This window comes from Janthinobacterium leeuwenhoeki, assembly GCF_051380795.1.
Taxonomy (GTDB): domain Bacteria; phylum Pseudomonadota; class Gammaproteobacteria; order Burkholderiales; family Burkholderiaceae_D; genus Janthinobacterium.
Window position 1 is genome coordinate 1 of sequence record NZ_JBNYXT010000030.1, and the last position, 56,833, is coordinate 56,833.

General features: G+C 61.2%; 55 protein-coding genes (1 of these 55 cut by a window edge). 44 read left to right on the top strand and 11 right to left on the bottom strand.

The genetic code is table 11. The features are described 5' to 3' along the window. A partial coding sequence (locus ACQ4WS_RS19735; RefSeq protein ID WP_436478759.1) for an IS3 family transposase occupies positions 1-277 on the bottom strand: 277 nt, incomplete at its 3' end. After that, positions 274-573 carry an IS3 family transposase gene (locus ACQ4WS_RS19740; RefSeq protein ID WP_010402186.1) on the bottom strand — a complete coding sequence of 100 codons (300 nt, stop codon included), beginning with the start codon at positions 571-573 and terminating at the stop codon, positions 274-276. The genes ACQ4WS_RS19735 and ACQ4WS_RS19740, both read right to left, overlap by 4 nt. A gap of 403 nt (positions 574-976) precedes the next feature. On the opposite strand from ACQ4WS_RS19740, the gene ACQ4WS_RS19745 reads away from it, so the two are divergent. Then, positions 977-1,489 carry an HAD domain-containing protein gene (locus tag ACQ4WS_RS19745; RefSeq protein ID WP_070345884.1) on the top strand — a complete coding sequence of 171 codons (513 nt, stop codon included), beginning with the start codon at positions 977-979 and terminating at the stop codon, positions 1,487-1,489. Between the two features lie 537 nt (positions 1,490-2,026). Here ACQ4WS_RS19745 and ACQ4WS_RS19750 read toward each other — a convergent pair. After that, entirely contained in the window at positions 2,027-3,082 is a 1,056-nt protein-coding gene (locus ACQ4WS_RS19750; protein ID WP_070345883.1) for a hypothetical protein, read from the bottom strand. A 158-nt stretch (positions 3,083-3,240) separates the two neighbouring features. Between ACQ4WS_RS19750 and ACQ4WS_RS19755 the strand changes: the two genes are divergently transcribed. The 10 genes from ACQ4WS_RS19755 (at position 3,241) to ACQ4WS_RS19800 (ending at position 15,531) form a co-directional block, all read left to right on the top strand. Beyond that, positions 3,241-3,456: a hypothetical protein gene (locus ACQ4WS_RS19755; protein ID WP_128089107.1), complete on the top strand. Its 216-nt coding sequence runs from the start codon at positions 3,241-3,243 to the stop codon at positions 3,454-3,456. 697 nt (positions 3,457-4,153) lie between these two features. Next, positions 4,154-4,672, top strand: coding sequence for a sigma-70 family RNA polymerase sigma factor (locus ACQ4WS_RS19760; protein WP_436478760.1), 519 nt, complete (start codon positions 4,154-4,156; stop codon positions 4,670-4,672). A gap of 3 nt (positions 4,673-4,675) precedes the next feature. Then, positions 4,676-5,656: a FecR domain-containing protein gene (locus tag ACQ4WS_RS19765; RefSeq protein WP_436478761.1), complete on the top strand. Its 981-nt coding sequence runs from the start codon at positions 4,676-4,678 to the stop codon at positions 5,654-5,656. A gap of 103 nt (positions 5,657-5,759) precedes the next feature. Further along, positions 5,760-7,520: an ABC transporter ATP-binding protein gene (locus tag ACQ4WS_RS19770; protein WP_436478762.1), complete on the top strand. Its 1,761-nt coding sequence runs from the start codon at positions 5,760-5,762 to the stop codon at positions 7,518-7,520. Next, entirely contained in the window at positions 7,520-9,286 is a 1,767-nt protein-coding gene (locus tag ACQ4WS_RS19775) for an ABC transporter ATP-binding protein (protein ID WP_436478763.1), read from the top strand. Before ACQ4WS_RS19770 ends, ACQ4WS_RS19775 begins: the two co-directional genes overlap by 1 nt. Before the next feature lie 13 nt (positions 9,287-9,299). After that, positions 9,300-10,256, top strand: coding sequence for an ABC transporter permease (locus ACQ4WS_RS19780; protein WP_436478764.1), 957 nt, complete (start codon positions 9,300-9,302; stop codon positions 10,254-10,256). Beyond that, positions 10,253-11,203, top strand: a complete 951-nt coding sequence (locus ACQ4WS_RS19785) for an iron chelate uptake ABC transporter family permease subunit (RefSeq protein ID WP_436478765.1) — start codon at positions 10,253-10,255, stop codon at positions 11,201-11,203. The genes ACQ4WS_RS19780 and ACQ4WS_RS19785 overlap by 4 nt, the downstream gene beginning before the upstream one ends. Further along, a complete protein-coding gene (locus ACQ4WS_RS19790) occupies positions 11,200-11,970 on the top strand; it encodes an iron ABC transporter ATP-binding protein (protein ID WP_436478766.1) in 771 nt (256 codons plus the stop codon). Before ACQ4WS_RS19785 ends, ACQ4WS_RS19790 begins: the two co-directional genes overlap by 4 nt. Position 11,971: 1 nt before the next feature. Beyond that, complete coding sequence (locus tag ACQ4WS_RS19795; RefSeq protein ID WP_436478767.1) at positions 11,972-12,958, top strand: siderophore ABC transporter substrate-binding protein; 987 nt, start codon at positions 11,972-11,974, stop codon at positions 12,956-12,958. A 107-nt stretch (positions 12,959-13,065) separates the two neighbouring features. Continuing rightward, entirely contained in the window at positions 13,066-15,531 is a 2,466-nt protein-coding gene (locus ACQ4WS_RS19800; RefSeq protein WP_436478768.1) for a TonB-dependent siderophore receptor, read from the top strand. A 5-nt stretch (positions 15,532-15,536) separates the two neighbouring features. Here ACQ4WS_RS19800 and ACQ4WS_RS19805 read toward each other — a convergent pair whose 3' ends face one another. Then, positions 15,537-16,355, bottom strand: coding sequence for a MipA/OmpV family protein (locus ACQ4WS_RS19805; protein ID WP_436478769.1), 819 nt, complete (start codon positions 16,353-16,355; stop codon positions 15,537-15,539). A 14-nt stretch (positions 16,356-16,369) separates the two neighbouring features. Then, positions 16,370-16,864 (bottom strand): hypothetical protein, encoded by a 495-nt coding sequence (locus ACQ4WS_RS19810; protein WP_436478770.1) that lies wholly within the window; start codon positions 16,862-16,864, stop codon positions 16,370-16,372. A 138-nt stretch (positions 16,865-17,002) separates the two neighbouring features. Here ACQ4WS_RS19810 and ACQ4WS_RS19815 point away from each other — a divergent pair, with 138 nt between their 5' ends. The 3 genes from ACQ4WS_RS19815 to ACQ4WS_RS19825 all read left to right on the top strand — a co-directional run bounded on the left by ACQ4WS_RS19815 (position 17,003) and on the right by ACQ4WS_RS19825 (position 20,439). Continuing rightward, complete coding sequence (locus tag ACQ4WS_RS19815) at positions 17,003-18,097, top strand: type II asparaginase (RefSeq protein ID WP_436478771.1); 1,095 nt, start codon at positions 17,003-17,005, stop codon at positions 18,095-18,097. A gap of 289 nt (positions 18,098-18,386) precedes the next feature. Beyond that, positions 18,387-19,247, top strand: coding sequence for an MOSC domain-containing protein (locus ACQ4WS_RS19820; protein WP_436478772.1), 861 nt, complete (start codon positions 18,387-18,389; stop codon positions 19,245-19,247). Positions 19,248-19,281: 34 nt separating this feature from the next. Beyond that, complete coding sequence (locus ACQ4WS_RS19825; RefSeq protein WP_436478773.1) at positions 19,282-20,439, top strand: GGDEF domain-containing protein; 1,158 nt, start codon at positions 19,282-19,284, stop codon at positions 20,437-20,439. On the opposite strand, the gene ACQ4WS_RS19830 is transcribed toward ACQ4WS_RS19825, so the two are convergent. After that, complete coding sequence (locus tag ACQ4WS_RS19830; RefSeq protein WP_436478774.1) at positions 20,440-22,419, bottom strand: cation:proton antiporter domain-containing protein; 1,980 nt, start codon at positions 22,417-22,419, stop codon at positions 20,440-20,442. An 84-nt stretch (positions 22,420-22,503) separates the two neighbouring features. Between ACQ4WS_RS19830 and ACQ4WS_RS19835 the strand changes: the two genes are divergently transcribed. The 8 genes from ACQ4WS_RS19835 to ACQ4WS_RS19870 all read left to right on the top strand — a co-directional run bounded on the left by ACQ4WS_RS19835 (position 22,504) and on the right by ACQ4WS_RS19870 (position 29,221). Continuing rightward, a complete protein-coding gene (locus tag ACQ4WS_RS19835) occupies positions 22,504-23,538 on the top strand; it encodes a KpsF/GutQ family sugar-phosphate isomerase (protein ID WP_436478775.1) in 1,035 nt (344 codons plus the stop codon). Continuing rightward, positions 23,538-24,071 carry a KdsC family phosphatase gene (locus ACQ4WS_RS19840; protein WP_034778379.1) on the top strand — a complete coding sequence of 178 codons (534 nt, stop codon included), beginning with the start codon at positions 23,538-23,540 and terminating at the stop codon, positions 24,069-24,071. Before ACQ4WS_RS19835 ends, ACQ4WS_RS19840 begins: the two co-directional genes overlap by 1 nt. 42 nt (positions 24,072-24,113) lie before the next feature. Further along, positions 24,114-24,725 (top strand): LPS export ABC transporter periplasmic protein LptC, encoded by a 612-nt coding sequence (lptC, locus tag ACQ4WS_RS19845; RefSeq protein WP_436478776.1) that lies wholly within the window; start codon positions 24,114-24,116, stop codon positions 24,723-24,725. A gap of 25 nt (positions 24,726-24,750) precedes the next feature. Next, positions 24,751-25,332 (top strand): lipopolysaccharide transport periplasmic protein LptA, encoded by a 582-nt coding sequence (lptA, locus tag ACQ4WS_RS19850; protein ID WP_436478777.1) that lies wholly within the window; start codon positions 24,751-24,753, stop codon positions 25,330-25,332. Next, positions 25,332-26,087, top strand: a complete 756-nt coding sequence (lptB, locus tag ACQ4WS_RS19855; protein WP_034753325.1) for an LPS export ABC transporter ATP-binding protein — start codon at positions 25,332-25,334, stop codon at positions 26,085-26,087. Before lptA ends, lptB begins: the two co-directional genes overlap by 1 nt. Before the next feature lie 4 nt (positions 26,088-26,091). Continuing rightward, positions 26,092-27,570, top strand: coding sequence for an RNA polymerase factor sigma-54 (locus ACQ4WS_RS19860; RefSeq protein WP_436478778.1), 1,479 nt, complete (start codon positions 26,092-26,094; stop codon positions 27,568-27,570). Between the two features lie 69 nt (positions 27,571-27,639). Beyond that, positions 27,640-27,999, top strand: a complete 360-nt coding sequence (gene hpf / locus ACQ4WS_RS19865; protein ID WP_436478779.1) for a ribosome hibernation-promoting factor, HPF/YfiA family — start codon at positions 27,640-27,642, stop codon at positions 27,997-27,999. 136 nt (positions 28,000-28,135) lie between these two features. Beyond that, a complete protein-coding gene (locus ACQ4WS_RS19870; RefSeq protein WP_436478780.1) occupies positions 28,136-29,221 on the top strand; it encodes an enoyl-CoA hydratase/isomerase family protein in 1,086 nt (361 codons plus the stop codon). Here the strand turns inward: ACQ4WS_RS19870 and rapZ are convergent, their stop codons facing one another. From rapZ to ilvA, 5 genes are all read right to left on the bottom strand, one after another. Next, positions 29,222-30,085: an RNase adapter RapZ gene (rapZ, locus tag ACQ4WS_RS19875; protein ID WP_035824128.1), complete on the bottom strand. Its 864-nt coding sequence runs from the start codon at positions 30,083-30,085 to the stop codon at positions 29,222-29,224. It lies immediately after the preceding gene. Between the two features lie 152 nt (positions 30,086-30,237). Next, a complete protein-coding gene (hprK, locus tag ACQ4WS_RS19880; protein WP_034753337.1) occupies positions 30,238-31,173 on the bottom strand; it encodes an HPr(Ser) kinase/phosphatase in 936 nt (311 codons plus the stop codon). Between the two features lie 36 nt (positions 31,174-31,209). Then, entirely contained in the window at positions 31,210-31,692 is a 483-nt protein-coding gene (locus ACQ4WS_RS19885) for a PTS sugar transporter subunit IIA (protein WP_034753339.1), read from the bottom strand. A gap of 343 nt (positions 31,693-32,035) precedes the next feature. Then, a complete protein-coding gene (gene queF / locus ACQ4WS_RS19890) occupies positions 32,036-32,878 on the bottom strand; it encodes an NADPH-dependent 7-cyano-7-deazaguanine reductase QueF (protein ID WP_436478808.1) in 843 nt (280 codons plus the stop codon). 111 nt (positions 32,879-32,989) lie between these two features. After that, positions 32,990-34,525 (bottom strand): threonine ammonia-lyase, biosynthetic, encoded by a 1,536-nt coding sequence (ilvA, locus tag ACQ4WS_RS19895; RefSeq protein ID WP_436478781.1) that lies wholly within the window; start codon positions 34,523-34,525, stop codon positions 32,990-32,992. A gap of 201 nt (positions 34,526-34,726) precedes the next feature. On the opposite strand from ilvA, the gene ACQ4WS_RS19900 reads away from it, so the two are divergent. The 22 genes from ACQ4WS_RS19900 to ACQ4WS_RS20005 form a co-directional block, all read left to right on the top strand. After that, positions 34,727-35,218: a YqaA family protein gene (locus ACQ4WS_RS19900; RefSeq protein ID WP_436478782.1), complete on the top strand. Its 492-nt coding sequence runs from the start codon at positions 34,727-34,729 to the stop codon at positions 35,216-35,218. Positions 35,219-35,476: 258 nt separating this feature from the next. Then, positions 35,477-39,517, top strand: coding sequence for a DUF3683 domain-containing protein (locus ACQ4WS_RS19905; protein WP_436478783.1), 4,041 nt, complete (start codon positions 35,477-35,479; stop codon positions 39,515-39,517). Continuing rightward, on the top strand, positions 39,517-39,966 hold the full coding sequence (locus ACQ4WS_RS19910; RefSeq protein ID WP_436478784.1) for an HIT family protein: 450 nt from the start codon (positions 39,517-39,519) through the stop codon (positions 39,964-39,966). The genes ACQ4WS_RS19905 and ACQ4WS_RS19910 overlap by 1 nt, the downstream gene beginning before the upstream one ends. 9 nt (positions 39,967-39,975) lie before the next feature. Further along, the gene (locus tag ACQ4WS_RS19915) at positions 39,976-40,425 is read left to right on the top strand and encodes a gamma-butyrobetaine hydroxylase family protein (protein WP_436478785.1); all 450 of its coding nucleotides are present in this window, start codon (positions 39,976-39,978) and stop codon (positions 40,423-40,425) included. 98 nt (positions 40,426-40,523) lie between these two features. Beyond that, positions 40,524-40,868: a YciI family protein gene (locus ACQ4WS_RS19920; protein ID WP_436478786.1), complete on the top strand. Its 345-nt coding sequence runs from the start codon at positions 40,524-40,526 to the stop codon at positions 40,866-40,868. A 2-nt stretch (positions 40,869-40,870) separates the two neighbouring features. Continuing rightward, the gene (locus tag ACQ4WS_RS19925; protein ID WP_436478787.1) at positions 40,871-42,112 is read left to right on the top strand and encodes an RNA polymerase sigma factor; all 1,242 of its coding nucleotides are present in this window, start codon (positions 40,871-40,873) and stop codon (positions 42,110-42,112) included. A 29-nt stretch (positions 42,113-42,141) separates the two neighbouring features. Then, positions 42,142-42,876: a bifunctional demethylmenaquinone methyltransferase/2-methoxy-6-polyprenyl-1,4-benzoquinol methylase UbiE gene (ubiE, locus tag ACQ4WS_RS19930; RefSeq protein WP_010394608.1), complete on the top strand. Its 735-nt coding sequence runs from the start codon at positions 42,142-42,144 to the stop codon at positions 42,874-42,876. Between the two features lie 31 nt (positions 42,877-42,907). Next, positions 42,908-43,849, top strand: a complete 942-nt coding sequence (locus ACQ4WS_RS19935) for a Tim44 domain-containing protein (RefSeq protein ID WP_436478788.1) — start codon at positions 42,908-42,910, stop codon at positions 43,847-43,849. 179 nt (positions 43,850-44,028) lie between these two features. After that, the gene (locus ACQ4WS_RS19940; protein WP_436478789.1) at positions 44,029-44,640 is read left to right on the top strand and encodes a ubiquinone biosynthesis accessory factor UbiJ; all 612 of its coding nucleotides are present in this window, start codon (positions 44,029-44,031) and stop codon (positions 44,638-44,640) included. Continuing rightward, the gene (gene ubiB, locus ACQ4WS_RS19945; RefSeq protein ID WP_436478790.1) at positions 44,637-46,208 is read left to right on the top strand and encodes a ubiquinone biosynthesis regulatory protein kinase UbiB; all 1,572 of its coding nucleotides are present in this window, start codon (positions 44,637-44,639) and stop codon (positions 46,206-46,208) included. The genes ACQ4WS_RS19940 and ubiB overlap by 4 nt, the downstream gene beginning before the upstream one ends. A gap of 19 nt (positions 46,209-46,227) precedes the next feature. Then, positions 46,228-46,830, top strand: coding sequence for a methyltransferase (locus ACQ4WS_RS19950; protein ID WP_436478791.1), 603 nt, complete (start codon positions 46,228-46,230; stop codon positions 46,828-46,830). A 79-nt stretch (positions 46,831-46,909) separates the two neighbouring features. Beyond that, complete coding sequence (locus ACQ4WS_RS19955) at positions 46,910-47,218, top strand: FmdB family zinc ribbon protein (RefSeq protein WP_436478792.1); 309 nt, start codon at positions 46,910-46,912, stop codon at positions 47,216-47,218. Positions 47,219-47,258: 40 nt separating this feature from the next. After that, entirely contained in the window at positions 47,259-47,900 is a 642-nt protein-coding gene (locus ACQ4WS_RS19960; protein ID WP_436478793.1) for a DUF502 domain-containing protein, read from the top strand. 63 nt (positions 47,901-47,963) lie between these two features. Continuing rightward, positions 47,964-49,766: an aspartate--tRNA ligase gene (gene aspS / locus ACQ4WS_RS19965; protein ID WP_436478794.1), complete on the top strand. Its 1,803-nt coding sequence runs from the start codon at positions 47,964-47,966 to the stop codon at positions 49,764-49,766. A gap of 85 nt (positions 49,767-49,851) precedes the next feature. Then, on the top strand, positions 49,852-50,316 hold the full coding sequence (gene nudB / locus ACQ4WS_RS19970) for a dihydroneopterin triphosphate diphosphatase (RefSeq protein WP_436478795.1): 465 nt from the start codon (positions 49,852-49,854) through the stop codon (positions 50,314-50,316). Positions 50,317-50,335: 19 nt separating this feature from the next. Then, entirely contained in the window at positions 50,336-50,629 is a 294-nt protein-coding gene (locus tag ACQ4WS_RS19975) for a hypothetical protein (protein ID WP_077398985.1), read from the top strand. A gap of 72 nt (positions 50,630-50,701) precedes the next feature. Then, positions 50,702-51,523, top strand: coding sequence for an endonuclease/exonuclease/phosphatase family protein (locus tag ACQ4WS_RS19980; protein WP_436478796.1), 822 nt, complete (start codon positions 50,702-50,704; stop codon positions 51,521-51,523). 9 nt (positions 51,524-51,532) lie between these two features. Then, entirely contained in the window at positions 51,533-52,696 is a 1,164-nt protein-coding gene (clsB, locus tag ACQ4WS_RS19985; RefSeq protein WP_436478797.1) for a cardiolipin synthase ClsB, read from the top strand. Then, on the top strand, positions 52,693-53,082 hold the full coding sequence (locus tag ACQ4WS_RS19990) for an RNA-binding S4 domain-containing protein (protein ID WP_289951363.1): 390 nt from the start codon (positions 52,693-52,695) through the stop codon (positions 53,080-53,082). The genes clsB and ACQ4WS_RS19990 overlap by 4 nt, the downstream gene beginning before the upstream one ends. 247 nt (positions 53,083-53,329) lie before the next feature. After that, entirely contained in the window at positions 53,330-53,932 is a 603-nt protein-coding gene (locus ACQ4WS_RS19995) for a TetR/AcrR family transcriptional regulator (RefSeq protein WP_034753385.1), read from the top strand. 72 nt (positions 53,933-54,004) lie between these two features. After that, the gene (locus ACQ4WS_RS20000) at positions 54,005-55,795 is read left to right on the top strand and encodes an acyl-CoA dehydrogenase C-terminal domain-containing protein (protein ID WP_034753387.1); all 1,791 of its coding nucleotides are present in this window, start codon (positions 54,005-54,007) and stop codon (positions 55,793-55,795) included. A gap of 14 nt (positions 55,796-55,809) precedes the next feature. Beyond that, positions 55,810-56,833, top strand: the 5' portion of a protein-coding gene (locus ACQ4WS_RS20005) for a 3-hydroxyacyl-CoA dehydrogenase/enoyl-CoA hydratase family protein (protein ID WP_436478798.1). It continues 1,376 nt past the right edge of the window; 1,024 of the gene's 2,400 nt are visible here — the first part of the coding sequence; it begins with the start codon at positions 55,810-55,812; its stop codon lies beyond the right edge, outside the window.

A 56,833-nucleotide genomic window follows, 5' to 3' on the forward strand; every position in this document is an offset into this window, starting at 1 on the left:
CCGGCTTCAAAGCCTGCTGGCGCATCAAACTGCGCACCTTGTAGCGCCCGATGTCGAACCCTGCGCTGGCCATGGCAGTGACCAGTCGGCGGCTTCCGTAGCTCTGATGGCTTGCCATAAACGCGGCCCGCAGATGAACGCTCGCTTTGCACAAAACTGGTTTAGCAGAACGACGCTGCGCCTCGTAAAAGCCAGATCGGCTCACGTCCAGGATGCGACAGCTGTGCTGGACTGGGATGGCCTCCTTTTGCAGCTGGCGAATAAGCGTATGGGTCACTTCATTTCGCGGGCAAAGAAGGCCGAGGCCTTTTTTAAGATGGTGACGTCCTGCCGTAGCTGCTGATTTTCCAGCTCCAGTTGGCGGATTCTTTGCTGCTCGGCAGTGAGCGGCTTGCCGATGCCGGGCTGCCCGTTTTGCTCGGCACTGTACTGCTGCAGCCAGCGACGGATCGCGGTCTGGCCGATGCCCATGCTTTCGCTGACGTTCTGGACGCTCTGGCCCTGCTCATTGATCAGCCGGACCACTTCCAGTTTCAGGCTCGGCTCGAAGGTTCTACGTTTTCTTGTTGTCATGCTTTTTCCTCAGATGGTGGATTTTCCACCTATTGAGGTGTCCGGGCAAATTAGACCACAGCATATATGCATGCTGGCCGACGATACTTTATTCGGATTCAGGATATTCCTGATCCTTGGCGCGATCACTTTACGATGGCGTTACGTGGTTCAGCGTGTCCGGTGCTGGAAGGTGAAGGAGCGTTGGCGTATGTTTGGGATTGGGAGGCATGGATTGAAGGTCGCTGGGCTGGTCGTCCACCTCCAGTTGCCTGAACCAGGATAAGTGGCCTAGCTAGCGGCACAAGATATCTGATTGTTTATTCGTTGCATTCTGAGCGTTTATGCGTGAACAGTCTCGGCCACATCTGTCATCTTGAACGATTTTTTTGCCAAATCGTGGTCTATTTAGGACGTTGTAAGCATGGAAAAGAAATTGGTTTTGTTTTTGGATTTTGATGGTGTTTTGCATCCAGACGCCACCTATCTTGTACGCGGCCGTCCCATCTTGCGTGCTGATGGGCATCTGTTCATGTGGGCCGACCGCCTGGTTGCTTTGATAGCAGACTATCCCGACGTGGACATTGTCCTTTCCACAAGCTGGGTGCGTGATCTGGGCTTCGCACGCGCGCGCGCTTATTTACCCGTGGAACTTCAGCGCCGGGTTGTTGGTGCTACTTGGCACTCAGCCATGGGACGGAATGCCGATGGATTTAAAAAAACCTCAACATGGTGGGATGATGTTAGTCGCTATGAGCAAATCAAACGCTGGGCTGATCGAGCCGAGGTTCATAATTGGATCGCTGTTGATGACCAACCTTCTGGATGGAGGAACCTAGAGTTAAGCAAATTGGTTCAGACCGATGGTGCTACAGGACTTTCTGAAAGTAAGATCGTTGGTGATCTGAATAAACTTCTTCAAGGCTCAACTTTATGATGTACGTGAGGCTATGCCAGGCACGAGCGGGAGTGGCCATTGAGATGGTCGGGAGCGGTGCCATGCCGACGAGAAAAAATGCCGCGCCGAGCGTTGGGTCAGGTGCTCGACTGGGCCAAGTTGCATAAAGCTGAATTGCTGGCAGTTGTGTCAAGACATGCAGAGTCCGAAACTAATTTCCCTTTTGGAGAGAACCATGAAATGGGATGTTGTAGAAGTTAAGGTTGCTGGAGACTTTGCGCTGGCAGTGCGATTTCAGAATGGGCTGGAAGGTGCCGTGAGGTTCTTGCCGAGTTTTTTCGTGGCGTGTTCACGCACTTGAGCAACCTTTCAGAATTCCAGAAAATGCAGATCGTTGACGGCGTAGTGACCTGGCCTGGTGAGCTGGATTTGGCCTCAGATGCGACGTATGCAGCAATCGAACACAGCGGTGAATGGCTGCTCAACTGAGGTTTAGTCGCGCACTTGACCTGACAGTCGCAGGCTTCAAATCGGGTAACTGTCAGATCAAGTCGCGATCACTACCTAAGTGGTAAATTAGAATCCACTCGCAAATTTGAACTGTTGGCCAAGTCCCTTTACTTTCTTGCCGGTCGGATCAAAAAATACATCTATAGATTTCGCGGCAACTAGGTTATTGATCGTCACTGCCCACTTATACATAACGTTCATTGCGGAGCGTTGTGTGAAATCCGAATCAGGTTCGCATCCGATTGTCTGTTTGACTGCATCAAGCGTCATACCTACTGTGATTCGGTTGTATCTGTCTTGGTTGAAATTTTCGGGTCGGCATTTGCTGAGGACGGCTTGGTTTTGAGCACTGGAAGGCATTTGCTCGCCAGTGCTGCGATTTTGCTTATCGGCCATCGATGCTGGTTCGCCTACTTTCACGACCCAGACGCGTCGGGAATCAGCTGAAAAATTCCAATCGTAGCCCATGGCGGTCATGATCGCACCCAAGAAGAAGACGCCGCCACGTTCGATGAAGGTTCGACTTGCAGCGTCGGTCGGAAACGGTGTGGCTGGCGGAATCGGACCCGTGGTTCGTACTTGTCCAGTGTTGGTTCCGGACAGCCCGAAGAATGGCCAAACTGTACGTAAACTTGAGTGGGAAACCTTGCTCAGGTCGGAAGCGCAAACGACGAGATTGTCATAAATCTGCGGCGCGTCTTTATTGGCCCAGTATGTTACTGAGTACGTCAGGCATTGGTTTGGTTTGAACCGACCGATGGTGGCGTCGCCTTCGTTTAGCCAGTTAGGGTAGCTGATGCTGATAGCCGTTTTAGGATAGTCTGGCGGATTGTGGGAATCCGTGACCGGGTACTTTTCGAAAATTTTATAAATTGGAGTGTCCTGTATCCGTTTCCCTCCGTTAGCGGCACTGGCTGCACCGTCTTTTTTTAACATACGCCCAAAGAAACTAGATACTGTATTTGGCGTCCCGGACGCCGCGTCAGTGTTGGATTTCTCAGCCTGCTGCATTGCGTCGCCCATACTCTGGGCCAGGATCGGAGCCGACACGCTGGCAACGAGCATTCCAACTATATAATTTCGCATGATTTTCCAAAAAGTAATCGTTGACACTTGGATCATGCCATTGATTCCGCATGGCAACAAGTTGGAGGCCGGTATGAGTTGATGCTTTGGCTTACTGCCTGCGCTTATGAGGAGGCTAGATGCCCTGTTTTCGCTAGCGAAATTTATAGGTCAACGCGTGCTTTTAGCCAAGCTGTAAAGGCCTGTGTGTAAACATGGATAATTTAGCTTTGAAAGGCTTTAGTATGAAAAATCGTGCCCGCAAGAGGCAACTTGTTATGCGCCGAAAGTCTAGGACTCAGTTTGTGGTGGATACCCTTCGTGGCCTTGCTGAAGCTAAAGAAGGTAAACTTTCTCGTTATTGCTTCAATGAAGAGGATCGTGCGTGGCTAGACATGGTGCCGGTCGGTAGAGAGCGGTTAAGAGAATAGGTGGGGCGTGTGTTACTTGCCAGCTTTGGTGTTAGCGTACCTGAAAAAGGGCGATTTGAGGCCCGCGAGGGCTGGAGCGAAGCGGAACCCTTTTTGCCTTATGGTGGCATGTAGGAGCGTTTTGGCCGGTCGTCCCGGCCAGCGACGATGTCATCCAGTCGTTGTCGGTGGCCAGGTGTAATTTTGTACCTATGTCCCTTGTGTATTGACGCCACGTACTGAGATTACATGTAGTCGGGGAGTTGCCATCGACGGGACTCACAATCCGCTGGCACTTCGAAAAGCCTTCATTTTCCGCAGTCTCAAACCTGAGTATAATATTGTTTATGTGGCACTTATGTCCAAAAAACGGTGTTGTTCAAGCAGTTTTTGTACAGTCTTGATGAAAGTGGGTATGTTGGTGAGTACAAAATAGAATTTTTAGTATATTAGTCAATAAAATCAATGCTATATGCTTTAAATTCCTGTTCAACGTCTAATCCTGGCACCGGCCCCATGCGGGCCTGCAAGGAACCCTGCAAGTCACTGATTTGCAGGGTTTTTTATTGCCCGTTTGTTGGATATCCCGCCTTGCTGTGCCGCCCGTTCCGGCCAGGGCGGTTGCGTCTGTATTGCCTTTTCCTATACAATGAGAATAATTCTCATTTATATTTGTGCGCTGGCGGTTCCGCTGGCCATCGACCACAGGAAGGGTATCGTGAGCACCGCCGAGTTAGCGCTTCAGCAGCAAGTCAGCAGTCTCTACACCGACCACCATCACTGGTTACGTGGCTTGCTGCGCCGTAAACTCGGCAATGCCTTCGATGCGGCCGACCTGGCGCACGATGTGTATTTGCACCTGATGAAGACGGGCAGGGTGCCGCCGGCCGGGGAATCGCGCCGTCACCTGACGCAGATCGCCAACGGCATGGTCATCGACCTGTACCGCCGCCGCCAGATCGAAACGGCCTACCTGGAAGTGCTGGCCCTGGTGCCCGAAGCGCTGGCCCCGTCCGAGGAAGAGCGCGCACTGGTGATCGAGGCGCTGACGGAAATCGACGCGGTGCTGCACCAGTTGCCCGCCAAGGCGCGCAAGGCCTTGCTGCTGTGCAAACTCGATGGCCTGAGCTACCGCGACATCGCCGCCGAATTGCAGGTGTCCGTCTCGTCCGTCGAAAAATACATCGCCGCCGGCTTGCTGGCCTGCTACCAGGCCATGCACGCGCCGGACGCCTGAGCCATGGAGGTGGTGATTGCACCGGCCGTCGTGCAGCAGGCGGCCCAATGGATGGCGCGTCTGTGGTCCGATGACGCCAGCGACGAAGACCGCGCTGCCTGTGCCCGCTGGTGCGCCGCCCATCCGCACCACGCCATCGCCTGGCAGCGTTTGCAAGCATTCGAAGGCAAGCTGCACAGCGTGCCGCGCGACGCGGCCCGGCACGCGCTGCGCGAACCGGCGCCGGCCGCCTACCTGAACCGCCGCCGCGCCCTGAAGCTGCTGGCCGTGCTGCTGCCCGTGGGCGGCATGGCGTACCTGCTGCGCGGCACGGATGCCTGGCAAGTGGCCACGGCCGGGCATAGCACCGCCACGGGCGAGATCCGCCAGATTACCTTGCCTGACGGCACGCGCGTGATGCTCGCTTCCGCTTCCGCCATCGACGTGCGCTTCGACGCCAGCGAGCGCTTGCTGATCTTGCGCAGCGGCGAAATCCTCGTCACCACGGCGCACGATCCCGATCCGGCGCAGCGGCCTTTCCGCGTGCAGGGCCGCCATGGCACGCTGCAGGCGCTGGGCACGCGTTTTAGCTTGCGGCAAGACGAATACACGTCGCGCGTGGCTGTCTTCGAGGGCGCCGTCGAGATACGCCTCGCGCACGCGCCCGGTCACGCCGTGGGCATCGCCACGGGCTACAGTGCCATCTTCTCGGCAGACATCGTGCAATCGGCCGGCCCCGTACCGGCCAGCGCGGCGTCCTGGATCAAGGGCGTGCTGGTGGCCGACAACATGCGCCTGGACGAGCTGCTTGCGGAACTGGCCCGCTATCGCCCCGGCCTGCTGCGCTGCGACCCGGCCGTGGCCAGCTTGAGCGTCAACGGCGTCTTTTCCCTGCGCGACACGGACCGCGCGCTGCATAACCTGGCGCTGGCCTTGCCCGTGCAAATCCTGGCGCGCACGCGTTACTGGGTGACAGTTCAAGCCAAACCCCAGGCTGCTGCCTGATAATTTCGCACGCGCGATTGAGGGTTTTGCATTCTCGTTCGGGATATAGGGTAAGAGCCACCCTTATCCATTGACCTTATGCGCGTTTTTTTACGTTTTTTCCATGACTAGCCCAAGCCGCCAAGCCGGCCCGATCAGCCGGATACTGCACCCCATCCGCGCACGCCTGATCGCCGCCGCCGTGCTGGCCGGCACGGGTTCCATGCTCACCCTGGTGCCGCTGGCGGGCATCGCGCAGCTCGCGAAAATCGCCCTGGCCCCTGCGCCGGCGCACGGCGATGTGTGGCAGATCATCATCGCTAGCGTCGCCTGTCTGTTCCTCGGCATGGCGCTGATCTCGCTGGGCGAACTGGCCGCGCACCTGGCCGACAACCGCCTCACCCATCAATTGCGCCTGCAAGCCATGCAGCGCCTGGGGCAAGTGCCGCTGGGCTGGTTCACCAGCCGCGCTTCGGGCGAGGTCAAGCAGGCGATGCAGGATGACATCAATACCCTGCACAGCCTCACAGCACACTTCTACACGACGACGGGACGCGCCGTGGGCGCCATCGCCATCTCCGTCATGTATCTGTTCGCCATGGACTGGCGCCTGGCCCTCATCGCCATCCTGCCATTTCCCGGCTTTTTCCTGTTCTTCGGCCGCGCCATGAAGGCCAGCGGGAGCAACATGGAGCAATTCGTCGCCGGCATGGGGCGCATCAACAATGCCGTGGTGGAGTTCGTCAACGGCATTCCCGTGGTCAAGGCCTTCGGCGCCACGGGCCGCGCGCACGGCAGCTACCGCGCTGCCGTCGACGCTTTTGCCGAAGCGTTTGCTGCATTCACGCGCCCCCTGGTTGGCTCGATGGCGAATGCCAATGCGCTGATCGCACCCGTGGCCGTGCTGGGCGTGGTCATGATTGCCGGCACCGTGTTCGTGGCCCTGGACTGGATGGCGCCCGTGGAAATCCTGCCGTTCGTCCTGGTGGCGCCCGGTATTTCCGCACCGATGCTGCTGCTGCATTACCTGACGCATGACCTCAATAACGCCACGGGCGCCGCCCGGCGCGTGCAAGCCTTGCTCGACACGCCCGTGCTGGCGCAGCCGGCGCCAGGCCAGCAGCAGTTGCCAGATGGCACCGAGATCCGCATGGAAGGTGTGGGCTATGCCTACGATGGCAAGAACAAGGTGCTGTCGGACATCACGCTGACTTTGCGTCCTGGCACGGTGACGGCCATCGTTGGCGCCTCCGGTTCCGGCAAGTCGACCCTGGCGCGCTTGCTGCTGCGCTTTTTCGACCCGACCGAAGGGCGCATCACGCTCGGCGGCGTCGACCTGCGGCTCATCGCCACGCCCGAGTTGTACCGGCGCATCGGCTTCGTGCTGCAGGAAGTGCGGCTGATCCACGCCAGCGTGCGCGAGAACATCGCGCTGGGCCGGCCGTCGGCCAGCGCAGACGAGATCGAAGCGGCGGCGCGCCTGGCGAACATCCATGAGCGCCTCCTGGCCTTGCCACGTGGCTACGATTCCGTCATCGGCGAGGATGCGCAGCTGTCCGGCGGCGAGCTGCAGCGCGTGAGCATTGCCCGCGCCGTCCTGCTCGACCCGACCGTACTGGTGCTCGATGAAGCCACGGCGGCGGCCGATGCGGAAAACGAAGTGGCAATCCAGGATGCGCTGTCGCGCTTTGCCCGGGGCCGCACCCTGCTGGTGATCGCGCACCGGCTCGACACCATCATGCACGCCGAGCAGATCATCGTCGTCGAGAACGGCGCCATCGTCGAGCAGGGCAGCCATGCCGGCTTGCTCGCAGACAAGGGCCGCTACGCGCAACTGTGGGCGCTGGGCGCTTATCAGGATATCCAGGAAGAGGCGACCTCGTGATGCTGAAGACTTTCATACACTTGCTGGGCGATGATGCGCCCGTCTTCCGCCGCTACTGTGCCATGGCCGTCGCATATGGTGTGCTCAGCGGGCTGACGATGACCGCGCTGGTGCTGGCCCTGGGCCGCTTGCTGGCCGGCGAAACGGGCGGGGCAGCCCTGTGGCTGCTGGTGCTGCTGGCCGGGCTGGTCGCTTGCTGGGGGTGGCGGCGCCAGGTGGAAAAGGCGGGTGTGCGCGTGGGCGTGACGGTGTTGCAAGGGGCGCGCCAGCGCCTGGGCGACCATGTGGCGCGCCTGCCCGTCGGCTGGTTCACGCCGGAGAATACGGCGAAGCTGGGTCACGTCATCACGCAGGGCATGCTGAATGTGGCCCAGTTGCCGGCCCACGTGCTGACGCCCGTGATTTGCGGCGCCGTCACGCCCGTGGTGTTCGTGGCCGCGCTGTTCGTGCTGCACTGGCCACTGGGTCTCATTGCGCTGCTGGCGCTGCCCCTCCTGGCGGGCGCCTTGCGGCTCACCGCGCACCTGGGCCAGCGCGCCGATGACGCCTATCACCGGCATTTTGCCCAGACCAGCCAGCGCCTGGTGGAGTTTGCACAAGCGCAATCCGTCTTGCGCGCTTTCAATGGCGACGGCGGTGGTGGCGGCACGCGTTTCCTGCAGCAAGCCATCGACGAGCAGCGCCACGCCGGCTCGCGGCTGATCTATCTGTCGGCCTTGTCATCTGTGCTCAACGCCTGGGCCGTGCAAGCCATCTTTGCCACCTTGCTGGCCGCTGCCGCGCTGTGGCTGCAGAGCCTGCTGGGTGCGGTATCCTCTGCGGGCGACGCTGTTTCTGTCATCGTAACCTTGCTGTTGGTGGTGCGCTTTGTCGATCCCTTGCAGGAAGTGGCCAGCTATGGCGAAGTGCTGCGCGGCGCGCGCGGCCCGCTGGATGCTGCGCGCGAGATTTTCGCCGTGCAGCCCTTGCCGGAAGCACACACGCCGCAGGCGCCGCGCGATGGTTCCGTTGAGCTGCGCGGCGTGGCTTTTCGCTATGCGCAGGACCGGCCCGACGTATTGACGGATATCAATCTGCGCTGTGCGCCGGGCAGCATGACGGCGCTGATCGGTGCCTCCGGCTCCGGCAAGACGACCCTGGTGCGTCTGATTGCGCGCTTCTTTGACGCCAGTGCAGGCACGGTGCTGGTGGGCGGCGTCGATGTGCGCGACATGTCCAGCGAGCAATTGGCCGGCCAGATCAGCCAGATATTCCAGGACAGTTATCTGTTTCAGGGCAGCATCGCCGACAACATCCGTCTCGGCAAGCCCGGCGCCACCGATGCCGAAGTGCTGGACGCGGCGCGCCAGGCGGGCGTAGCCGAGATCATCGCCCGCTTGCCGCAGGGGCTCGACACGCCCGTGGGCGAGGGCGGCACCCGCCTGTCCGGCGGCGAGCGCCAGCGTATCGCCATCGCCCGCGCACTGATCAAGGATGCGACTATCCTGCTGGTCGATGAAGCGACGGCTGCGCTTGACGCGGAAAACCAGGCTGCCATCGCCGAAGCGCTGGCGCGGCTGCGCGGCAAGCGCACGGTGATCGTCATCGCCCACCAGTTGTCGACGGTGGCCATGGCCGACCAGATCGTCGTGCTCGATGGCGGCACGATCTTCGAGCAGGGCGCACCAGCTACCTTGAGCGCACAGGGCGGCCTGTATGCCCATTTCCTGGCCCAGCGCCAGGCAGCCAAGGGCTGGCGCATCGCCTGCGCCGCGCCTCAGCAATGAACGGGATGATGATTTGACACGCGCGAGTCTGCTGTGCCTGTTCTTCCTGCTGTGCTGCGCGTCCTTGCTGGTCGGTGCCAGGCACATCGCCTGGACGCAACTGTTTGCGCTGTCCGACGCCCTGTCCGGCGATACCTGGCTGACCCTCACGGCCAGCCGGCTGCCGCGCCTGGTGGCGCTGGTACTGACGGGCGTGGGCCTGTCCGTGTGCGGCGTCATCCTGCAGCACATCGTGCGCAACAAGTTCGTCGAACCGGCCACCTCGGGCGGCCTCGATGCGGCCAAGCTGGGCATCCTCGTTGCGCTGACCGTGGCGCCCGCAGCGGGCACGGCGGGCAAGATGGCGTTCGCGCTGGCTTTCTGTTTTGCCGCCAGCTTGCTGTATGTGGGCTTGATCCGCCGCATCCGCTTCAAGAACACGATACTCGTGCCCGTCATCGGCCTCGTGTATGGCGGCGTGCTCAGCGCCGTGGCCGAGTTTTATGCCTACCGCAACAACATGTTGCAAAGCATGCAGGGCTGGCTGCTGGGCGATTTTTCGCGCATCGTGCAGGGCAACTATGAAATCATTTATCTGGTCCTGCCCATCGTTGCACTCACGTACTTGTACGCGCAGCGTTTTACCGTGCTGGGCATGGGCGAGGGCATGGCCACCAGCCTGGGCTTGAACTATGCGGGCACGGTGGCGCTGGGCCTGATGCTGGTGGCCGTCACGGTGGCGGCCACGGTCATCACGGTGGGGGCCATCCCGTTTGTCGGGCTTGCCATCCCGAACCTGGTGGCGCTGCGCCATGGCGACAACCTGGGCCGCACCTTGCCCATCGTCGCCCTGTGCGGCGCCTCGCTGCTGCTGGCCTGCGACATTGCCGGGCGATTGCTGATTTACCCGTTCGAAGTGCCGATCGGCCTGACGGCTGGCGGCGTGGGCGGCCTGCTGTTCCTCGCGCTGATCGTCCGGGGGCGGCGATGAGGCGGATAGTCAAGCTGCGGACGCTGTGGCTGACCGTTGTTTGTCTTGCGCTGGCCTTCCTCTTCCTCGGCGCCAACCTCGACTTTGATTACGTCATTCCCAAACGATTGTCTCGCCTGGCCGCCATCATCATCGGCGGCGTCTGCGTGGCCGTGTCATCCATCGTTTTCCAGACCATCGCCGGCAACCGGATATTGACGCCCGCCGTCATGGGCTACGAAGCCGTGTACCTGCTGCTGCAATCGCTGCTGATCCTCGCGATGGGCATGCACAGCGTGGTGCTGCTGGGGCAGAACGGCAATTTTGTCGTCTCGATGGCGCTGATGCTGGTGTATTCCTGGGCCATCCACTATTGGTTGTTTCGTGATGGCAAGAACAACGTGTATTTCCTGTTGCTGCTGGGATTCGTGCTGACGATGGTGATCGGCACGTTCACCCAGTTCATCCAGTTGCGCATCAGCCCGGGCGAGTTTGCCATTTTGCAAGGATTCAGCCAGGCCTCGTTCAACAAGGCGCAGCCCGCACAATTGCTGACCTCGGCCCTGCTGGTGGGCGCCGCTTGCGCTGCCGTGGTGAAAACCTTGCCCGCGCTCGACGTGCTGGCGCTGGGACGCGAGCAGGCCATCTCGCTCGGTATCGATTACCGGCGCATGGTGCAGTGGCAGCTGGCGCTGATCGCCGTGCTGGTGGCGGTGTCGACCAGCTTGCTGGGGCCCACGGCCTTCATGGGTATCTTTGTGGCGAACACGACGTATGCCCTGGCCCGCACGGCGTGCCACAGGGTCACCTTGCCCCTGGGCTGCGCCATCGCCATCGCCATCTTCCTCGTCGCCCAGCTGCTGGTCGAGCACGTTTTCAACTACTGGACCACGGTTGGCATCCTCGTCAACCTGGTGTGTGGCGCATATTTCCTCGCGCTCATGGTCCGCACCCGAGGCACAACATGATCCACGTCAACCATATCGAAAAAAGCTATGGCGCGAAGCGCGTGCTGGACAATGTCAGCGCGCAGTTTCCCAAGGGCAAAGTGACGTCCTTGATCGGCCCGAATGGCGCCGGCAAGACCACCTTGCTGATGCTCATCGCGCGCCTGCAGGAAGCGAATGGCGGCGAGATTGCAATTGCCGGGCGCAGCATCGCGGACATCAAGATCCAGGACTATGCGCGACTGGTGGCCACCCTGCGCCAGTCGCCCGATTTTCATTTGCGCCTGACGGTGGAAGAGCTGGTCGCCTTTGGTCGCTTCCCCTACAGCCGAGGCACCTTGACGCCGCAAGACCGGCAAGCCATCGATGACGCCATCGCCTTTTTGTCGCTGGAGCATTTGCGTCTGGCGTATGTCGATGAGCTGAGCGGCGGCCAGCGCCAGATGGCCTTCCTGGCCATGACGATTGCCCAGCAGACAGATATTTTGCTGCTTGACGAGCCGCTCAACAACCTCGACATGAAGCACGCCGTGCAGATCATGCGCGCGCTGCGGCGCCTGTGCGACGAGCAGGGCCGCACCGTGATCCTGGTGATCCACGACATCAATTTCGCCGCCAATTATTCGGACCACATCGTCGCCATGCAGGGCGGCGCCGTGCGCTTTTCCGGCCCTGCGTACGAGGTCGTTACCGAGGCACGCTTGCACGCGCTGTACGACATCGATTTTCACATCGTGCGCAATGAACGCGGCTGCGTCTGCAACTACTTTACCCCCACAGGAGCTTGAGATGATCTGGAACACATCGCGTTGCGCGCTGGCCGTGCTGCTCGCCGCCATGGCCGCCTTGCAAGGCTGCACCGACAAGGCGGCCACGGCGCCGCCAGCACCTGCCGCTGCAACTTCACAGCAGGCATTTGCTCCCATCACCATCGTGCATAAATTGGGCACGACGGTGATCAAACAGCGTCCGCAGAGGGTGGCCGTGCTGGACATGAACGAAGTCGATTTCCTCGACCAGCTGGGCGTGCCCGTGGCCGGCATGGTGAAGGATTATGTGCCGCATTTCCTCACCCGCTACAAGGATGACCCGGACATCCGCGACCTGGGCGCCATCGTGCAGCCCAATCTCGAGCACATCCACGCGCTCCAGCCCGACCTGGTGCTGATGACGTCGATCCAGGCCAACCACTACCAGGAGCTGAGCCAGATCGCCCCCACCTTGCACTTCGACGTGGATTACCAGAGCAGCAAGGGCGGGCACATCGAGGTGGTCAAGCAACACTTGCTGACACTGGGGCGTATCTTTGGCAAGGAAGACCTTGCTCGCCAGAAAGCCGCCGAGCTCGATGCGACGGTGGCGGACGCGCGCAAGGTGACGCAAGACCGTCCCGAGAGGGCGCTGATCGTGCTGCACAACAACGGTGCCTTCAGCGCGTTTGGCGTGCAGTCGCGCTACGGCTTCGTCTTCGACGCGCTGGGCGTCAAACCGGCCAGCTCGGCCGTCGAGGCGGGCTTGCATGGGCAGCCCATTTCCAGCGAGTTCATCCAGCAAGCCAATCCCGACATCATCTACGTACTCGACCGCACGGCCGTGATGGAACACCGTCCCGTCATGAGGGCCGAACAGATGGCCAATCCGCTCTTGCGCCAGACTCATGCCTGGAAGAACGGCCGTGTCATTTTCGTCGATGCCGATGCCTGGTACATCACGGCGGCCAGCGTGACGTCGCTGAAACTGGTGATCGACGACGTGCTCAAGGGCTATCGGAACTGATGTGCCTGAAAATGAGAATTGATTCTCATTTTGATTGAGGGTTTTACCTTTTCGTTCGGGAGATAGGGTGAGAACAAGCAACCTTCCCATCTGAAAAGGATTTTATTATGGCGAAACGCCACATTTCATCGAGCGTCCAGGCAAGCGGACGTCACCCGGTCTTCACCCTGAGCCGCATCGCGGGCGCCGTGCAACTGCTGCTCATCACCAGTCTGGGCGTGGGGGCGCTGAGCGTGGCTGCCCCGTCGGCCTTTGCGCAAGCAGCGCAGGCCCGGCAAGCGTTCAGCGTGCCGGCCGGTACACTGGGCCTGGCGCTCAACACTTTTGCTGCCGAAGCGGGCATCGAGCTGACGGTCGAGGCTAGCCTGCTGCAAGGCAAGAAGAGCGCCGGCCTGTCCGGCAGCTACAGCGTGCCCGAAGGCTTTAACGAATTGCTGCGCGGACACGGCCTACAGGCCGTGCGCGAGGGCAATGGCAGCTACACGGTGCGCCGCGAGCCGGCGCACAGCGCCGCGGCAGAGGCGGCCGCAACGCTGCCAGCCGTGACGGTCTGGGGCAAAGGCAACACTGTGACCGATGCCTATGCTGGCGGGCAAGTGGCTTCCGGCGGGCGCGTCGGCTTTTTGGGCGACAAGGATTTCATGGAAACCCCGTTCAACACCATCAGCTATACGGATAAATTCATCGAAGACCGCCAAGCGCGCGATATCACCGATGTGATCTCGGCCACCGATCCCACCGTCTTCAGCAGCGGCATGACGGGCATCATCGGCGAGAATTACGCGATACGCGGTTTCAGTTCCGGCACCAGCGACGTCGCGTTTGGCGGGCTGTTCGGCGTTACGCCCGTGTACCGCACCTCGCCCGACATGTTCGAGCGCATCGAAGTGCTGAAAGGTCCGTCGGCCTTGCTCAACGGCATGCCACCGGGTGGTTCGGTGGGTGGCAGCATCAATCTGGTGCCCAAGCGCGCAGGCGATGCGCCGCTGTCGCGCGTGACGGCGTCGTATATGTCGGATGCGCAATGGGGCGGGCATATTGATCTTGGGCGGCGTTTTGGTGAAAACAAGCAATTCGGCATCCGTATCAACGGCGTCTACCGCGACGGCGATGGCGCGATCGACCATCAGAAAAAGATGACCCAGCTCGCGTCCGTGGGACTGGACTGGCGCGGCGTTGGCGCGCGCCTGTCTGCCGACCTGTACAGCAGCGAAGACCGCGCGCGGGGCTTGAACCGGGGCGTCAACCTAGTCGCCGGCCTGCCCGTGCCGCGTCCGCCGAAAGCGGAGACCTTGCTCAATCCAAGCTGGGCCTTCTATGACACGAAGGACAAGGGCGCCATGTTGCGCGGCGAATATGATGTGAACGAACAAATGATGGCGTATGCCGCCATCGGCGCCAGCAAGGCCGACTACCAGTCGACGGGCGCCTACCTGATCCAGGTGTTCAATACGGCCGGCGATTACCGCACCAATCTGGCCGACCTGGGTTTTAAGCTGGAAAAACAATCGGCGGAAGTGGGCGTCAAGGGCAAGTTCCGCACAGCAAACATCAGTCATCAATGGGCGGCCAACGCAACGTATTACCACCACACGGACCAGCAGTTCGGCCGCCGCAATGTGCTGGACAAGGACTGGATCACGAATATCTACCGTCCTGTATGGGGACCGGCCACGCGCTTTGACGCACCGCAAATTTCCAAGACGGAACTGCGCCTGGCCAGTGTCGGGCTGGTCGATACCCTGTCGTTTGCGCAGGATCAAGTGCAGCTGACGGTGGGCCTGCGGCGCCAGGAAGTGCTCAACGACAGCTTCAACGTGAAGACGGGCGCGCGCACCTCCCGCTATGACGCCGCTGCCACGACGCCGGCCGTCGCCCTGCTGGTCAAAGCCGCCAGGAGCGTTGCGCTGTACGCCAACTACATCGAGGGCTTGAGCCAGGGTGCGACGGCCCCCATGACGGCGGCCAACGCGGGCGAAGTGTTTGCCCCGTACAAATCCAAGCAGATGGAGGCCGGCGTGAAGGTCGACCTGGGAGAATTTGCCCATACGCTCAGCGTGTACGAAATCAAGCGCCCCAGCAGCTATGTCGACCCGGTCAGCAATGTCTTTTCCTTTGGCGGCGAGCAGCGCAACCGCGGCGTCGACTGGGGCTTTTTCGGCTCGCCCGTGCGCGACGTGCGCCTGATGGGCGGGATCGCCTATGTGGACCCGACTCTGGCCAGGACGAATAATGGCGTCAACCAGGGCAAGCAGGCGGCCGGCGTGCCCAAGCTGCAGGCCAAGCTGGGCGTGGAGTGGGATGCGCCGCCTGTGCCGGGGCTGACCCTGACGGCGAACGCGACGGCGGCATCGAAGCAATACATCAATGAAGACAATTCATTGTCGGTACCGGGCCGCAGCGTATTTGACCTGGGTGGGCGTTACGCCACCCGTGTCGCCGGCCGGCCGTTGACCGTGCGCGCCAGCGTGAGCAACGTGGGCAACAAGGCATATTGGGCGTTGCCGCAATGGACCAGCCTGGGGTTGGGCGCGCCGCGCACCTTCATGCTGTCGGCCACGACGGATTTTTAAGCCGGCTAGTCATCCGGGCCGCGCGCCAGGCTATCCGAACGTTGCCATGTCCACATCAGACCGATGCCGGCCGAGGTGCCGCTGTTTTGGCGCAGCAGGGGGCTGGCGCGGTTGACAGCGCCTGCGTAGTTGTCGTAGCGCAAAAATGCAAAGGCGCGCCAGTCCCGCTGCAGCCGGTACGAACCGCCCAGGCCCAGGCGTGTGAGCATCAGTCCGCTCTTCGCCGCATATGATGGGCGCTGACCGGTGGCAAACGCGGGGCTGACGCCATAAAAATAATCGTTGATGGCGACATTGCCCAGCACGGCGCCCAGGCTGGCATCGACATGCCACGCCTGCTGTTCGCCTTGCAGCGCATACACGAGGCGTGGCTCGAACGTGGCGCCCTGGCGGTGCAGGCCGCCGCGCGCTTCGATGACGGCGCGCAAGGGCAGCTCCAGGCCCAGACGGCTGTGTTGCGTCGGCTCGGCCAGCTTGATTTTCAGGCGCGGGCCAAATTCCACCAGGGTGCCCAGATCCGGCATGCCGCGCCGGGCCGGCACGTCGCTGGACCTGGCAGGCAAGGACAGGGCAAAGCCGATATCGACATCGAATCGCTCCGTGTCGAGCAGGCGCGCGCCCACGCCGGAGCGGTCGGCGCGTAATACTTTGCCACGGTAAATCAGATAGGGCAGGGCCAGGCTGCGCGTCGAGCGTTCGCTGGCGCCGGGATAGGCGGGCGTGACGGCTGTGCCGCCAAACACGCCCGCTTCCCATAATGGCAGCGGTGGTTCGATGGCGCGCGCCGGTGCCATGGCGGCGAAGACGGCGGAGGCGGCCAGCAAGGTGCGTGCGAGGTTTATCGAGGAACTCCGCAAGGCTTGCCCACCGGCAGCGATTCGAACTCAGCAACGAAGGCCATCAGCCCCCTCCTGTGCCAGCCCAGTTCATCGCGCACGGCTTCCGCTTCCGCCCTCTTGCCTTGACGTTCATACTGGTCGATCAGCGCCCTGTAGCTGAAGGCGCTCGATTGTTTGCTGCGCTTTGCCAGCGCGATGGCTGCGCGGAAATGAAATTCGGCCGCGTCGTAGCGGCAGGCCGCGCTGGCGGCGCGTCCCGCCTGGTGATGCAGCCGCTCCTGCCAAGCGAGGTCGCCACGGCCCAGTTCTACATTTTCGACGGCTGCCTCGTAGCTGCGCATGGCTTGCGTCCAGTCGCCCTGGCTGGCCGCTTCCCGCGCGAACTGTTCTTGCTGCGCCGCCGTGCGCAGTTCGATCTGCGTGGAGCAGGCGTTGAGCGCCAATAAGACTAGCGGCAGGATGAGGCAAGAGCGGAGGGGGGGCAATGTGGGCATGGCGCTACTGTAGCGCATGCGCATGCGCGGGCGCGCACGTTTGCGCGCTACGCATGAAATGGATATTCCCCGGGCATGGATGACATATAATTTGCACACGACTTTGTTATTTTTGACAGTACACCTCACGGGAGCACTATGTTTTCACGCAAATTCCAATCTTGTGCACAGCTGATGCTGGCTACCTTGCTGATGGGCTTTATCGCCGCCTCACCGGCGCGCGCCCAGCAAGCGGCCGTCAAATTGCCGAACGTGGTGATCCTGGCCACGGGTGGCACCATCGCCGGCAGCGGCGCCGACAGCACTACCACCGTCGGCTACACCTCGGCCACCGTGGGCGTCGAGCGCCTGATCGCGGCCGTACCGGAACTGAAAAAAGTGGCGAATGTGAAAGGCGAGCAAGTGTTCCAGATCGCCAGCGAAAGCATGGGCAATAGCCACTGGCTGGCCCTGGCCAAGCGCATCAACGTGCTGCTGGCTTCGAACGATGTCGATGGCGTGGTCGTCACGCACGGCACCGACACCATCGAGGAAACGGCGTATTTCCTGAACCTGACCGTGAAAAGCCACAAACCGGTCGTGGTCGTGGGCGCCATGCGTCCGTCGACGGCCATCTCGGCTGACGGCCCCATCAACCTGTACAACGCCGTGATGCTGGCTGGCAGCAAGGAAGCCGTGGGCAAGGGCGTGTTGGTGGCCTTGAACGACCAGATCAACGCCGCGCGCGAAGTCACCAAAACCAACACCTCGACCACCGACACCTTCAAGTCGCCGGAACTGGGCATGCTGGGCTACATCCAGGGCAGCAAGGCCTTTTTCTACCGTCAGTCGACGCGCAAGCACACCTTGGAAGCGGAATTTGACATCAGCAAGCTCGATGCCCTGCCGCAAGTCGATATCGTGTATGGCTACGCCAACATGAACCGTGTCGGCATGGACGCCTTCATTGCCGCTGGCGCCAAGGGCATCATCCATGCGGGCGTGGGCGATGGCAGCGTGGCCGCGCAAATGAAGCCGGCCTTGGTGGAAGCACGCCAGAAGGGCGTGCTGATCGTGCGTTCGAGCCGCGTAGGCCAGGGCATCGTGGCGCGCAATGGCGAAGCCAACGACGACGAACTCGACAGTGTCGTATCCGACACCCTGAACCCGCAAAAAGCCCGCATCCTGCTGATGCTGGCCTTGACCAAAACGAACAGCACGCAAGAAATCCAGCGTATTTTCTACACGTATTGATCACTGGCGCGCCAGGCCAGCCTCATTGGCTGAGTATAAGTAGGGCGTAATAAATTATTGTGATTTCTGACTTCCATAACCGGCGCTCTGCGGTGTTGCCCGCTGCTAGCAGTGCTCGCACTGCGTCGCAGCGGGCAACACCGCAGAGCATCTGGTTCTGTTTGTCATAACTTCACAATAATTTCCCACGACCTACTTGGCTGATTTACGCTTGCCCGCTTTGCTGCCATACTTAGCTTGTGAATAATTTCTTGGCGGAAGCAGCAATACTGTTCCTTTTCCCCTGTCCATGGCTATCCTGTCCGACATCATTCTGTATCCGATCAAATCGTGTGCCGGCATTCATTTGCGCGAGGCCGTCCTGACGCGTTCAGGGCTGATGAGCGAGCACGTGTTCGACCGCGAATGGATGGTGGTGGACGCGCAAGGGCGCTTCCTGACCCAGCGCGAACATCCGCGCATGGCGCTGATCGTGCCGCGCATCAAGGCCACCACCCTGGAATTGCGCGCGCCGGGCATGCTGCGCCTGGAAATCGAGCTGGGCTTGCCGCATCCGCAACACTCGCCCATGCTGGAGGTGCAAGTGTGGGACGATAACGTGCGCGCCTACGATTGCGACGAAGTCACGGCCACCTGGTTCAGTCAGGCCATCGGCGTGCCGTGCCGCCTGGCGCGCTTTCATCCGGACGTGGTGCGCGCCACCAGCACAGCATGGACGAATGGGACGGACGGCGTGGCCGCCTCGACCATGTTTGCCGATGGCTACCCCCTGCTGATCGCCGGCAGTGCCTCGCTAGCCGATGTCAATGATAAACTTCGTGCCGCCGGCCGCGAGGCGCTGCCGATGAACCGTTTCCGCCCCAACCTCGTCATCGGCGACATCGGCGCCTTCGAGGAAGACTACGCCGCGTTCCTGCAATTCGGCGCGACGACCTTGAAACCCGTCAAGCCGTGTTCGCGCTGCCCGATCCCGTCGGTGGACCAGGCCACGGGCGTGCCCGGCCCGGACCCGCTCGACGTCATGCATGGCTATCGCGCCAAGCCCGAGCTTGACGGCGCCATCTGCTTCGGCATGAACGCCATCGTCACCGAAGGCGGCGATGAGCGTATCGTGGTGGGGCAGGACATCGGTTTCGAATTGGCATTTTAAGCATGGCGCCCGCACACAAGGGTTTAAGGTTTCTATGAATCAAGCAATACCGCCGGACCCGCGCATTGCCAGCCTCGAAGCCGAAAACCAGGCCTTGCGCGCGCGCATGGCTTTCCTGCTGGAACAGGTCGAGCGCAATCACGACATCATGTGCCGCCACCAGGCGTTCGACCTGGAAATTGTCGGCGCGTCCACGTTTCCCGAACTGATCGGCACTATCTTCCGCACCCTGCCCGTGATTTCCGACCTCGACGGCGTCACCCTGAGTCTGCTCGACGAGGATGACGATATCGTGCTGGTGATGGAAAAGCTGGGCGTCGATTTCAGCGCCTTTCCGCAGTTGCTCTTCGTGCATGCCGTGGCGGAGCTGGGTTTTGCCGCACCAAAACCCGTGGCCGAGGGGGACGCGCCCTTGCCGCCGTTGCCGCTGTTGGGCGCGTTTGATGCTGCCGTGCATGGCCCGCGTTTTCCGCAGATCGACGCCCTGCGCAGCGTGGCGCTGGTGCCCTTGCTACGCAACAAGCGCCTGATTGGCAGCCTGAACCTGGCCAGCAGCGACGTGACGCGTTTTACGCCCGCGCTGGGCACGGATTTCATCAAGCACATGGCGTCCATCATCGCCATTTGCCTGGAAAACGTGATCAGCAATGAAATGCTGAAATACATCGGTTTGACCGATTCCTTGACGGGCGTCTACAACCGCCGCTATATCGACCGCCGGCTGCTGGAAGAAATCGCCCGCGCGCGGCGTCAGAATTATTGCATTTCATGCATGTATATCGATATCGACCATTTTAAATTGGTCAATGACACGCATGGACATCAGGGCGGCGATGAAGTGTTGCGCGAAGTGGCCACGCGCATCCGCACGGAATTGCGCCGCTCCGACGCGCTGGGCCGCTTCGGCGGCGAGGAGTTCGTCGTGCTGCTGATCGACGCCGACCTCGACAGCGCGACCTTCGTTGCCGAACGCATCCGCGCCAGTATCGCCGGCACCATGTTCGACTTGCCGGGCAGCGCGCAGGCGTGGGTCAGCGTATCGATCGGCGTGGCCAGCCTGGAAGCGGACGCGGCCCTGCTACCGATTGAAACGGTGGCGCAACAATTGGTGGCGCACGCCGACCAGGCTCTGTACCAGGCCAAGGCCGATGGCCGCAACAAGGTCATCAGCTGGCAGGCGCAGGCCGAATAGTTATTTTATGAGCAATGCTTCTGCTTTGGCCACGGCGTCGGCCGTGCCGCGCAGCACCACCACGTCACCGCTGGCCAGCTGCGTCTCGGGGGTGACATCGAGGCGCTCGCGGCCGCGGCGGATGGCCGTAACAAACGCGCCGCAGCCGGCCACGTCGATCGTGCTCAAGGGCAGCCCCACGCAATGCGCGCCCTCGTTGACGGTGACCGTATGCAAACGTTCCAGCTCGGCATCGTCGCCCGCGTCGCTGGAACCGTGGAAATAGCCGCGCAGGGACGCATAGCGTTCCTCGCGCGCCGCTTGCACCCGGTGCACCACGCGGCGCAGGGGCACACCCATCATGATCAGTGCATGCGAAGCGAGCATCAGGCTGCCTTCCATCAATTCCGGCACCACTTCGGCCGCGCCCGCCTTCTTCAACTGGTCGAGATCGGTATCGTCGTGGCTGCGCACGATGACGGGCAAGGTCGGTGCCATTTCTTTGAGCAAATGCAATAACTTCAGTGCCGAGGGCGTATTCGCATACGTGATCACCACGGCGCTGGCCCGGTAGATGCCGGCCGCCACCAGGCTTTCGCGCCGGCCCGCGTCGCCATACGAGACGTGGGCGCCGGCCAGTTGGGCTTCCTGCACCCGTTCCGGGTCCAGGTCCAGCGCGTGGTATTCGATCTTTTCTTCCGTCAACAGGGTGGCCAGGCTTTGCCCGCTGCGCCCGAAGCCGGCGATCAGCACGTGTTTCTGCGAGGCCATGGTGCGCGTGGCGATCTTGGTGAGCGCCAGCGATTGCATCATCCAGTCGTTGGCCGCCAGTTTCATGACGATGGCGTCGGACTTGGCGATGAGGAAGGGCGCCACCAGCATCGACAGCACCATGGCCGCCAGCACCACTTGCACGACGAACGGGTCCATCAGCTTGATGCCGCCGGCCAGGTTCAGCAGCACGAAGCCGAACTCGCCCGCCTGCGCCAGTCCCAGTCCCGTGCGCAAGGCCACGCCGTTGCTGGATCCGAACAGCCGGGCCAGGCCCGCGATCAGGGCGAATTTCAGCAGCACGGGGCCGCACAGCAGCAGCAGGACCAGCCACCAGTTCTCAAACACCACGCGGATATTGAGCAGCATGCCGACGGTGATGAAGAACAGGCCCAGCAGCACGTCGCGGAAGGGCTTGATATCCTCTTCCACCTGATGCTTGAATTCTGTCTCGGAAATGAGCATGCCGGCAACAAAAGCTCCCAGGGCCAGCGACAGCCCCGCCCGTTCCGTGATCCAGGCCGCCCCCAGGGTAATTAACAGCAGGTTGAGCATGAACAATTCTTGCGAGCGGCGCTTGGCGACGATGGTGAACCAGCCGCGTACCAGTTTCTGGCCGATGAACAAGAGCAAAATGAGGACGACCAGGGCCTTGCCGCCGGCCCAGGCCAGGGTTTCGGCCAGGTTGTCCGAATCGCGCGTGAGGGCGGGAATCAGGATCAGCAGGGGCACCACGGCCAGATCTTGGAACAGCAAAATACCGATGATCTTGCGGCCGTGTTCGCTTTCCAGTTCCAGCCGCTCCGTGAGCATTTTCGAGACGATGGCCGTCGACGACATGGCCAGCGCGCCGCCCAGGGCGAACGCGGCTTGCCAGCTCAGGTGGATGTAGGCGGACAGGTAGTGTCCGACAAGCCAGCCGAAGACGACGGTGGCGATGATGGTGGTGACCACCTGCGCCATGCCAAGGCCGAAGACGATGCGCCGCATGGCGAGGAATTTGGGCAGAGAAAATTCGAGCCCGATGGAAAACATCAGGAAGACGACGCCGAACTCGGCCAGGGTGTGGCTGGCCTCGTTCTCCGCTGCCAGGCCCAGCGCGTGGGGGCCGATGACGATGCCAACGGCCAGGTAGCCCAGCATGGGCGGCAAATGCAACATTCTGAAAGCGACAACGCCCAGCACGGCGCTGCCAAGTAACATCAGGGTCAGTTCAAGCGAGGAAAACATGGGTTGCCCGGTACGGTCAATGGAAATCGTTGTTTGTTGTGACTGGCAAGTTTTTTGCTTTCCTAATTCGTTTATACTTTGGGCATGAGTGTAACCCATGAAAAAACAATGCTGAAAGCTTTTGATCGAATTGACATGCAAGCGACGACCGAGCGCGCCGTCGCGCTGGCCCGCACCACCTTGCAGATCGAGTCCGACGCCATCGTAGCGCTACATGCGCGCCTGGCCACGGACGACAGCGTGGGCCGCGCCGTGGCGATGTTGCTGCAATGCAAAGGGCGTATCGTCGTCTCCGGCATCGGCAAATCCGGCCATATCGCGCGCAAGATTGCCGCCACCCTCGCTTCCACCGGCACGCCTGCCCTGTTCGTGCATCCGGCCGAAGCGGCTCATGGCGACCTGGGCATGGTCACCTCGGAAGATGCTTTTATTGCCATATCGTATTCGGGCGAATCGTCGGAACTGATGGCCATCATGCCCGTCGTCAAGCGCATGGGTGGCGTGCTCATTTGCATGACGGGTAAGCCTCAGTCCAGCCTGGCTCAACTGGCCGATGTGCACCTGGATATTTCTGTTGAGAAAGAAGCCTGTCCGCTGAACCTGGCGCCGACGGCCAGCACCACCGTCACCCTGGCCCTGGGCGATGCGATCGCCGTGGCCTTGCTGGACTTGCGCGGCTTCAAGGAAGAGGATTTCGCCCGCTCGCACCCGGGCGGCGCCCTGGGCCGCCGCCTGCTGACGCACGTACATGACGTCATGCGCAGCGGCGAACGCGTGCCCAAAGTACCCGTGGATGCTTCCCTGCTGCAGGCGCTGGAAGAAATGACGAAGAAGGGCATGGGCATGACGGCCGTCGTCGATGCGGATGACCGCCCCGTGGGCGTGTTTACGGATGGCGACTTGCGCCGCATGTTCGAGCGCGTGCAGGATTTCACGCAAGTGGCGATCCGCGACGTCATGCATGCGCAGCCGCGCAGCATCGCGCCTGAACGCCTGGCCGTGGATGCCGTGGCCGTGATGGAGCAGTTCCGCATCAACCAGATGCTGGTCGTCGATGCCGATGGCAAGCTGGTGGGCGCGCTGCATATCCATGATCTGACGCAAGCGAAGGTGATCTGATGGATAGCGTAGCGGACAACCTGGCGCGCGCGGCCAAGGTCAAACTGATGATCTTTGACGTCGATGGCGTGCTCACCGACGGCAGCCTGCATTTCGGCCCCGATGGCGAGATGATGAAAACGTTTAATGTGTATGATGGCCTGGGCATCAAGCTGCTGCAGGAATCGGGCGTGCAGACGGCCATCATCAGCGCGCGCCGCTCGGCCATCACGGCACGCCGCGCGCAAGACCTGGGCATTACCCATGTGCACCAGGGCGGCCATGACAAGCTGACGCCGTTTCGCGAACTGCTGGCGCTGACGGGCTTGACGGAAGAGCAATGCGGCTATATCGGCGACGACGTCATCGATGCGCCCATCCTGAAACGCGTCGGCTTTGCCGTCAGCGTGCCGGGCGGGCGTCCGGAAGTGCAGGGCCTGGCGCACCATGTGACGCAGGCCGGCGGCGGCCGCGGCGCGGTGCGCGAGATCTGCGAATTCCTGCTGCGCGCCCAGGACAACTATGCGCGCGTCATGGCGCCGTTCCTGGAGTGAGGCGCGCCGCCTCGCCAGTGACCATTGAAAGAGTGAAGCCCTATGCGTAAGCCAGGAGGCGCCCATCGCTGGCGCATGATTTTTACCGTGCTGGGCGCGGTCGTTGTCGCGCTGGGCAGCTTTTGGCTGCTCGAAGTGATGAACAAGAATAACCAGGACATCACGGCCAGCAAGCATCTGGATGAGCCCGACTATTTCATCACCAATTTCAGCCTGGTGCGCATGGACTTGACGGGTAAACCCAGCTATATCGTGTCGGGCACCAAGCTCACGCATTATCCGCTGGACGATTCGTCCGATATCGACCAGCCCTTCGTGCGCAAGCTCACGCCCGGCATGCCGCCGTTGAACATGAACGCGGAACTGGCGCATATCGACCAGGACAATACCCGGCTGCAACTGCACCGCAAGGTCGTGATCGACCGCGTGGCCAGTCCGAAGGCGCAGAACCTGACGGTCAAGACGGAAGCGCTGACGGTGTTTCCGGACGAGGAAAGAATGGAAACGGACGTGCCTGTCGATATCCTGACGGGCGCCTCGCGCATCAATGGCATCGGCATGAAAGCCAATAACGCCACCGGCGTGGTGGAAGTGCAGAATGCGCTGCGCATGGTCCTCCCGCCGAAACCGCGCCCGGCCGCGGCGGCAAAATGACAGAATGAAACAAGGAAACCATACTATGAAGAATATCTTGCTGATGACCGTATTTTCCCTGGCCATCATGGGCGTGGCGCATGCCGAGAAGGCCGATTCCGAGAAGGAAGCCGTCATCACGGCACGTAGCGGCCATGTCGATGACGTCAAGCAGGTGCGTACCCTGACGGGCGACGTGGTGCTGGTCAAGGGTACCCTGACCATGAAGGCGGGCCGGGCCCTGATCACGGAAGACCCGCAAGGCTACCAGTTCATTACCTTCTGGGCCGATCCCGGCAAGCTGGCCACCTTCCGCCAGAAGCGCGATGGCGCGGGCGACCTGTGGGTCGAAGGCGAAGCGGAGCGCGTGGAATACGATAACAAGACGGAAGTGGTGAAACTGTTTTCCAAAGCCAAGCTGACGCGCCTGGAAGGCACGAAAGTGACCGACGTGGCCAACGGCCAATTCATTTCGTATGACAGCCGCAAGGAAGTGTTTGCGATGGAAAACTCCGACAGCGGCGCCAGCACCCCGGATGGCGGCAGCGTGCGCATGGTGATCCAGCCGAAGACCAAGGCACCGGCGGCGGAGAAAGCGCCGGCCACGCCTGCGCCAGGAAAGAAATAATGGACAATACTCGTTGCGGCAGCACCCTGATCGTTCGCGGGCTGCAAAAAACCTATGGCAAGCGGCAAGTCGTGCATGATGTCTCGCTGCAAGTCGAATGCGGTGAAGTGGTGGGTTTGCTGGGGCCGAACGGCGCCGGCAAGACCACCTCGTTCTACATGATCGTCGGCCTGGTGCCGTCGGACGGCGGCAGCATCGATATCAGCGGCGTGGACATCTCCAGCCTGCCGATCCACCGCCGCGCGCAGATGGGCCTGTCCTACCTGCCGCAGGAAGCGTCCGTGTTCCGCAAGCTGACGGTGGAAGACAATATCCGCGCCGTGCTGGAAATCCAGACCGTCGAAGGCCGTCCCTTGAAGAAGGCCGAGATTGAAGAGCGCCTGGATAAACTGCTGGCCGACTTGCAGATTGAAAAGCTGCGCGAGAACCAGGCCCTGTCCCTGTCGGGCGGCGAGCGCCGCCGCGTGGAAATCGCCCGCGCGCTGGCTACCGACCCCCGTTTCGTGCTGCTCGACGAGCCGTTCGCCGGCGTCGATCCGATTGCCGTGATCGAGATCCAGCGCATCGTGCGTTTCTTGAAGGAGCGCAATATCGGCGTGCTGATCACCGATCATAATGTGCGCGAGACGCTGGGTATTTGCGACCGTGCCTACATCATCAACCAGGGCTCGGTGCTGGCGTCAGGACGCCCCGACGACATCATCGCGAACGAGTCGGTACGCCGGGTCTATCTGGGCGAACACTTCCGCATGTGAGCCAATGAAACAATCATTGCAGCTGCGCACTTCGCAGCACCTGGCACTGACGCCGCAGTTGCAGCAATCGATACGCCTGTTGCAATTGTCTACCCTGGAATTGCACCAGGAACTGGAGCAATTGCTGACGGACAATCCCTTGCTCGAGCGCCTGGACGATCCGCTCGACCGTTCGCTGCGCCTGCTGTCCGACGGGGCTTTGAGTTCCACGGCCGCGCCGGCAGAAGCACCGCCCCAGCCGCCTGGCCAGGAAGCGCCGGCGGCGCCGGCGGAAGCGGAAACCTTTGACGGCGAGGCCAGCGAGGGCCCGGCCGCTGCGGACGGCGGCGACAGCGACTGGAGCGAGGCGAGCCGGGGCAAGGCGCCCGATGACGAAGATTCGCGCCCGCAACTCGAAGCCCATCACTGCACCCTGCGCGAACACCTGATGGAGCAGATGCGCGTGACGGTGCTCGAATTGCGCGACCGCGCGCTGGTCGAGCTGATCATCGACGCGCTCGACGACAATGGCTACCTGGAAGAGTCGCTCGACGAGATCCTGGCGCGCCTGCCGGAAGAGCTGGAAATCGACGCCGACGAGATGCGCACGGCCTTGTCGCTGCTGCAAAGTTTTGATCCGCCGGGCGTGGGCGCGCGCAATGCCTCCGAATGCCTGGCCCTGCAAATCAAGCGTTTGCCGCATATCGCCATGGTGACGCGCCGCATGGCCCTCGTCATCGTGGAAAAGCACCTGGCCTGGTTTGCCCAGCGCGATTTCAACAAGCTGAAAAAAGCCCTCGATTGCGACGATGAAGACTTGCGCGAAGCGCAGACCGTGATTCGTCAGTGCAATCCGCATCCGGGCGCCGTGTTTGCCTCGGACGTGTCCGATTACGTGGTGCCCGACGTCGTCGTCAAGCGCGCGCGCAATGGCTGGCAAGTCACCCTGAACAACGACGTCATGCCGCGCCTGCGCGTCAACGCCATGTACGCCAACTTGTTGAAGCAGGGCAAGGGCGAGGGCGCCATGGGCGCACAGTTGCAGGAAGCCAAGTGGCTGATCAAGAATATGCGCCAGCGCTTCGACACGATCCTGCGCGTGGCGCAGGCGATAGTAGAAAGACAAAAGAACTTTTTCTCGCATGGCGCCGTTGCCATGCGCCCCCTTGTGCTCCGTGAAATAGCTGATACACTGGGTTTACACGAGAGCACTATCTCGCGGGTAACAACTCAAAAGTACATGCTGACCCCGCACGGCATGTTCGAGTTGAAATATTTCTTTGGTAGCCACGTCGCCACCGAAGCGGGGGGCGAAGCGTCATCGACGGCGATACGGGCATTGATCGTGCAACTGACAGGAGCAGAAGACCCTAAAAATCCTTTATCCGACAGTAAGATTGCGGACATGCTGGGGGAACAAGGCATGGTGATTGCGCGACGTACTGTTGCCAAATACCGGGAAGCGTTGAAAATTCCGCCAGTGAGCCTGCGTAAGTGTTTGTAAGTTTTTTTCGGTTCCTCTGCGGGCCGGATAGGATGGACCGCACGAACCCGATCATCTTTAGGAGTGTGTATGAATCTCACCATCAGCGGACATCATCTCGAAGTGACACCAGCCATCCGTGAATACGTACAAACGAAGCTGGAGCGCGTGAAACGTCATTTCGATCAAGTCATCGATATTGCCGTGATTCTGACCGTGGATAACCTCAAAGAGAAAGAAAAACGTCAAAAGGCCGAAGTCAACCTGCGCCTGAGTGGCAAAACTGTCTATGTGGAAAGCCTGGCGCAAGACCTGTATGCCGCAATCGATAGCCTGATCGACAAGCTCGATAGGCAAGTGATGAAATACAAAACCAAAGTGCAAGGGCACGGTAAAGAGGCGATCAAGCATCTGCCAGACAATTCGGAAGAAGAATTCGCCGCCGCCTAAGCGGCCTGCGACTTTCAACCGGTTGTGATCAACTAAGGGCGCACAGTGCGCCCTTTTTTGCGCCAGTAGCTGTTGAGCGCTATGTCTCCCTCACAGGCGCTAGAATGTGCCCGTTCTCACTTCTTTCCATTTTGCCATGAGCGACTTCGTCCACACCTCCATCCGCAACCACACGGGCCACATCGTGCTCGACCGCCCGAAAGCCTTGAATTCCCTGTCGCTGGAGATGGTGCGCACCCTGAGCGCGGCCCTGCTGGCCTGGCGCGACGATCCGCAGGTGGACGCTGTCATCATTCGCTCCAGCAGCGAAAAAGCCCTGTGCGCCGGCGGCGACATCCGTTTCTTTTACGATGCGGGCCTGGCTACGCCGCAAGGCGGCAGCGCCCAGCTGGAAGATTTCTTTACGGAAGAATATGCTTTAAATCATGTGATTCATTTCTATCCGAAACCGTATATTGCCGTGATGGATGGCGTGGTGATGGGCGGCGGCATGGGCGTGGCGCAAGCCGGGGCAGGCAACCGCCTGCGCATCGTCACGGGCCGCACGCGCATGGCCATGCCGGAAGTCAATATCGGTTTGTTTCCCGACGTGGGCGGCAGTTATTTTCTTTCCCGCCTGGCCGGTCAGCTGGGCCTGTACCTGGGCTTGACGGGCTTGACGATCAACGCGGCCGATGCCCTGTACACGGGCCTGGCCGATGTCTACCTGCCTGAGGCGCAGATGGGGGCGCTGCTGTCCCTGTTCGAGTCGACGCCGGGCGAGGCCTTGCCGGTGGCCATCAAGGCGCTGGCGGCGCCGTTCCAGGCCGAGGCGGGGGTATCTTCCCTGGCGATGGCGCGCGCAGCGCTGGACCGCCATTTCGGCGCCCCATCCGTGGCAGCCATCATGGCCTCGCTGGCGCAGGATGACAGTGCGTTCGCCGCCAAGGCGCTGGCGGCCATGCGCCTGCGTTCGCCGCTGATGATGTCGGTGACTCTGGAATTGCTGCAGCGCGGCGCCCGCCTGGGCGTGGCCGATTGCCTGCGCATGGAGCGCAGCGTGGTGCGCCACAATTTCGAACATGGCGAAGTGCTCGAGGGCGTGCGCGCGCTGGTGGTCGACAAGGACAATGCGCCGCGCTGGAACCCATCCAGCCTGGACGAGGTCGACGCGGCCATGGTGACGCGCTTCTTTTCCCCCGTCTGGCCGGACGCCGCGCATCCGCTGCGGCATCTGGATTAACTAGGAGCGCTCGCGATGGCGTAGCACGACCCTTTCGTTGGGGCCGAAGTATTGCGCCAGCCGCTCCGCCATGTACACGGAGCGGTGCTGGCCGCCCGTGCAACCCAGGGCCACCGTCAGGTAGCTGCGGTTGTCGGACTTGAATGACGGCAACCATTTCTCGATGAAGGCGCGGATGTCGGCCAGCAGTTCCAGCGCGCTCGGTTGCGCGTCGAGGAAGGCGATCACGGGCGCGTCGCGGCCGTCGAGGGGGCGCAATGCCAGATCGTAATAGGGATTGGGCAAGGCCCGCACGTCGAAGACGAAATCGGCGTCCAGCGGTACGCCCAGCTTGAAGGCGAACGATTCGAAGAACAAGGTCAGCGGGGCGCGTTCGGAGGCGACGATATCCTTGATCCAGGCGCGCAATTTGTTGGCGCTCAGTTCCGACGTGTCGATCACATGGCCCAGCTGTTCGATGGCCGACAGGCGTTCGCGCTCTTCCGAGATGCACTCGATCAGGGTGCGGCGGCTGGCCGGATTCTGGTTCGGACGCAATTCGTGTGACAGGGGGTGGCTGCGCCGCGTTTCCGAGAAGCGCGCCACCAGCGAATGCGTGGTGGCCGTCAAAAACATGACCTTGACGTCGTGCCCCTGGTCGCGCAGCAGGGCCACATTGTGCGGCAGGCTGGTCAGTGACTCGGCGCTGCGCGCATCGACGGCGACGGCCAGTTGCGGTGTACCTTCGTCGAGCAGGGTTTGCACCAGGCTGGGCAGCAAGGCCGGTGGCAGGTTGTCGACACAATAATAGCCGGTATCTTCCAGCACATTGAGCGCGACGGATTTACCGGAGCCGGATATTCCGGTGATAAGGACGATATGCATACGCCGATCATACAATAAAGATCGGCGCTGCGCTCCCGAGGCAACTATCTTTACAAATTATTGCAATTTAGACTGTGGTATTTCTTTGCTGCACACGTCAACAATGTTGTCGGATTACACGGGGCTTTGCCCCGCTAATCCGACCTACGCTTTTAATCGCCACTCATTGCCAATCTCTGCCGCTCCATGAACTCCTGCAAGGTGTCGATGCCGCGCAGCTGCAAAATCGTGTTGCGCACGGCCGCTTCCAGCAGTACGGCGATGTTGCGGCCGGCGGCGACGGGGATGACGACCTTGCGCACGGGCAAGCCCAGCACGTCTTCCGTGGGGAACAGGAAAGGCAGGCGCTCGACTTCTTCTTCCAGCGCGTTGCGGCGCACCAGGTGCACGATCAGTTTCAAGCGCATCTTGCGGCGCACGGCCGTTTCGCCAAAGATGGCCTTGATGTCGAGCAAGCCCAGGCCCCGCACTTCCAGCAGGTTTTGCAGCAGGGGCGGGCAGCGGCCTTCGATCATGTTCGGCGCGATGCGCGAGAATTCGACGGCGTCGTCGGCCACCAGACCGTGGCTGCGCGAGATCAGTTCCAGGCCCAGTTCGCTCTTGCCCAGGCCCGAATCGCCCGTGATCAGCACGCCCACGCCCAGCACGTCCATGAATACGCCATGCATGATGATGCGCTGCGCCAGCTTTTTCGACAGGTAGACGCGCAGGAAGTCGATCACTTGCGCGGCCGGCAGCGGGGTCGAGAACAGGGGGATGTTTTGCTCATCGCAGATGGCGAGGATGTCGGGCGGCGTTTCCAGCCCCTGCGCGATGATCAGCGCGGGCGGGCCGCCGGCGATCAGTTCGCCGATCACGTGGGTGCGGGTATTGACCTTCAGGCGCTGGTAGTAATTGATTTCCTGGTGACCAAAGACCTGGATGCGGCCCGGATGGATCAGGTTCAAGTGGCCCACCTGGTCGGCGGCCGACGAAACGTCGCCCGAGATCAGGCGCTCGCCGCCGGGGAAGCCGGCGAACCAGCCCAGTTGCAGACTTTCACGATTATCGTCGTACAGGCGTTGTATCGTCAGTGGCGTTTGCAACATGGCAGTCTTCTTCAGGAGTGGAGGAATACCTGAAGTTTAACCCGCCGCTTGCAGACTGGGTTGCCAATTGACGATGCGCGAATGCACGGATTTCGGTTCCGGATCCGTGGCCAGCGCCGTGCGGAAGGCATCGTCGGAAAACATTTCGGCGATTTCCGACAGGATTTCCAGATGTTGCTGGGTGACATGATCGGGAATCAGCAGGAAAAACAGCAAATTGACGGGCTTGCCATCGGGCGACTCGAACGGAATCGGTTCGGCCAGGCGCACGAAGGCGCCCAGCGGCGATTTCAAGGTTTTGCTGCCCTTGACTCTGCCATGCGGCACGGCCACGCCATGGCCCAGACCAGTCGAGCCCAGGCGTTCGCGGGCAAACAGATTGTCCGAGACGGTAGAGCGGGCGATGCCGTAATTGTTTTCGAAGATCAGGCCGGCTTGCTCGAAGGCGCGCTTTTTACTGGAGACTTCCAGGTCCAGCAGGACGTTTTCGAGAGATAGTATTTTGCTAAGATTAGTCATGACACTCAATGAAATGGTGCAATGCGCAGAGGGCTTGCGAGCCGAATTATAGGCCTGTTTCGGCGGCCTGTAACGCCAATTCTCAACAGTATACGCCCGCTGCGGGCGCAGTGGGCGCTACAGCCCGCATGGTCAACATTTTGGCAAAAAAATAACAACGGTGTGTATCGGCTATTTCCTGATTAAAAACACGCGGCGCGCCGGTTTTTACGCCGCCGAATGGCGATTTTCCGATTTTTCAGCGTCTTTGACATGCTCCACGGCACTACTGCAACGTTGTTTTAAAACACAGCCAACATTCCTGCTGGCATGGTTTTGTGGTGTTGCGCGGTGTTACCTGGCGTTACTGACGGGCGTTGCGCAGATTGCCCGGCATCGCTCCCGTGCTGAAGTTGCTGCGCCATGGATTGATATCGAGGCCGCCGCGGCGCGTATAGCGCGCATACACGGACAGCTTTTGCGGCTTGCATTGACGCAAGATATCGACAAAGATGCGCTCCACGCATTGCTCGTGGAATTCATTGTGTTCGCGGAAACCGATCAGGTAGCGCAACAGGCTTTCCTGGTCGATCTGCGGTCCCGCATACTCGATCTGCACGCTGCCCCAGTCGGGCTGGCCCGTCACCAGGCAATTCGATTTGAGCAAGTGCGAGACGAGTTTTTCTTCCACGGGCGCATCATCGAACGCCGCCTTCAAGAGCAGCGGCGAGGGCGTGTACTGCGTGATTTCCAGATCCAGACGGTCCAGCAGCACGCCGTTGAATTCGCCCATTTTCAGCTTGCCGAAATCTTCCTGCAAGGTCAGTTCCACTTGCACGGGCGCGCCGAAGCCAGTCGATAAATCCTGCTTGAGCAGGGCCAGCAGCGCATCCGGGCTGTCCAGTTTGGTCTGGTTGAACGAGTTCAGGTACAGCTTGAACGATTTCGACTCGATGATGTTCGGCGAATCGGCTGGCGCGCTGACCTTGGCAATGGCGACTTGCGGCTTGCCGCGCTGGTTCAGCCACGACAATTCATACGCATTCCAGATATCGAGGCCGAAGAAGGGCAAGGTGCCGTGCAGTTCCAGCTCGTCGCGCTTGCCCTGGCGCGGAATCGGAAACAGCAATTCCGGCGCGTAATCGGTGCGGTAGGCGGAGCTTTTGCCCAGGGGGGATTGTTCGGCGAGGTCGTTGGTGGTGGTCATGGTCGTGTGGCTTAGTTCGGTCAAGGACGCATGGTAGCCTATTTCAACCCAACGGCGACGACTGGGGTCGTACCCTGCAGGGTACGACCCCAGTATTTGCAGTTGGGCTTATTACCCCAGGAACAGTTTGTAGACGGGATTACTGCTCTCATCCCAATAACGGTAGCCCAAGGTATCGAGAAAGCGGGCGAATTCTCCCATCTCGTCGGGTGGCACTTGCAGGCCGATCAGGATGCGGCCCACGTCGCCGCCCTGGCTGCGGTAATGGCAGAGGGAAATATTCCAGTTCGGCGCCATGCTGTCGAGGAAGCGCATCAGCGCACCGGGGCGCTCGGGGAATTCGAAGCGGTACAGCAGCTCGTCCTGCGCCAGCCGGCTCTTGCCTCCGACCAAGTGGCGGATATGCGACTTGGCCAGCTCGTCGTGGGTCAGGTCGAGCGTCTTGAATTCGTGTTCCTCGAAGGTCTTCGCCAGTACGCTCGACTCATGCCGGTCGGCAATCTGGATGCCGACGAACACGTGCGCGGCTTTTTCATCGCTGATGCGGTAGTTAAATTCCGTCACGTTGCGCGCGCCGATGAGCGAGCAGAAGCGCTTGAAGCTGCCCCGCTGTTCACGCATGGTGACGGCAAACACGGCTTCGCGGAATTCGCCCAGTTCGGCCCGTTCCGCGACGAAGCGCAAACGGTCGAAATTCATGTTGGCGCCGCAGGCGATGGTGACCAGCGTCTGGTTGACGATGGGGTGCTTGCTCAGGCTGGCACGCTCCACATAGGCTTTGGCGCCGGCGATGGCCAGCGCGCCGGCCGGTTCCAGGATGGAGCGCGTATCCGTGAACACATCCTTGATGGCGGCGCAGATGGCGTCCGTGTCGACGATGATGACTTCATCGACATATTGCTGCGCCAAACGGAAGGTTTCCTCGCCCACCAGGCGTACGGCCGTGCCGTCCGAAAACAGGCCCACGTCCGGCAGGGTGACCCTTTCGCCCGCTTTCAGCGAGCGCGCCATGGCATCCGAATCGACCGTTTGCACGCCGATGATCTTGATGTCGGGGCGAATCTGTTTGACGTAGGCCGCCACGCCAGCGATCAGGCCGCCGCCGCCGATGGCGACGAAGATGGCGTGGATGGGGCCGGCATGCTGGCGCAGGATTTCCATGCCTATCGTGCCCTGGCCGGCGATCACGTCCGGGTCGTCGAACGGGTGCACAAAGGTCAGCTTCTGTTCTTTTTCCAGGGTCAGCGCGTGGTTGTAAGCATCCGTGTAGGACTCGCCGTGCAGCACGATCTCCACATGCACGCCGCCGCGGGCCTTGACGGCGTCGATCTTGACGGGGGGCGTGGTGGTCGGCATGACAATGACGGCGCGGCAGCCCATGCGGGCGGCCGACAGGGCCACGCCCTGGGCATGGTTGCCAGCCGAGGCGCAAATGACGCCGCGCTTGCGTTCCGCATCGCTGAGCTGAGCCATCTTGTTGTAGGCGCCGCGAATCTTGAAGCTGAACACGCTTTGCATGTCTTCGCGCTTGAAGTAAATCTGGTTGTTCAGGCGCTGCGACAGGGCAGGGGCCAGTTCCAGTGGCGTTTCGGTAGCGACGTCATAGACGCGGGCGGTCAGGATTTTCTTGAGGTAGTCGATGTTCATAGTCTGCAAGCAAGTGATTCTGGGCCAGAAAGGGTCTGGAACGTGTCGGGCGATAGCGGCGGCGCCGCGGCGGATAGCCTGGCGACAATCATGCTCTGTGGAACTGCGGGCGGGTCTGCCTTTGCCGGCCGTCGCCGATTGTGCGGCGCGCAAGCTGCTCTTCATTATAATGGAGAGCCTTACTGCATCGCGAAGTGTTCCATGATCGAATCCGCAATCGCCTGGCTGCTTCAGCTGATCGCAGCACCGGAAGTCGGGCTGACATCGATCTTTCTGATCAGCTTTATTTCCGCCACCCTGTTGCCGCTCGGCTCGGAGCCGGCCGTGTTTGCCGTCATCAAGGCCAATCCGGCGCTGTTCTGGGCTGCCATCGGCGTCGCCACCCTGGGCAATACCCTGGGCGGTGTCGTCGACTACTGGCTCGGCTACCGGGCCAAGCAGGCGTTCGCCAAGGAGCGCGATACGCGCTGGTTCCGCTGGCTGGCCCGCTATGGCGCCAAGACCATGCTGCTGGCGTGGCTGCCCATCGTGGGCGACCCTCTGTGCACCCTGGCGGGCTGGCTCAAGCTGCCGTTCTGGCCCAGCGTGGCCTACATGGCCGTCGGCAAGTGCGCGCGCTACCTGACGATGACGGGCTTGCTGTTGTACGTGCCCGATGGCGTATGGCACAGGATTGGACAAATGCTGGCGTGAATGGGGCTGCCTGCAACGCCAATTTGCCCCATTTTTGGGCAGTTCGATAGTTTGTGACTGAGTCCTATTCTTGGCATTTTTGCGTTGAAAAACCTCCAAAGCTGGTTTTTTATTCATGCAAAATAGGGCTTTTCCGTATTTGCTATGGCGTTGGATGCGGTGCTTAAACCTTAGGCGGCCTAAGGCTGTTCCGGCATGGTGCGGCGCAATAAGATAAAATGGGCCTTTAGGGTCCAGTCCACATCGTCACCACACTCCATGAACGCTCCCGCACAACTCCAAGCTTTACTGGCAGAAACGCCGAATGGTCCCGCAGCAAGCCGCCTGCGCGAAATCCCGTATAACTACACGTCGTTTTCCGATCGCGAGATCGTCATACGCCTGTTGGGGGAGGACTCCTGGCGCCTGCTCGACGAGCTGCGCGGCGCCCGTCAGACGGGCCGTTCGGCCCGCATGCTGTACGAGGTACTGGGCGACATCTGGGTCGTGCGCCGCAATCCCTACCTGCAGGATGACTTGCTCGACAACCCGAAGCGCCGCCAGGGCTTGATCGATGCCTTGCATCACCGCCTGGCCGAAGTCGACAAGCGCCGCCTGTCCATCGATGCGGCCGGCGGCGACGCGCTTGCTGCCGGTGAAGCGCCGGAAGTGGCGCAGGCGCGCAGCAAGAATGTGGAACTGCTGCTGAAAGCAGCCAGCAAGGCCGTGGCCGATTTCGGCGACGAATTCCGCAAGACCTATGACTTGCGCAAGCGCACGGTCAAGGTGCTGGGCCGCTACACGGAAAAGCACAATGTGCGTTTCGACGGCATGACGCGCGTGTCGCACGTGACCGACGCCACCGACTGGCGCGTGGAATACCCGTTCGTCGTGCTGACGCCCGACACGGAAGAGGAAATGGCCGGCCTGGTGAAGGGCTGTATCGAGCTGGGACTGACCATCATCCCGCGTGGCGGCGGCACCGGCTACACGGGCGGCGCGATTCCCCTGACGCCGATGTCGGCCGTCATCAACACGGAAAAACTCATTACTCTGGGTGCCGTGGAAATGACGGTCTTGCCTGGATTGAGCCACGAATACGCGACGATCAATTCGGGCGCGGGCGTGATCACGAACAAGGTATCGGAAGCGGCCGAAAAGGCCGGCTTCGTCTTCGCCGTCGACCCGACCTCGGCGCACGCTTCTTGCATCGGCGGCAACGTTGCCATGAATGCGGGCGGCAAGAAAGCCGTGCTGTGGGGCACGGCGCTGGACAACCTGGCATCGTGGCGCATGGTCGACCCGAATGGTGACTGGCTCGATGTCACCCGCCTGGACCATAACCTGGGCAAGATTCACGATATCGCCCTGGCACGTTTCCAGCTGGAATGGCGTCACCCCAGCACGCGCGACGCGACCAAGCCGAACGCACCGTTCAAGACGGAAATCCTGGAAATTCCCGGCCGCAAGTTCCGCAAGGAGGGCCTGGGCAAGGACGTGACGGACAAATTCCTCGCCGGCTTGCCGGGCATCCAGAAAGAAGGCTGCGATGGCCTGATCACGTCGGCGCGCTGGATTTTGCACAAGATGCCGAAGTTTGCCCGCACCGTCTGCCTGGAATTCTTTGGCCAGGCGCGCGACGCGATTCCGTCGATCGTGGAAATCAAGGATTACCTCGATGGTTTGCCGGCCAAGGGCGAGCAATACACGACCATCCGCCTGGCGGGCCTCGAGCATTTGGACGAGCGCTACCTGCGCGCCGTCGGCTACGCCACCAAGTCGAAAAGGGGCGTGCTGCCGAAGATGGCCCTGTTTGGCGACATCGTCGGCGACGATGAAAATGCCGTCGCGCAAGCGGCGTCGGAAGTAGTGCGTATCGCTAACACCCGCGTGGGTGAAGGCTTTGTTGCCGTCAGCGCGGAAGCGCGCAAGAAATTCTGGCTCGACCGTGCCCGCACGGCGGCGATCGCCAAGCACACCAATGCGTTCAAGATCAATGAAGACGTGGTGATCCCGCTCAATCGCATGGGCGAATACACGGATGGCATCGAACGCATCAATATCGAGCTGTCGATCAAGAATAAACTGCAACTGGCCGAGGCCCTGAGCGAATTCTTCGCCAAGGGTAATTTGCCAGTAGGCAAGAGCGACGATGCTTCCGACGACCGCGTCGACGATGCGGAAATGCTGGGCGATCGCGCCGAGCAGGCGCAGCTGCTGCTGGCGCAAGTCACGGCACGCTGGACGTATTTGCTGGCTCAGCTGGACCGTCCGCTGGCCGACGTGAAGGGCGAATTGGCCGAACTGGGCATGCAACGCTTGCTGCCCGTGTTCGATGCGCGCCTGGCAACACAGCCGACCGCCACCCTGTTTGACGTGGTGCAGGACCGCACTGTGCGCATTACCTGGAAGCAGGAAATTCGCGCCCAGCTGCGCCAGATCTTCAACGGCGCGGCCTTCAAGCTGATCCTAGACGAGGCCACGGCGATTCACGCGCGCATCTTGCGTAGCCGCGTGTTTGTCGCGCTGCACATGCATGCGGGCGATGGCAACGTGCATACGAACTTGCCCGTCAACTCGGACAATTACGAAATGCTGCAGGACGCCCACCAAGCCGTGGGCCGCATCATGATTTTGGCCCGTTCGCTGAATGGCGTCATTTCCGGCGAGCATGGTATCGGCATCACCAAGCTGGAATTCCTGACGGAAGAAGAAATCGGCGAATTCCGCAGCTACAAGCAGCGCATCGATCCGGAAGGCCGTTTCAACAAGGGCAAATTGCTGAACCTGCCAGGCATGGGCGCCGACTTGCGCAATGCCTACACGCCATCGTTCGGCCTGATGGGCCATGAGTCCTTGATCATGCAGCAAAGCGATATCGGCGCCATCGCCGACAGCGTCAAGGATTGCTTGCGTTGCGGCAAGTGCAAGCCCGTCTGCTCGACCCACGTGCCGCGCGCCAACTTGCTGTATTCGCCACGCGACAAGATTTTGGCGACCTCGTCCCTGATCGAAGCCTTCCTGTACGAAGAGCAGACGCGGCGCGGTATTTCCATCAAGCATTGGGAAGAGTTCGAAGACGTGGCCGACCACTGCACGGTATGCCATAAATGCGTCACGCCTTGTCCCGTGAATATCGACTTCGGTGACGTGTCGATGAACATGCGCAATTTGCTGCGCAAGATGGACAAGAAAAGCTTCAATCCGGGCACCAAGGCGACAATGCTGTTCCTCAACGCCACCGATCCCGTGACCATCAATGCCACGCGCAAGGTCATGATCGGCTGGGGTTACAAGGCGCAGCGCCTGGGCCACGATTTGCTGAAGAAATTTGCCAAGAAGCAAACCAAGGCGCCGCCGCCATCGACGGGCAAGCCGCCCGTCAAGGCGCAGGTGATTCATTTCATTAACAAAAAGATGCCGGGCAACCTGCCGAAGAAAACGGCGCGCGCGCTGCTCGACATCGAAGACGATAAAGTCATCCCGATCATCCGCAATCCGAAGACGACCACGGCCGATACGGAAGCCGTGTTCTACTTCCCAGGTTGTGGTTCGGAACGTTTGTTCTCGCAAGTGGGCCTGGCCACGCAAGCGATGCTGTGGGAAGTGGGCGTGCAGACGGTCTTGCCGCCGGGCTACCTGTGCTGCGGTTATCCGCAGCGGGGCGCGGGCGAGTTCGACAAGGCCGAGAAGATGATGACGGACAACCGCGTCCTGTTCCACCGCATGGCCAACACGCTCAATTACCTGGACATCAAGACGGTGCTCGTCTCGTGCGGCACTTGCTATGACCAACTGGCAACGTATCAGTTTGAAAAGATTTTCCCAGGCTGCCGCATCATGGATATCCATGAGTATTTGCTGGAGAAAAACGTCAAGCTGGAAGGCGTCAATGGCACGCGCTATATGTACCACGAGCCATGCCATAATCCGATGAAGTTGCAAGAGTCGGGCAAGACCATCAATTCCCTGATCAGCACGGTGGATAACGTGAAGATCGAGAAGAATGACCGTTGCTGTGGCGAATCCGGTTCGCTGGCTGTCACGCGTCCCGACATTTCCACGCAAGTGCGTTTCCGCAAGGAAGAAGAGATGGTCAAGGGCGCCGACAAGCTGCGCGGCGATGGTTTCACGGGCGACGTGAAGATACTCACCAGCTGCCCGTCGTGCCTGCAAGGACTCTCGCGCTACAATGATGATTCGGGCACCACGGCCGACTACATCGTCGTCGAGATCGCCAAACACTTGCTGGGAGAGAACTGGATGCCGGATTACGTGAAACGCGCCAATGACGGCGGCATCGAACGGGTGCTGGTGTGATGTCCACGAGTTGCGATCTGTGCAACTTGCTCGATGGCTTTGCCAACAAGCAGGGCTGTGAAGCCTTGCTGTGGCGCAGCGAGCGCTTGTCCGTCGTGGCCGTTGATGATCCAAGCTACCCCGGCTTTTGCCGCGTGATCTGGAACAAACACGTGAAGGAAATGACGGATTTGACGCCCGGCGAGCGCAATTACGTCATGGAAGTCGTGTGGCAAGTCGAGCTGGCCGTGCGTGAAGTGATGCAGCCGGAAAAGGTCAACGTGGCCAGTTTCGGCAACATGACGCCGCACGTGCACTGGCACGTGATTCCCCGCTACCGCGACGATGCGCATTTCCCCAATCCCAGCTGGGCGGTGATCCAGCGCGAGACGGCGCCCGCCGTGCTGGCCGCGCGCCGCGCCCTGCTGCCGGCCTTGCGCGCCGCCATCATTCAACGTTTATCCGCATAAAGTATTGTCATGACTGAAAAAGTAGCAACGCCCCAACCCACCGGCTTGACCGTGCACAACCAGTCGCGCGTGCTCGACGTGGCTTTCGACGATGGCAGCACATTTGCGCTGCCGTTCGAGTATCTGCGCGTGTACTCGCCGTCGGCCGAAGTGCAGGGCCATGGCAAGGGCCAGGAAACCTTGCAATTAGGCAAGCGCCTGGTCGGCATCACGGGCCTGGAACCGGTCGGCAACTATGCCGTGCAGCCCACTTTCAGCGATGGCCACAATTCCGGCCTGTACACCTGGGCCTATCTGTACAAGCTGGGCGCACAGCAAGCGAGCCTGTGGCAGGATTACCTGGACCGCCTGGCGGCCGCCGGCTATCCGGGCGACAGCGGCCGCGACGCCAAGGCCGACATGACGGTCAAGCAATCTTCCGGCCACGTCCACGGTTCGAGCTGCGGGCATAAACACTAAGGTGAAAAAATAATGCGGTAAGCTTGTCGGATTGCCGCCGCCCCGTTCGTCGTATGAATGCCCGCGCTTGCGGGCATTTTTCTTTTGGAGAAGAGACTATGGAATACATGATCCTGATCTACGCCGACGAGGCGCGTTATGAAACGATGGAAGAGGGCCAGATGGCCAGCCTGATGGCCGACTTTGCCAGCTATACGCAAGCCCTGGAGGCGGCCGGCGTGCTGCGCGGCGGCGCGGAGCTGGCGCCCGTGCGCAGCGCCACCAGCGTGCGTGTACAAAACGGCAAGCCTGTCATCACGGATGGGCCGTTTGCGGAAAGCAAGGAGCAACTGGGCGGCTACTATCTGCTAGCTTGCGCCAACCTGGACGAGGCGCTGGCCTGGGCCGGGCGTTGCCCGGCAGCGTCCCTGGGCACCATCGAAGTGCGGCCCGTCACGGCTTGAGCATGGCGGGCGACGCCCTGTTGGCCGTCGAGCACGTCTTTCGCCAGGAGCGGGGCAGGGTGCTGGCCGGCCTGATGCGGCGTTTCGGCGACCTGGGCCTGGCGGAAGATGTGTTGCAGGAAGCGTGCCGCAAGGCGCTGGAACTGTGGCCGCGCACGGGTATTCCCGATAATCCTGCCGCCTGGCTCAGTTCGGTGGCGCGCCATGCTGGCCTCGATCACGTGCGCCGCGCGGGCAAGAGCGTCGTTGATGCCGAGGCCATGCTGTCGCGCCTGCCGGCGGCCGAGGTTGATGAAACGCACGCTATCGAGGACGACCGCCTGCGCCTGCTGTTCATCTGCTGCCATCCCGCGCTGGCGCCCGAGGCGCAGGTGGCGCTGGCCTTGCGCACCCTGTGTGGCTTGTCCACGGCCGAGATCGCGCGCGCCTTCGGCCTGGCGGAAGCGGCCCTGTCGCAGCGGCTATTGCGCGCCAAGCGCAAGATCGCCGAAGCGCGCATCCCTTTCGAGTTGCCTCCGGCGCAAGAATTGCCGCAACGGCTGGCGCAAGTGTTGCACGTGATTTACCTGGTCTTCAGCGAAGGCTATTGCGCCAGCGGCGGCGACACCCTGCTGCGCGCGGACTTGTGCGCGGAAGCGCTGCGCCTGGGGCGGCTGCTCGACAGCCTGCAAGCGGGCCAGCCGGAAGTGCAGGGTTTATTGGCACTGATGCTGCTGCAGGCGTCGCGCGGCCCGGCCCGCCTCGCGCCCGACGGATATTTGCTGACCCTGGAAGAGCAGGACCGGCGCCTGTGGCTGGGGGACTTGATTGCCGAGGGACTGGCCGTGCTGGAGCAGGCCTTGCCGGCGCGCGCGCCGGGACCATACCAGCTGCAGGCGGCGATTGCCGCCTTGCATGCCAAAGCTTCCACGGCCAGCCAGACGGACTGGCGCCAGATCAGCGCCCTGTACGGCGCCTTGCTGCGGCACAAGCCGGAACCCTTGATTTTGCTCAATGCCGTGATCGCCTGCGCCATGGCGCACGGCGCCGCACACGGCCTGGCGTGGCTGGCGCGCCTGGAAGCCGTGCCCAGCCTTGCCAGCTCGCATTATCTGCACGCGGCCCGGGCCGACTTGCTGCGCCGCCAGGGCGACCGGCCGGGGGCGCTGGCGGCGTATGCCCGGGCGGCAATGCTGGCTTCGAATGCAGTGGAAAGGCAATACCTTCTCCGGCGTCACGGGGAAATGCGCCTGCCGCTTGTATAATGCTCCCAAGTTCAAACAGACTGCCTACCATGACCAATACGACCCATTTCGGATACAAAACAGTTGCAGAAGACGACAAAGTGCGCGAAGTCGCCAAGGTGTTCCATTCCGTCGCTGCCAAATACGACGTGATGAACGACTTGATGTCGGGCGGGCTGCACCGTCTGTGGAAGACGTTTACCATTGCCAACGCGGGTGTGCGCCCCGGCTTCAAGGTGCTCGACATCGCCGGCGGCACGGGCGACCTGTCGAAGGCCTTTGCCAGGCAGGCGGGCCCGACGGGCGAAGTCTGGTTGACCGATATCAATGAGTCGATGTTGCGCGTCGGCCGTGACCGCCTCTTGAATCGCGGCTTGCTCACCCCCACCTTGTTGTGTGACGCGGAAAAACTGCCGTTTCCCGATAACTATTTTGACCGTGTCAGCGTGGCCTTTGGCCTGCGCAACATGACGCACAAGGATGTGGCTCTGGCGGAAATGCGCCGCGTGCTGAAACCGGGCGGCAAGCTGCTGGTGCTGGAGTTTTCCAAGGTGGCAGCTCCCCTGCAAAAGCCGTACGACCTGTATTCGTTCTCGGTCTTGCCGTGGTTCGGACAGAAAATCGCCGGCGACGCGGAAAGCTATCGCTATCTGGCAGAATCGATCCGCATGCACCCGGACCAGGAAACGCTGAAGACCATGATGGAAACGGCGGGCCTGGAGCGCGTGCAGTACTACAATTTGACGGCAGGCATTGCCGCTTTGCATACCGGCATCAAGATGTAATGCATCAACGTTGGTGATTTTAGGAGATGGAATGAAATTGAAGAAATTTATGGTCGGCATGATGCTGGCCGCGACCACGGTATCCATGCTGGGCGAGGCGCTGGCCCGTCCGATGGGCGGTGGCCGTTCGTTTGGCCGCCAGTCGCAAAACGTGGGCCGTCAGGCGCCCGCACCGGCGCCGACCCCGGCACCGGCTGCCGCGCCGCGCCAGGCGCAACCTGCGCCAGCCCCTGCACCGGCACCTGCCGCCAAGGCACCGAGCCGCTGGAAGGGCTTGCTGGGCGGCGCCTTGCTGGGCCTGGGCCTGGGCGCGCTGCTGTCGCATTTTGGCCTGGGCGGCGCCCTGGCCAGCATGATCAGCACCCTGCTGATGGTGGCTTTGCTGGCCGGCGTGGCCTACTTCATCTACCGCATGGTGCGTGGCAAGCGCGACAACAATACCAGCGGCAATGCGCCGTTCGCCGGCTTCGGCAATCAGCCGGCACCGGCCGGCAACGTGCCTGACATCGGCTCGCGCATTCCACCGCTGCCGCCGCTGCAACCCGTCTCGTCCGGCGTCGGCCTGGACAAGCCGGCCCCGGCTGCCGCGCCATGGGGCGTGCCTGCCGACTTCGACAAGGAAGCCTTCCTGCGCCACGCGAAAAGCAATTTCATTCGCCTGCAAGCGGCCTGGGACAAGGCGGACGTCAACGATATCCGCGAATTCACGTCGCCGGAAGTGTATGCGGAACTGCGCATGCAAATCCAGGAGCGTGGCGCGCAGCCAGACTTTACGGATGTCGTCACCATCGATGCCGAACTGCTGGGCATCGAGACGAGCGTCAACGATTATCTGGCCAGCGTGAAGTTTACGGGCCTGATCCGTTCGGCGCCGGGCGCGGCAGCGGAACCGTTCGCTGAAGTGTGGAATATGTCGAAACCCGTCAGCGGCAACAGCGGCTGGGTCCTGGCAGGCATTCAGCAATTGAATTAATTGTCAAAACTTGCTGAATAATGGCTTAAGTCCATGCCGAATGCATGATGCTTAACAGATATTTCCTGCTGAACTGGTAAGATCGAAACCGCCCGCGTTATTTTACGGGCGGTTTTTTCTTTTTAGGGGCGCGCCTGGCGCGCTGTATATAGATGGCACCACTTTCCGATCTTTCTTTGATGACGCCTGTCATCGCGACAATCAACCATTTGCTGGCGCAAGAGCCGTGGGCGCGCCAGCAGCTGGCCGTGCACGCCGGCAAGCTGGCCTGCATCGACACGGGCGCCGTGGCCTTGCGCCTGCGCGTCGACAGCGCCGGCATGCTGGAAGCGGCGCCAGCCGACATGCCGGCCAACGTCACCATCCGCGTGAAATTGTCCGATGTGCCGCTGATCCTGCAACACCGCGAGCGGGCGTTTTCCTACGTCAAGATCGAAGGCGATGCCGAGTTTGCCAATGCGATTTCGCAATTGAGCAAGGGCTTGCGCTGGGAAGCGGAACATGACCTGGAAAAGGTATTCGGCCCCATGCTGGCCACGCGCCTCGTTGCCGGCGCGAAGGAGGCGGCCGCCTTTGTCCGCACGGGCCAGCAAAAGCTGGCGGAAAACGTGGCCGAATATTTTCTCGATGAACAGCCCATGCTGATCCGTCCCTCCACCCTGCAAGAGTATTCCGCTGGCGTGACGCGCGTGCGCGATGACGTCGAACGCCTGGCCAAGCGCCTTGCCCGGCTGGAAAAGGCGGTTGCCGCCGTCCAGCCGCAGTCCTCCTCACCGGATTTGTCTACATGATATTGAAATTCCTGCGCCTGTTTAAAATCATCCGTGTTTCCATCAAGTACGGTCTGGATGAGATAGCGATTTCTGGTCTGCAAGTTCCCCGCACCGCCAAATTGATCGACACCCTGATTTTCTGGCGCGACCTGTCGCCACCAAGGGGCTTGCGCCTGCGCCTGGCGCTGGAAGAGCTGGGTCCGATCTTCGTCAAATTCGGCCAGGTGCTGTCGACCCGCCGCGATCTGATGCCGCCCGACATCGCCGAAGAACTGGCGCGCCTGCAAGATCGGGTGCCGCCTTTCGATTCCGACCTGGCCATCGCACAGATCACCAAGTCGCTCGGCGCGCACCCGGATCAACTGTTTGCCAACTTCGAGCGCGAACCGGTGGCGTCCGCCTCGATTGCCCAGGTGCACTTCGCCACCCTGAAAGATGGCCGTGAAGTGGCCGTGAAGGTCTTGCGCCCAGGCATGAAAAAACTGATCGACGAAGACGTGGCCCTGATGCACATCGCCGCCGACTGGACCAGCCGCCTGTGGGCCGACAGCAAGCGCCTGAAACCCAAGGAGGTGGTGGGCGAGTTCGACAAATATCTGCACGACGAACTGGACCTGATGCGCGAGGCGGCCAACGCCAGCCAGCTGCGCCGCAACTTTGCCAACTCGGACTTGCTGCTGGTGCCGGAAATGCACTGGGATTACTGTTCCAGCAGCGTCATCGTGATGGAGCGCATGGTTGGCATCCCCGTCTCGCAGACCGAGCGCCTGGTGGCGGCCGGCGTCGACTTGCGCAAGCTGTCCAGCGATGGCGTGGAAATTTTCTTCACGCAAGTGTTCCGCGACGGCTTTTTCCATGCGGACATGCATCCGGGAAATATTCTCGTGTCGATCGCACCGGAATCGTTCGGCCGCTACATCGCGCTGGACTTTGGCATCGTGGGCACCCTGAACGACTACGACAAGGATTATCTGTCGCAAAACTTCCTCGCCTTCTTCCGCCGCGACTACAAGCGCGTGGCCGAGGCGCATATCGAATCGGGCTGGGCGCCGAAAGACACGCGCGTCGATGAGCTGGAAGCGGCCGTGCGCGCCTGCTGTGAGCCGATCTTCGACCGTCCGCTGAAAGATATTTCCTTTGGGCAGGTTTTGCTGCGGCTGTTCCAGACTTCGCGCCGCTTCAACGTGGAAGTGCAGCCGCAGTTGGTGCTGCTGCAAAAGACCCTGCTCAATATCGAGGGCCTGGGCCGGCAGCTGGACCCGGAACTGGACCTGTGGCAAACGGCCAAGCCGTATCTGGAAAAATGGATGAGCAACCAGGTGGGGCCGCAAGGCTTCATGGAGCGCCTGCGCGCCGAGGCGCCCCGTTATGCGCACATCTTCCCGCAACTGCCGCGCTTGCTGCACCAGGCTTTGACGGTGCATGGCGAACCGCGTGAAAACGATGTGGAACTGATGAAAACCTTGCTGGCTGAGCAACGCCAGACGAACCGCTTGCTGAGCTTTATCGTGTACTTCGTGGGCGCCTTCGCGCTCGGCGCGCTGGGCTTGCAAGTATTCATGCGCTGGCATCAACTGCCGTTTTAACTGGCTGAGGACGTAAGTGATGGCTGACTTCCATACCCGCGATCCGCTCTCGCCCGCCTTTTGGGACGAGCGTTTCGAGCAGCAATTTACGCCCTGGGACCACGGCGGCGTGCCCGCGCGCCTGCGCCGCTTCGTTGCCGGCAGCCCGGCGCCGCTGCGCTGCCTGATTCCCGGCTGCGGCTCGGCCTATGAGCTGGTCTTCATGCTCGATCACGGCTGGGATGCCACGGCCATCGACTTTGCGCCGGCCGCCGTGGCCGCTGCGCGCGCCGTCGTCGGCGAACGGGCAGGGCAGGTGGTGGAAGCCGATTTCTTTGCCTGGGAGACTGTCGCGCCGCTGGACCTGATCTATGAACGGGCTTTCCTGTGCGCCATGCCGCGCGCCATGTGGCCGCAAGTGGCGGCCCGCTGGGCGCAGCTGCTGGCGCCGGGCGCCATGCTGGCCGGTTACTTTTTCTTTGACGACAATGCCAAGGGGCCGCCATTTGGCATCTCTCGTGAGACACTGCAGGAATTGCTGGCGCCGCATTTCGACTGCCTGGCCGACGAGGCCGTGGATGATTCCATTGCCGTCTTCGCTGGCAAGGAGCGCTGGATGAGCTGGCGCCGCCGGGCAGACTGAGGCGGGCGGGGCAATTTCCGCTGGCGACAAAGGAAAAGCTTTATAATTCAGGGTTTTTGATGATTTTCTCGGAGTAGAGATGCCGATTTACGCTTACCGTTGTGACGAGTGTGGTTTTGCCAAGGATGTCTTGCAAAAGATCTCCGATCCAGTACTGACGGTGTGCCTGTCGTGCGGCAAGCCCAGTTTCAAGAAACAATTGACGGCCGCCGGTTTCCAGTTGAAGGGCACTGGCTGGTACGCAACCGATTTCCGCGGCGGCACGGCGCCCACTACGGCCATTCCCACGGGCCCGGCCGATGGCGCCAAGCCTGCCGCGGCTGCCGAGAGCGCGCCTGCTGCTGCGCCTGCGCCCGCCCCGGCTGCAACCGCGCCGAAAGCGGACTGAAAAGCGCGCCGCGCCGATACGATCCATTACCGAGAAACTGATGCGTAAATACTTTATTACCGGATTGCTGATTTTGGTGCCCCTGGCCATTACCGCCTGGGTCCTGAATCTGGTGATCAGCACGATGGACCAGTCGCTGTTGCTGGTGCCCGGCAGTACGAAGCCCAGCGTCTGGTTCGGCCACCTGGTTCCTCCGCTGAGCTCCATTCCCGGCCTGGGGACGGTATTGACGGTACTGATCGTTTTCTTCACGGGATTGCTGACGAATAACCTGGTCGGCAATTACGTGGTGAAACTGTGGGAAAAGTTGCTGCAACGCATACCCATCGTCAATTCCCTGTATTCCAGCGTCAAGCAAGTGTCCGATACCTTGTTTTCCCCGTCGGGCAATGCCTTCCGCAAGGCCGTGCTGGTGCCGTATCCGCACCAGAACTCCTGGACCATCGCTTTCCTGACGGGCGTGCCGGGCGGCGATGCGGCGAACCACCTGGTGGGCGACTATGTCAGCGTGTACGTGCCGACAACGCCGAATCCGACATCGGGCTTTTTCCTGATGATGAAGCGCAGCGATGTCGTCGAACTCGACATGAGCGTCGATGCGGCGCTCAAATATATCGTCTCGATGGGCGTGGTAGCGCCTGCGGAAATTGTTGCTGTACCGGCCCCGGCAGCCAAAGAATAAAGGCAGGCGTCCCATGCGGGACGTGGCCGGATTGAACACTCACTAACCTGAACTGAGAATTTTATGTCTATGCGTACTGAATACTGCGGCCTCGTTACCGAAGCCATGCTGGGACAAACCGTCAGCCTGTGCGGCTGGGTACATCGCCGCCGCGACCACGGCAGCCTGATTTTCATCGACTTGCGCGACCGTGAAGGCCTGGTGCAAATCGTTTGCAACCCGGAACAAGCGGAAATGTTCAAGGTCGCTGAAGCCGTGCGCAACGAATTCTGCCTGCGCGTGACGGGCGTCGTGACCAGCCGTATCGACGGCACCATCAACAACAACCTGAAATCGGGCAAGATCGAAGTAGTTTGCTCGGAGCTGGAAGTGCTGAACCCGTCCGTGCCCGTGCCGTTCCAGCTGGACGACGACAACCTGTCGGAAACGACGCGTTTGACGCACCGCGTGCTGGACCTGCGCCGCCCGCAAATGCAAAACAACCTGCGCCTGCGCTACAAGGTGACGATGGAAGTGCGCAAGTACCTCGACGCGCTGGGCTTCATCGACATCGAAACGCCGATGCTGACCAAGTCCACGCCAGAAGGCGCGCGCGATTACCTGGTGCCGTCGCGCGTTAACGCGGGCAGCTTCTTCGCCTTGCCGCAATCGCCACAGTTGTTCAAGCAACTGTTGATGGTTGCTAACTTCGACCGTTACTACCAGATCACCAAGTGCTTCCGCGACGAAGACTTGCGCGCTGACCGCCAGCCTGAATTCACGCAGATCGATTGCGAAACCTCGTTCCTGACGGAACAGGAAATCCGCGACCTGTTCGAAGACATGATACGCGTCGTCTTCAAGAACACCTTGAACATCGACCTGCCGAACCCGTTCCCGGTGATGGATTTCGCCGAAGCGATGGGCCTGTACGGCTCCGACAAGCCGGACATGCGCGTCAAGCTGGCCTTCACGGACTTGACCGAAGTCATGAAATCGGTCGAATTCAAGGTCTTCAACGGCGCCGCCAACATGAAGGGCGGCCGCGTGGTGGCCCTGCGCGTACCGCAAGGCGGCAGCATGCCCCGTTCGGAAATCGACGCCTACACCCAGTTTGTCGCCATCTACGGCGCCAAGGGTCTGGCCTACATCAAGGTCAACGAGAAAGCCAAGGGTCCTGAAGGCTTGCAGTCGCCGATCGTCAAGTTCCTGCCTGCCGACGTGCTGGCCACGATTCTCGAGCAAACGGGCGCGCAAGACGGCGACCTGATCTTCTTCGGCGCCGACAAGGCCAAGGTCGTCAACGACGCCATCGGCGCGCTGCGCGTGAAAATCGGTCACAGCGAGTTCGGCAAGAAAGCCGGCCTGTTCGAGGACGTGTGGAAGCCATTGTGGGTGGTCGACTTCCCGATGTTCGAGCACGACGAAGAAGCGGACCGCTGGACGGCGACCCATCATCCGTTCACGGCGCCGAAAGACGGCCATGAAGACATGCTGGAAACCAATCCGGGCGCCTGCATCGCCAAGGCTTACGACATGGTCTTGAACGGCTGGGAACTGGGTGGCGGCTCGATCCGTATCCACCGCGAAGAAGTGCAAAGCAAGGTCTTCCGTGCGTTGAAAATCGATGCCGAAGAAGCGCAGCTGAAGTTCGGCTTCCTGCTTGACGCCCTGCAATACGGCGCGCCACCGCATGGCGGTCTGGCATTCGGCCTGGACCGTATCGTGACCATGATGACGGGTTCCGATTCGATCCGTGACGTGATCGCCTTCCCGAAAACCCAGCGCGCCCAGTGTCTGCTGACACAAGCGCCGTCGGAAGTGGACGAGAAGCAATTGCGCGAACTGCACATCCGTTTGCGTGGCGCCGAGCCAAAAGTAGCGTAAAGCAGCATGCGGCCGCTGCGGCGGCCGCTGTTTGATAATGCTATGCAAAAAGAGGCGCTGACGAGGCGCCTTTTTCATTGTTGATATGACCCATAAAATTCCCGTTTCCGTGCTGGTCGTCATTCATACGGCTGATCTGGACGTCTTGCTGATCGAGCGCGCGGGTCAGCCCGGTTTCTGGCAATCTGTGACCGGTTCCGTCGACGCCGTTGACGAACCGCTGCTGCAGACGGCCGCCCGCGAATTGTGCGAGGAAACCGGCATCGTTGCCGACGGGCGCGATATCGTGCTGCGCGACTGGAACTTGTCGAATGTGTACGAGATCTATCCTATCTGGCGCCACCGCTATGCGCCCGGTGTGACGCGCAACACGGAACACGTGTTCAGCGTGCAAGTGCCGCGCGACATCGCCATTACCCTGAGCCCCCGCGAACACTTGCAATACGCGTGGCTGCCTTACCTGGCGGCGGCCGACCGCTGTTTCTCGTCATCCAACGCGGAAGCGATTCTGCAATTGCCGGCGATGACGGGCCTGGCGCGCCCCATCTGATTTTCCTAGAAAGCATTCCATGTTGAACTGGTTACATTTGACGACGCAGCAAAAACTGCTGGGCACCCTGGGCATCGTCTTTTGCCTGTGCTTTATCTTCCTGCTGTTCAGCTCCACCGTGCCCGGCCGCACGCCGCCGATCGGCATGCCGCTGATGGCGATCGGCTGGCTGCTGCATCCGGGCGCGTTTGCCAAGGGCAAGCGCACCGTCGCCTGGCGCGGCGCACCGTTGCTGGTGAAAATCGTCTGGGCAGCCGGCATTACGGCGCTGATCGTCAGCGTGACGGCGGGCGTGGGACGCATGCTGGCCTGATTGTGCGTGGTAGGTGCGCACGCGCACCTACGCTGGCGCCGCGCGGGGCCCGTCTGGGAGTAGAATCAAGGCATGAAAATCCGCGTAGCAACTTATAATATCCACAAGGGTGTCTCCTCCGTGCGGGGCTTGCCCAGAGTTCACGCATTGAAGCAGGCGATCGCTCTCTTCCATGCCGATGTCGTCTTTTTGCAGGAAGTGCAAGGCAAGCACGATCGCAATGCGGCCCGCTATGGCGCCGAGAAAAATGGTCACAAGCATTGGCCGGATGCGTCGCAGCACGAGTTCTTTGCCGGTGCCGAGCACCATTCCGCCTACGGCATGAATGCCGTGTACGACCATGGCCACCACGGCAACGCCTTGCTGAGCAAGTTTCCCATCGCCTCGCAAACCAATCACGATGTGTCCGACCATGCCTACGAGCAGCGCGGTATCCTGCATTGCGTGCTCAAGACGCCGCAGGCGGACGTGCATTGCTATGTGGTCCACTTGGGCCTGTTCGAGTCGGGACGCGGGCGCCAGACGCAGGCGCTGATCGACGCCGTCATGGAATCGGCGCCGAATGGCGAGCCCGTCATCATCGCCGGCGACTTCAACGACTGGCGCAACACGCTCAGCGACAAGCTGCGCAATGCGCTGGGCGTGGTGGAAGTGTTCGACCAGCGCGCGTCGAACTCGGCCCTGGGCGACCTGGTGCGCACGCTGGCGCGGCGCCAGACGAAAACCCCCGTTCCCGTGCCGGCGCGCACCTTTCCCGCCGCCTTGCCGTGGTTCCGCCTGGACCGCATCTATGTGCGCGGTTTCCACGTGGAAGGCGCGCAAGTGATGCACGGCACCCTGTGGGCGAAATTGTCGGACCATGCGCCGATCGTTGCCGCTTTGAAACTCGCGTAGACTGCCGGCATGCGCACAGTCAACTTCATCGCCCACAACGACATCCAGCTGCTGTATTGCGGCACCGAGTATTTTCCCGCGCTGATAGCCGCCATCGACGGTGCGCGTTCGGAAGTCTATTTCGAGACGTATATCTTTGCCGATGACGGCACGGGCACCCTGGTGCTCGATGCGCTCAAGCGTGCCGCCGCACGCGGCGTGCTGGTGTGCATGATCACGGACTGGTTCGGCACGGGCAACCGCCGCGTGAAAGCCATGCATGCCCAGCTGGAAGCGGCTGGCGTGCACCACCGTATCTTCAATCCGTGGTTCCGGCGCGGCATCACGCGCACGCACCGCAAGATTTGCGTGGCCGATGGCGAGATCGCCCTGGTGGGCGGCATCAATATCAACGATGACATGTTTTGTGACTACGACCACAACATCAGCCTGGAGGCGCCGCGCTGGGACTTTGCCGTGCAGGTGAAGGGGCCGCTGGTGGACGCCATCCATGAAGAGGTGCAGGCGCAGTGGGCGCGCTTGGGAAAAATGAACCTGGTGCGGCGTATCAAGCTGTACCGCAAGATGCGCGTCGTCAGCAAGGAGCTGGCGAAAAACCCCGTCGTGGCCGGCTTTGTCGTGCGCGACAACCTGCGCAACCGCCGCACCATCCAGCGCGCCTACCTGCAGGCACTGGGTCAGGCGCGCAAGAGCGTGATGCTGGCCAACCCGTATTTCGCGCCCGGGCACAAGCTGCGCCACGCCCTGGCCCAGGCGGCCCAGCGGGGCGTCGATGTGGTCTTGCTGATCGGGGTGGGCGAGTTCCGCATGCAAGATGCCGTGGCGCACTCGTTTTACCCGAAATTGCTGGCCGCCGGCGTGAAGATTGTCGAATACCGCAAGACGCAGCTGCACGCCAAGGTGGCCGTCGTCGACGATGACTGGGCGACGGTGGGTTCGAGCAATATTGACGCGCTGAGCCTGTTCCTCAATCAGGAAGCGAACGTTGTGATCAAGGACGTGGCGTTCGCGCAAAGCTTGCGCCAGCATATCGAGCAGGGCGTGGCGGACGGCATCGTCATTCACCAGGACGATTTCAAGCACATCGGCCGCTTCCGGCGCATCGGCTATGAAGCCGCCTTCCTCGTGTACCGGCTGGTGATGCGCATTTTTTCAGTAGGCAAGTACGCATGAACGAGATGACAACGGTAAGGCTGGACAAATGGCTGTGGGCGGCGCGCTTTTTCAAGACGCGCTCGTTGGCCAGCGAAGCTGTCGACACGGGTAAAGTCAAAGTGGGCGGCGAACGCGTGAAACCGGCGCGCAGCCTGCGCGTGGGCGACGAGCTGGCCATCGACAATGGCGCGGAGACATGGGAAGTGGCCGTGCTGGGCCTGTCCGACAAGCGCGGCGCGGCAAGCGTGGCGCGCTTGCTGTATGGCGAAACGCCGGCCAGCATCGCCCGCCGCGAGCAACTGGCCGAGGAGCGCAAGCTGTTCCGCGAGCCGGGCACCACCATCAAGGGGCGGCCGACCAAGCGCGACCGCCGTCAACTGAGCAAGGCAGGCGACCTTTCCTGAAGGGGGGGGGGCAAGGGCGCGCGACGCTTTTGCCGGCCTGAAATCGATATAAACACGCGGCTTGAGAATGCTGCGGTGCACCAATAGAACACCGGCTCTAAAGTTCCCGTTTGACTTTTACGTGGTAGTGGATAATAGTACGAGCGTTCGGATTTTTTCGGAGCGTGCTTTTTTTACCCTCGCTTCAGTCCGCCCAATCGGCAACATCACATTTAGAACGGACATCTTGAATACTTCAGTCAAATTCATGCGCAAGGGCGAACTGACCCGTGCAGCCATCCTCGACGTGGCGCTGGACCTGTCCAGCCGCGACGGCCTGGAAGGCCTGACCATAGGGCTGCTTGCGGACAAAATGAACATGAGCAAGTCGGGCGTGTTTGCCCACTTTGGCTCGCGCGAAGACTTGCAGATGGAAGTGCTGAAGCTTTACCACTATCGTTTCGAGCAAGAAGTCTTTTTCCCCAGCATGAAAGAACCACGCGGCATCCAGCGATTGCAATCGATGTTTGCGCGCTGGGTCAAGCGGGTCAGCGTGGAAATCGCTTCCGGCTGCATTTATATCAGCGGCGCCGTCGAGTATGACGACCGTCCCGGTCCCATCCGCGAGGCCCTCGTGGCCATGGTGCGGGCCTGGCAGGGCGCGCTGCTGCGCTGTGTCGAGCAATCGATCGCCACGGGCGACCTGAAAGCGGACACGGACGCCCAGCAGCTGGTGTACGAGATGTATGGCCTGATCCTGGCCTTGCATCACGACGCGCGCTTCCTGCGCGTGCCGGGCAGCATCGAAAGGGCGCAAGCGGGCTTTATCCGCCTGCTGGCGTCGTACCAGAATTCCGTCACAAGCAAATAAGCCGTCAGGCAGTATCCGCAACAACGCACTTACAAGTACAACACTTTAGCTAATCGCCTTCAGGAGAAAATTATGGGTCAATACGTCGCGCCAATCCGGGATATGCAATTCGTCCTGCATGAGTTCCTGCAAGTGGAAGAAGAACTGAAGCAAATGCCGTCGTACGCCGACGTCGACGCCGACATCATCAACCAGGTGCTGGAAGAGGGCGGCAAATTCACCTCCGAAGTCTTGTTCCCCCTGAATCACTCCGGCGACCGCGAAGGCTGCCACCACGATCCTGTCACGAAAAGCGTGACCACGCCGAAAGGTTTCAAGGAAGCGTATAAACAGTACGTCGAAGGCGGTTGGGCGGCATTGGCTTGCGATCCGGAATACGGCGGCCAGGGCTTGCCGGTCGTACTGAACAATTCATTCTATGAAATGCTGAACTCGTCGAACCAGGCTTGGTCCATGTACCCTGGCTTGTCGCACGGCGCCTACGAGTGCCTGAAGGAACACGGCACCGACCACCAGAAGGAAGTGTATCTGCCGAAACTGGTGTCGGGCGAATGGACGGGCACCATGTGCCTGACCGAGCCGCATTGCGGCACCGACCTGGGCCTGCTGCGCTCGAAGGCGCTGCCTGAAGCGGACGGTTCCTGGACCATCACCGGCAACAAGATCTTCATCTCGGCCGGCGAGCATGACATGGCGGAAAACATCCTGCACCTGGTGCTGGCCCGCGTGCCGGACGCGCCGGAAGGCTCGAAAGGCATCTCGCTGTTCCTGGTGCCGAAATTCCTGCCGAATGCGGACGGCACGGTCGGTGAGCGCAACCCGATCACCTGCGGCGCCATCGAAGAAAAAATGGGCATCCATGGCAACTCGACCTGCCAGATGAACCTGGACGGCGCGAAAGGCTGGATCATCGGCCAGCCGAACAAGGGCCTCAACGCCATGTTCGTCTTCATGAACGCTGCCCGCCTGGGCGTGGGCATGCAGTCGCTGGGCCTGACGGAAATCGCTTACCAGAACGCGCTGATCTACGCCAAGGACCGCACGCAAATGCGTTCGCTGTCCGGCATCAAGAACCCGGAACTGCCGGCCGACCGCATCATCGTGCACCCTGACGTGCGCCGCATGCTGTTGACGGGCAAGGCCTACGCCGAAGGCGCGCGCGCTTTCACTTCCTATGTGGCGCTGCAGATCGACCGCGAACTGCACCACCCTGACGCCGACGTGCGCAAGGAAGCAGCCGACGAAGTGGCGCTGCTGACACCTGTCATCAAAGCCTTCATCACCGACAACGCCTGGATCGCCACCTCGGACGCGATGCAGGTATTCGGCGGCCACGGCTACATCTCGGAATGGGGCATGGAGCAGTATGTGCGCGACGCGCGCATCAACATGATCTACGAAGGCACGAACACGATCCAGTCGCTGGACCTGCTGGGCCGCAAGATCCTGGGCGACAATGGCGCCAAACTGCGCAAGTTCGGCGAAAAGATCAAGGCCTTCGTCGAAGACAACGGCACCGACGAAGCGATGAGCGAATTCGTCACCCCACTGGGCGATCTGGGCGACAAAGTCACCAAGCTGACCATGGAAATCGGCATGAAGGCCTTCCAGAATCCTGACGAAGTGGGCGCGGCATGCGTGCCTTACCTGCGTGTCGTCGGCCACATGATCTACAGCTATCTGTTCGCGCAGATGGCCAAGATCGCCCTCGAAAAAGAATCCAGCGGCGACAAGTTCTACACCGCCAAACTGGCTACCGCACGTTTCTACTTCGCCCGCTTGCAGCCTGAGACGGCAACCCTGATCCGTCAGGCGCGTTCCGGTTCGGCCAACCTGATGGCACTCGACGCAGACCTGTTCTAAGACTTGAGGAAAATATGACCAATTTCATCGTTAAAAAAGTAGCCGTCCTCGGCGCCGGCGTGATGGGCGCGCAGATCGCCGCCCATTGCATCAACGCGAAAGTGCCGGTCGTGCTGTTCGACCTGCCGGCCAAGGAAGGCCCGAAGAATGGCATCGTGTTGCGCGCCATCGAGAACCTGAAAAAGCTGTCGCCTGCCCCGCTGGGCAACAAGGATGACGCTGCGCTGATCCAGGTGGCCAACTACGAAGACAACCTGGACCTGCTGGCCGGTTGCGACCTGATCATCGAAGCCATCGCCGAGCGCATGGACTGGAAACACGACCTGTATCAAAAGGTCGCGCCGCACATCGGCCCGAACGCGATCTTCGCCTCGAATACCTCCGGCCTGTCGATCACCAAGCTGGCCGAAGGCTTCGACGCCGACCTGAAATCGCGCTACTGCGGCGTGCACTTCTTCAACCCGCCGCGCTATATGCACCTGGTCGAAATCATCCCGACCGCGTTCACCAAGCCTGAAATCGCCGACCAGCTGGAAGGCTTCCTGACCACCACCCTGGGCAAGGGCGTGGTCCGCGCCAAGGATACGCCGAACTTCATCGCCAACCGCGTTGGCGTGTTCGGCATCCTGGCCATCGTGCACGAAGCCGAAAAATTCGGCCTGTCCGTGGACGTCGTCGATGACCTGACCGGCGCCAAGCTGGGCCGCGCCAAGTCGGGCACCTTCCGCACGGCGGACGTGGTTGGCCTGGACACCATGGGCCATGTGATCAAGACCATGCAGGACTACCTGCCGAACGATCCGTTCGCCGCCGTCTACAAGACGCCGGCCGTACTGGCGCAGCTGGTGGAAAAAGGCGCGCTGGGCCAGAAGAGCGGCGCAGGCTTCTACAAGAAGGTTGGCAAGGAAATTCAACGCCTCGATTTCGCCACCGGTGAATACGTGGCTGGCGGCGCCAAGGCTGCCGACATCATCGCCCGCATCCTGAAGGAAAAGGATCCGGTCAAGAAGATGAAGGCGCTGCGCGAATCGACGAATC

Coding starts and splice junctions, on each gene's coding strand:
- lptC (WP_436478776.1), top strand. CDS start 24,114: ATGCGTAAGCCAGGAGGCGCCCATCGCTGGCGCATGATTTTTACCGTG.
- ACQ4WS_RS19775 (WP_436478763.1), top strand. CDS start 7,520: ATGCTGAAGACTTTCATACACTTGCTGGGCGATGATGCGCCCGTCTTC.
- ACQ4WS_RS19790 (WP_436478766.1), top strand. CDS start 11,200: ATGATCCACGTCAACCATATCGAAAAAAGCTATGGCGCGAAGCGCGTG.
- ACQ4WS_RS19765 (WP_436478761.1), top strand. CDS start 4,676: ATGGAGGTGGTGATTGCACCGGCCGTCGTGCAGCAGGCGGCCCAATGG.
- ACQ4WS_RS19860 (WP_436478778.1), top strand. CDS start 26,092: ATGAAACAATCATTGCAGCTGCGCACTTCGCAGCACCTGGCACTGACG.
- lptA (WP_436478777.1), top strand. CDS start 24,751: ATGAAGAATATCTTGCTGATGACCGTATTTTCCCTGGCCATCATGGGC.
- ACQ4WS_RS19980 (WP_436478796.1), top strand. CDS start 50,702: ATGAAAATCCGCGTAGCAACTTATAATATCCACAAGGGTGTCTCCTCC.
- queF (WP_436478808.1), bottom strand. CDS start 32,878: ATGACCACCACCAACGACCTCGCCGAACAATCCCCCCTGGGCAAAAGC.
- ubiE (WP_010394608.1), top strand. CDS start 42,142: ATGACCAATACGACCCATTTCGGATACAAAACAGTTGCAGAAGACGAC.
- ACQ4WS_RS19830 (WP_436478774.1), bottom strand. CDS start 22,419: ATGTTTTCCTCGCTTGAACTGACCCTGATGTTACTTGGCAGCGCCGTG.
- ACQ4WS_RS19840 (WP_034778379.1), top strand. CDS start 23,538: ATGGATAGCGTAGCGGACAACCTGGCGCGCGCGGCCAAGGTCAAACTG.
- ACQ4WS_RS19835 (WP_436478775.1), top strand. CDS start 22,504: ATGAGTGTAACCCATGAAAAAACAATGCTGAAAGCTTTTGATCGAATT.
- lptB (WP_034753325.1), top strand. CDS start 25,332: ATGGACAATACTCGTTGCGGCAGCACCCTGATCGTTCGCGGGCTGCAA.
- ilvA (WP_436478781.1), bottom strand. CDS start 34,525: ATGAACATCGACTACCTCAAGAAAATCCTGACCGCCCGCGTCTATGAC.
- ACQ4WS_RS19925 (WP_436478787.1), top strand. CDS start 40,871: ATGGCGGGCGACGCCCTGTTGGCCGTCGAGCACGTCTTTCGCCAGGAG.
- ACQ4WS_RS19900 (WP_436478782.1), top strand. CDS start 34,727: ATGATCGAATCCGCAATCGCCTGGCTGCTTCAGCTGATCGCAGCACCG.
- aspS (WP_436478794.1), top strand. CDS start 47,964: ATGTCTATGCGTACTGAATACTGCGGCCTCGTTACCGAAGCCATGCTG.
- ACQ4WS_RS19820 (WP_436478772.1), top strand. CDS start 18,387: ATGGCTATCCTGTCCGACATCATTCTGTATCCGATCAAATCGTGTGCC.
- ACQ4WS_RS19750 (WP_070345883.1), bottom strand. CDS start 3,082: ATGATCCAAGTGTCAACGATTACTTTTTGGAAAATCATGCGAAATTAT.
- ACQ4WS_RS19740 (WP_010402186.1), bottom strand. CDS start 573: ATGACAACAAGAAAACGTAGAACCTTCGAGCCGAGCCTGAAACTGGAA.
- ACQ4WS_RS19920 (WP_436478786.1), top strand. CDS start 40,524: ATGGAATACATGATCCTGATCTACGCCGACGAGGCGCGTTATGAAACG.
- ACQ4WS_RS19940 (WP_436478789.1), top strand. CDS start 44,029: ATGACGCCTGTCATCGCGACAATCAACCATTTGCTGGCGCAAGAGCCG.
- ACQ4WS_RS19910 (WP_436478784.1), top strand. CDS start 39,517: ATGTCCACGAGTTGCGATCTGTGCAACTTGCTCGATGGCTTTGCCAAC.
- ACQ4WS_RS19915 (WP_436478785.1), top strand. CDS start 39,976: ATGACTGAAAAAGTAGCAACGCCCCAACCCACCGGCTTGACCGTGCAC.
- ACQ4WS_RS19755 (WP_128089107.1), top strand. CDS start 3,241: ATGGATAATTTAGCTTTGAAAGGCTTTAGTATGAAAAATCGTGCCCGC.
- clsB (WP_436478797.1), top strand. CDS start 51,533: ATGCGCACAGTCAACTTCATCGCCCACAACGACATCCAGCTGCTGTAT.
- ACQ4WS_RS19885 (WP_034753339.1), bottom strand. CDS start 31,692: ATGACTAATCTTAGCAAAATACTATCTCTCGAAAACGTCCTGCTGGAC.
- ACQ4WS_RS19785 (WP_436478765.1), top strand. CDS start 10,253: ATGAGGCGGATAGTCAAGCTGCGGACGCTGTGGCTGACCGTTGTTTGT.
- ACQ4WS_RS19745 (WP_070345884.1), top strand. CDS start 977: ATGGAAAAGAAATTGGTTTTGTTTTTGGATTTTGATGGTGTTTTGCAT.
- ACQ4WS_RS19990 (WP_289951363.1), top strand. CDS start 52,693: ATGAACGAGATGACAACGGTAAGGCTGGACAAATGGCTGTGGGCGGCG.
- ACQ4WS_RS19955 (WP_436478792.1), top strand. CDS start 46,910: ATGCCGATTTACGCTTACCGTTGTGACGAGTGTGGTTTTGCCAAGGAT.
- ACQ4WS_RS19815 (WP_436478771.1), top strand. CDS start 17,003: ATGTTTTCACGCAAATTCCAATCTTGTGCACAGCTGATGCTGGCTACC.
- ACQ4WS_RS19800 (WP_436478768.1), top strand. CDS start 13,066: ATGGCGAAACGCCACATTTCATCGAGCGTCCAGGCAAGCGGACGTCAC.
- ACQ4WS_RS19905 (WP_436478783.1), top strand. CDS start 35,477: ATGAACGCTCCCGCACAACTCCAAGCTTTACTGGCAGAAACGCCGAAT.
- ubiB (WP_436478790.1), top strand. CDS start 44,637: ATGATATTGAAATTCCTGCGCCTGTTTAAAATCATCCGTGTTTCCATC.
- ACQ4WS_RS19870 (WP_436478780.1), top strand. CDS start 28,136: ATGAGCGACTTCGTCCACACCTCCATCCGCAACCACACGGGCCACATC.
- ACQ4WS_RS19950 (WP_436478791.1), top strand. CDS start 46,228: ATGGCTGACTTCCATACCCGCGATCCGCTCTCGCCCGCCTTTTGGGAC.
- ACQ4WS_RS19795 (WP_436478767.1), top strand. CDS start 11,972: ATGATCTGGAACACATCGCGTTGCGCGCTGGCCGTGCTGCTCGCCGCC.
- ACQ4WS_RS19770 (WP_436478762.1), top strand. CDS start 5,760: ATGACTAGCCCAAGCCGCCAAGCCGGCCCGATCAGCCGGATACTGCAC.
- ACQ4WS_RS19995 (WP_034753385.1), top strand. CDS start 53,330: ATGCGCAAGGGCGAACTGACCCGTGCAGCCATCCTCGACGTGGCGCTG.
- ACQ4WS_RS19825 (WP_436478773.1), top strand. CDS start 19,282: ATGAATCAAGCAATACCGCCGGACCCGCGCATTGCCAGCCTCGAAGCC.
- ACQ4WS_RS19810 (WP_436478770.1), bottom strand. CDS start 16,864: ATGCCCACATTGCCCCCCCTCCGCTCTTGCCTCATCCTGCCGCTAGTC.
- nudB (WP_436478795.1), top strand. CDS start 49,852: ATGACCCATAAAATTCCCGTTTCCGTGCTGGTCGTCATTCATACGGCT.
- hpf (WP_436478779.1), top strand. CDS start 27,640: ATGAATCTCACCATCAGCGGACATCATCTCGAAGTGACACCAGCCATC.
- ACQ4WS_RS19975 (WP_077398985.1), top strand. CDS start 50,336: ATGTTGAACTGGTTACATTTGACGACGCAGCAAAAACTGCTGGGCACC.
- ACQ4WS_RS20000 (WP_034753387.1), top strand. CDS start 54,005: ATGGGTCAATACGTCGCGCCAATCCGGGATATGCAATTCGTCCTGCAT.
- hprK (WP_034753337.1), bottom strand. CDS start 31,173: ATGTTGCAAACGCCACTGACGATACAACGCCTGTACGACGATAATCGT.
- ACQ4WS_RS19960 (WP_436478793.1), top strand. CDS start 47,259: ATGCGTAAATACTTTATTACCGGATTGCTGATTTTGGTGCCCCTGGCC.
- ACQ4WS_RS19935 (WP_436478788.1), top strand. CDS start 42,908: ATGAAATTGAAGAAATTTATGGTCGGCATGATGCTGGCCGCGACCACG.
- rapZ (WP_035824128.1), bottom strand. CDS start 30,085: ATGCATATCGTCCTTATCACCGGAATATCCGGCTCCGGTAAATCCGTC.